Consider the following 57,240-nt stretch of genomic DNA (forward strand, 5'->3'; position numbering starts at 1 on the left):
ACCGATTTCAAACTGCGTGGTTACCGATTCAATACCGGGGATTTGTACAATTTTTTCAATAACATTGTTTCGGTTTTCAAAAACATCTTTTCCGCTGTTCGGTTTAATCAAAATGTGACCGGAATACATATTAATTACCTGTTCGTTTGATCCCTTAATAACACCTTTAAAAAGCGAGGAAACAAAAACTAGGTTGATAAATGCAGCCGCCATTAAGAATATTATCAAAAAGAAAGTCCACTTACTGCCACGGGTAATCTGTCGGAATGCAAGGAAAAATGGAATTTTGAATTCATATTTCATAATAAAATCCCATCTCTTAATTCAATAATTCTGCTGGCATAACTTTTTTCGTCCTGTTCGTGGGAAATCATCACAATTGTATGACCTTCAGCGTGCAGTCTCTCAAAAATTTCCAGAATTCCTGCGGCTGCGACTGAATCCAGGTTGGCGGTCGGTTCATCAGCAAAAAGTATTTTTGGGTTGTTGATCAGAGCGCGGGCAATCGCTACCTTCTGCTGTTCTCCTCCGGACATTTGTTTCGGCTGGTGTTTGAGCCGGTTTTCCAAACCGACTTTTTTCAGTAAATCAATTGCTCTTGGTCTGCATATTTTTGTCGGTTCAGTCAGCATGGCTGGGAGCATTACGTTTTCAATGGCGTTTAATTCCGGTATTAATGCGTATTCCTGAAAAATATAGCCGATTTTATTGTGGCGGATTCCGCGTCGGTGCTTCTCATTCAGATGAGTTACTTCATCACCGTCCAGATATATTTCACCGCGGTTCGGCCAGTCCAAAAGTCCGATCTGGCGGAGTAGGGTGGATTTTCCTGATCCGTTTCTGCCGGTAATAATCAAAAATTCTCCTTCTTGAATATCTAAGGAGATTTTTCGGAGTGCCTTAACCTTGATTTCGCCAAGGTTATATGTTTTCTCAATATTTTTAATTGAGATGATTGCTTGCTGTTCCATAAACGTCTTGTATTTTGACTGGATTATAGCATAAATCCCCAAAATTGTTAATAAAACTTGCTATTTACGGCTTAAACAGTTAAACTTAACGCGCATTAATTATTACTAAAAATTCCATGAAAAATTTTAACAGAAACGGAAAATCATTTGACCGGAAAAACGGTCCCAGTTTTGACCGCAGAGAATCAATGAGCGGCGGATACAACAGAGGGGGTGATTCGGATCATCACGTAATGCATCAAGCGGTTTGCTCGGAATGCGGTCAGAGCTGCGAAGTACCGTTTAAACCGACCGGTAATAAGCCGGTTTACTGCAGTAACTGCTTTAAAGGCAAGGACAAATCAAGTTCTAGCCGATCTTTTGGCAGGGATTTTGGCAAACCGAATTTTTATGAAAAGAAAATGTTTAAAGCCACCTGTTCCCAGTGCGGACAGAGTTGCGAAGTACCATTCAGACCTACAGGGGAGAAGCCGGTTCTATGTTCCAGCTGTTTTGGCAAAGATCCGAGAAGCACAGATCGAAAGCCAAGTGATGTGAATAGTGGAAAGTTCGATGGTCAGTTGAAGACTATTAACGAGAAGCTGGATAAAATATTAAGACAATTAGCACAAACTGAAACAAATGTTTCCCCAGTAAAAGAAAAAACTGTTATCAAACCAGAAGTGAAGAAGAAGGAAACAGCAAAAGCTGCGGTAAAAAAGAAGGTGGTTAAGACGGTTAAAGTAAAGCCAAAAGCAAAGAAGAAAAAATAAGCACACAACTATTTTTGGCTTGTATATTTAGAATATATTTGTTATTGTGATAATACCTTGAGTGCTGGGGAGTGAAAAAGCAAAAAGTCCTTCCAAGGAAGGTGCTTTGGAACTATGAACTAGCATTAATTATAACCGGTCAACAGCCGGTTTTTTGTGAATTAATTTGGTTATGTCATAATTACTATATGGATATTCAGACAAAATTGTTTATTCTGTTCGGAGTAGTTGTTACTCTGTTTTTAATTATTGATCTCGGTTTTTTTAACCGGAAAAGCCATAAAATTGAATTCAGACCGGCATTATATCAGTCAATATTCTGGATAGTGATTTCTGTGCTCTTTGGTCTGCTGATATATATTTACATGGACAGGGAATTGGCAGCTCAGTTTATGAGTGCCTATGTAACGGAAAAAATGTTGTCTGTCGACAATCTGTTTGTGATTATGCTTATCTTCAGCTATTTTAAGCTAGAGGAAAAATATCATCACAGAGTGCTGTTCTGGGGTATTATGGGGGCAATTGTATTCAGAGGAGTATTTATCGGTGTTGGTGCATATATTATTCATCAATTTCACTGGGTACTTTATGTTTTTGGTGCAGTACTGCTTTATACTGGAATTAAGCTTTTACGTGATAAAAAAGAAGAGCATATTCATTTTAATGATAATAAGATTATCAAGCTCGCGCGTAAATATTTACCATTCACGGTAAATCATCATAATGGCAAATTCTTCACCCGAGAGCACGGTAAGTTTATGTTTACTTCACTATTTATGATCATGATATTGATTGAAGCGACAGATATTCTTTTTGCTGTAGATTCTATTCCAGCAGTTTTCGCAATATCTCAAAATTTCTTTATCGTTTTCACCTCAAACATCTTTGCAATCCTGGGGTTAAGGGCACTGTTTTTCCTGATTGAAAGTGTTCTGCATCGATTTCATCATTTACAAAAAGGACTAGCATTTATCCTTCTGTTTATTGGAATAAAAATGCTTTCTGGAATTCTTGGCGTTCACATATCATCCTTAGTTTCATTTGGCATAATTATGTTTGCGCTTTTCTCATCAATTATTTTATCAATTCTGTTTCCGAAGAAAATATAAGTCAGTGAATGACGGCATATTTTATATTACATAAGTTACTTTTATTTTGCGATAAAAAGCGAAATCCATTGGGAAAGTGACGAAGTAAACATTTCCGGTTTTTCGATTAGCAGTTTTTTCAGCTCGGATTGCTTGAACCATCTTACTTCAGCTACTTCCTCTGTTTGTAGCATGAATTCCTCAGCATTCTTGTTAATTGCCAAAGTAAACCATTGGATAAAAAAGTTGCTAGAATTCCGGACTCTTGTTTTTTCATATGACATGAACTTCAAACCAAAGATGCCAATTTCCTCCTTAGCTTCTTTTATTATGTTTTGTTCGTAGGTTTCTCCTGTTTCAACAGTCCCTGCGACAGCCGCGCTCCACTTCCCCGGATTAATACTTTTAGTTAACGCTCTTTTAGCTAATAATACATTGCCCTTTGAGTTAGTGATCCACAGTCCGGTCGCACGAAAAATATCACTTTTATTAATCTGATCTCTGTATTTAAATCCGATTTCCTCGTCATTTTCGTTTACAACAGTGATTTTTTGTTTGGAATGTGATTGATAATTACCATTAATCATGATTTCAAACTTCCTAAGATCTCCCAGTAGTTTATCTGGATTCTGATACAAAATTGTCTGCATGCCGAAGTGCTCTGCCGCTTCAACTACAACCGGTAGATCATCAATATATAAAACTTCTTTTGGCAGTACCTTTAATTTCTTTAAAGCATCGTCAAATAATTTCGTATCCGGTTTTTTTGATCCAAGTTGGTAGGTCAATGTAATGGAATCAAAAATATTCATATCAATTATAGGTTTAAACCCATATTCAAAATCCCACTCGCTGGTGCTGGATAAGAGTCCCAGCTTGTAATTTGGTTTTAGCTGATGAATCAGCTCGATTGTCTCCGGGATGGGAGTGAAGATTTTGGTATAGGCTTCTCTAAACTGTTTCGGAGTTATTATTAAATCACATAATTCTATAACTTGATTGTAAAATTCATCGGAATTAATTTTGCCCTGCTCGTAATAACTTGGTAGTTTTGATTTTTCATAAATTAATTTGCTCAACTCAAAAACAGATTTGCCGGTATGTTTGGCAATTTTATTCAAAAACAAGCCATTGTCAAAACTGGCTATGACATTCCCGAAATCAAATATGATTGCTTTAATCATTGTCTATATAAAATAAGTGAAATAACCCAGCTTTAGCCATTATATCGCATATTGATTAAAAAAAACATCAAGCGGAGGCCTGATGTGATGAACGTTATGAGCTATCATCCGGAAGGTCCGGACAGGGATATTGTGTACAGTCTCTGGCCGTACTCGACCGGTTGACCGGTTTCGGCATGAATCTGCCTGATTGTACCCTCAAATTGGGAAACGACCGGGTTTTTCAGCCCGTGTATTTCAATATAACCCACGGTTTCGCCCTGCGAAACAAAACTGCCCTCGATGAGTGGCGGATTTTCCTCCAGATCGGCCGCGGCCAAAAACCATCCCACAGACGGCGATTCGATAGTACACAGCTGTTCCTGGACCGCCAACTTTTCCGCAGTCTGCGGCTGGCTGGCGGAACTGTCCGAAGGTGACATTCGAACACGGATCTTGGAAAATCCCCTCATGTTCCTTACTTCCAGCTCGGCAATAGTTGGATGCTCTTGGAGCAGGCTGACTATTTGCCGGACTTTTTTCAAGTCCATATCTGCTCCTTTCTGGTGTTGAGCCGGTGGCAATGATCAAACGGGCTTTTTAGGCCATATAGAGTTTAGGCGTAAATTTTGGACATGTCAATAAAGTGTATTGATTGTAAAATAAAAGAAGTTATTCTATTTGTCAGTATAAAAAAGATGCGCCGATGCCTCATGGGCGATTAGGGAATCAATAAGCTCGCCGGCTTGTGATAAATAATTCAGGAAGAATGCGCGGTACTCAAAGAATCCCGGGTTTTCCCACGAGGTTTTATGTGTTGTTATAATCCATATTCTCTCATTATTTTCTGATAATTGTTCCAGTTCTTTTAAATATTGTTCCCGATTTCTTCCCGCAAAGTTTGAAACATAGTAGTTTGATTCGGGGATTTGCATCCTGAGCTGGTAATATTCATATAGGGAAGCAACATCAAAAGGAATATAAATAATGTCATCTTGTTTTCTATTATTTTCAACATATTCAAATACAACATCAATTTCACATTTCTCTACTGGGAAAATTGCGGAAGATATACCATAAACAGATTGAGATAGGAGTATGATTAGAAGTGTAAAAATTACTATTGATTTTCTAATATGTGATTTGCTATAGATTGAAGCAAGGCCTTTTATTACCCCCAGAATTATTAATGGCAGTAAAAATAGAACAAGTCTTCCATAAATCGGATAGTAATGAAGAATTGATGCGATAGTCAAAAATACGACAGGTGAAACTAATATATAAAAACTGAATTTGGATTGTTTGAAGAGTTTAATTAACCCAAAAATAAAAATGATGCCTATTGGAATAGAAAGAAGATTATACATACCTGGATAATCAAATATTCTGATAAAAGTTACTTCCCATTGTCCCAGTCCTTCCATACTGAAAGGAGAACTCAGAAATCCGTCGTGCCAAAAAAATGATAGGTAGCTGCTTGAAATAAAATACTTAAGAAAAGAAAAATAGTAGAGAATAATATTTATTATCCATAAAATTATGGACAGAGACACGGCTTTTAGCTGCCCCCATTGCTTATTCACTATGTAATATATAAAAAAGCTTGTTCCGGTTCCGGCCAAAAAAAATGATGCCGGAAATGAAAAATAAATTAAAAATGACCCGAGTATTCCAAATAATATTCCATATCTGATTGTGTATCTTCTATTTTTCATAAACAGTGCGGTGTTTAGTATGAGTATCACAATCAGTACGTCAACAATGTATGGTTTGATTTCAGTTGAAAAATCAATAAGTGGAAATGATACAGAAAAAATAAAAACTGACAAAGGTAAAAATAATTTGGAAATTATTTGTTTTGCTAATTTGTAAAACGCTATAATAGAAAGAATCCCGCAGATGAGCGGAAAAAGCCTAAAAGCATATTCACTTATGCCAAAAAAGGTAATAAATATTTTTTCAATCCATAGAAAACCGAGCGGGGCCACTTGAAGATAATCCAGCGAGTGTGCAATCCTGTCCAGAGGCAAATTAATGATGCTAATAGCAATTGATGCTTCATCTGTCCACAACGAGTTATTCTGGATAAATCTTAGGATTCTAAGCAGAGCACCAAAGAAAATAATGACCCAAACACACGTCTGTGAAAAATAGAATAATTGTATACTTTTAAATGTCTTCCTAAAAACACTCATCTTTTTAGGCTAAATTTATACTGAAAACTATGATAGAATTGTATCATGCTAAATGCAAAACAGATAATCTTGGAGGGAAATTCACTTGGTTTTGATTTACTTGGTGTAATGCCAGTGCAACCCAGTAAATATAAACATCAACTTGACCAGTGGCTGAGAAACGGAATGGCGGGAGAGATGGAATGGATTCGCCGAGGTCAGGAAAAGCGTGATAATCCGAAAAGAGTATTCCCAGAGGCAAAAACCGTGATCATGGTCGGCATGAATTATTTTAATCAAGATATATCAGCAGATTTACTTAATGATCCATCCAGAGGAATTATTGCGCGGTATGCCTGGTTTGATGATTATCATGAAATCGTAAAACTTCGTCTGGAAAAACTTGTCGGATCGATTTCAGTAATATTAAAAAAGAATATCAACGCCAAGGTTTATGTAGACACGGGTCCTTTCCTGGAGCGGGAATACGCTAGCCGGTCCGGACTGGGTTTCATCGGTAATAATACCAGTCTGATAAATTACCGGATGGGTTCATATCTTTTTCTCGGTGAGATTTTGATCGATGCGGAATTAGAAAGCTTTCTAATGAAGCGGATCGGATCCTGCGGAACATGCCAGCGCTGCCGAAATAGCTGCCCAACCGACGCGCTGGTGCAGAACCGGGTTTTGGACGCCAGACGATGTATATCGTATTTGACCATAGAGCTGAAAGGCAGTATTCCAGAGGAAATGCGCCCGTTAATGAAAAACAGAATCTACGGATGCGATATTTGCCAGGAAGTGTGTCCTTGGAACAGCAAATCGAAGGAGGCATCAATAAATGAATTCAAAGCTAAAAATGATTTGATTGCCCCTAAACTGAATGATCTTGCCAAAATGTCGCAGACTGAATTTAACTCTCGCTTCAAAAACAGTCCGATTAAAAGAACAAAATACAGGGGATTTATGAGAAACGTGGCGGTGGCTCTGGGAAACTGGGGGAGCAAGGAAGCACTGTGTGCTATAGAGCTATTAATTAAAAATGAAGATGAACTGGTGCGAACCCACGCAATTTGGGCAAAAAAGCAAATACTGCTATAATGCCTGACAAATGAGCAACGAATTCTCCGAACTTAAAAATGGGCTTGAATATCGGCAGAAAGATATTACATTTTCCACGGGTCGAAACAGTAAGAGCCGTTATACTATGTTGCGCGAAGGGAATCCCAGAAAAGTACTGATTCACGGAATCCCTTTTTTGATTACGATTAATCAGAATGATAAATTGGAGGTACTGTCCGGCCGGTCTATCCTAATCGAGGACGGCGTGATAGTTAAAATACTAAAAGCAACCGAACTTTCCTTTGTTGATCTGACCGAGATAGATCTGATCTATGACGCGGAACAGGGCGGAGGAATCGTAGTTACACCGGGGTTGGTCAACGCGCACGCGCACCCGCCCATGTATCTGCTCCGGTCCACGCTCACATTTTCCGAGGCGAATTTAGAAAAAACCCTGCGTGGCATGGCAAGACTAGAAGGGAAGATGAATGAAGATGATTTTTTCCTGGGAGCAGTGGGGGATTTTACCGAACAGCAGAAATTTGGAATTTCCACGACACTGAGTCACTACGGTGTTTTTAATCCGATTGATGACGCGGCAAAACTGACCGGTCAGGTAGTAATCAACGCGATCAGCGCGGTAAGTAATTCACACCCGGAAAATACGCCGGCGATGGTTGAAAAATATTTGAAAAATAAAGCAAAGTATCATACAGAACCGGCTATTGCGATTCATGAGCCGTCCAAAGCTTCCGAAGCAATTTTCAAAAAAGTGAGGATTCTGCAGAAGAAATATAACGCTCTTTTTACTATCCATGTTGCGGAAACTAAAGAGTCGCTGGAGAAATCGGTAAAGAAGTTTGGTGAGCATCCGGTAAAAACACTGGACCGGTTTGGCCTCTTGAATCCACGGACAATGATGTCGCACGTTGTGCACGTCGGCCGGGAGGAAGTAGCATTGATTTTAAAGAGAAAGGCGGGAGTGGTTCATTTGCCGACGTCTAATCTATTGCACCGAAGTGGGCAGTTTGATTATCCGCTGTTTCATAAACTGAAAGCAACCGGACAGATCGCGCTTGGTACGGACAGTGTTGTCAGTAAAAATAGACTGGATCTACTTACGGAAGCTCTGCAAACAAAAACCATGCATCAAAACAGGAAGATTGTTCCGTACAGTGATTTATTCAATATGATAACTGCACAGGGTGCCAGGTTACTCGGTCTCAAAAAGGTAGGAAAATTATTGCCCGGATACAGGGCGGATATTGCATTTTGGAAACTGCAGGACCGCGGGTTTTTGCCGTACAATTCCAAGGATCCTAAAACCCTGGTCAGTAATATGATTACATATGGCGGAAGAAATATCAGGGACCTGATGATCAACGGAAGTTTTGTGATTTCCAACCGCAAGCATAATTTTATCAACGAAACTAACCTGTTGATGCAACTTCAGCTGGCGCATATGCAGTTGAGGAAAAAAATATAGCAGACTAAAAAGACGGGGATTGATCACCCGTCTTTTTGAATAATTATTTTTCCAAATGATAATTCGGCGGCTGTTTGGTTATTGTAACATCATGCGGATGACTTTCTCGTAGTCCCGCCGGGCTGATCTTGATAAACCTCGCTTTTTTATGCAGTTCCGGAATGGTTTTTGCGCCAATATAACCCATGCCGGATTTAATTCCGCCAACCAGCTGGTAAATATGTCGTGATACCAGACCTTTATAGATCACTCTGGCTGAAACTCCCTCCGGAACCAGTTTTTCGCTGTCTTTTTGCGATCCCTGTCCGTAACGGTCTTTTGATCCGTGTATCATTGCTTCTTTAGATCCCATTCCGCGGTAGGATTTGTACATTTTACCCCCTTCATATTCGATCTCTCCCGGCGTTTCTTCACAACCGGCAAACATACTTCCGATCATGACTGAATCTGCCTTAGCGCCGAGTGCCTTAACAATATCGCCGGAATACCGGATTCCTCCGTCGGCAATGATCGGAATATTGGATTTCCCTCTGCCCTTTACCGCCGCCATAATTGCACTGATTTGGGGTACGCCAATTCCGGCGACAACCCTGGTGGTGCAAATTGATCCGGGTCCGACACCGACTTTGACGGCATCCGCGCCGGCGCGGATCAGATCTCTGGTGCCTTCCTCTGTGGCGACATTGCCGGCAATAATATCCACATTGGAAAATAGCCTGTTCTTTTTTAAAGCTTTAACTGTATCGAGTACACCTTTCGTATGGCCGTGGGCAGTGTCCACTACTAAAACGTCCGCGCCGGCGGCAACCAGATACTTGGCGCGCTCCAGCGCTTCTAAACCAACGGAAATCGCCGCACCAACGCGCAGTTGTTTCTTATCGTCTTTACACGCATTGGGATGCTGTTCGTTTTTTTCCAGATCCTTTCTGGTCACCATACTCATCAGTTTTCCCTGCTTATTAACTATAGGCAATGCGGTAAGTCTTTTTTCACGTATAATTTTGTTGGCCTGTTGCAGAGTCATGCCGTGTTTACCCACCACAATTTCATTAATCCGCTTCATTTTGAATTTAATCGGTAATTTCAAATCATCCGGCACGAAGTAGTCCTGTTCTGTAATCATTCCGACGAGCTTGTTGTTTCTGTCGACAATCGGGATTTTCTTGTATCCTTTTTTGTCGCGGATTTCCGCCGCATCTTCAATCGGATCTTCCGGTTGTAGGGTAACGGGATTTTCAATAAATCCGTTCTCAAACCTTTTTACAAAACTGACTTCCTGTGCCTGCTGGTCTGCCGGCATATTTTTGTGAATGATTCCTATTCCGCCGTGCAGTGCGAGAGCGATCGCCAGGCGATGCTCAGTCACTGTATCCATCGGTGAGGAGATCAGCGGAATATTCAGGCTGATTCTTCTGGTCAACCGCGTTTTCAAATCTGTATCATTCGGAAGAATCGCTGATTTTTGGGGCACTAGCAATACATCGTCATAGGTTAAAGTCTCTTCAAACTGAGTGAACATAATGATTAGGGTTAAGGGGTAAGGTTTTAGGGTAAATGTTAAAATGTTGTTTTAATTGTAAGGATATTTTACAATAAAGACAAGTATGAAACAAAAACAGATTGCAATATTAGATTTTGGTTCCCAATACACCCACTTAATTGCGCGGAGAATTCGCCAGCTGGGTGTTTTAGCTAATATCTATCCGCCGGAAACACCACTTATCAGACTGGAATCGTCCTGGGGAATCATCCTTTCGGGAGGACCAAACAGCGTTTATAATGATAAAATAAAATTTGACCGTAAAATTCTGAAAAGCGGTCTGCCGATTTTGGGCGTCTGTTACGGCCATCAGCTGATCAGCCATCTGCTGGGCGGAAAAGTTGTTAGGGGTGATGTTAGAGAATACGGTGTGGCAGAGTTAAAAGTCGAGTCATTCAATGGCATCTTTAAAAAATTCAGGCAAAAAAGCCAAGTCTGGATGAGCCATGGCGATCTGGTTACAAAGGTTCCAAAAGGATTCATAATTCTTGCCGGGACCCAACATTGCCCGGTTGCCGCGATGGGGAATACTGCAGAAAAAATTTACGGGGTTCAGTTTCACCCCGAAGTTTCGCATACGGAAAACGGACTGGATTTGATCAGAAATTTCGTTTTCAGCATCTGCGGCGCAAAAAAGGAATGGGATATCAGTCAGTATTTAGGGACAATTGAAGACGAGATAATAAAAAAAGTCGGTGAAAGAAAAGTTTTTTTACTGGTTTCTGGCGGTGTGGATTCGGCAGTATGTTTTGCATTGCTTAACCGCGTGCTGGGAAAGGAAAAGGTGTTCGGGTTGCATATTGATCTGGGTTTTATGAGGAAGAATGAATCAAGTGAAATTCAAAGTACTTTAGATAAGCTTGGATTCTCCAATTTGGCAATAATGAATGCGTCTGCAATGTTTCTTAGAAGATTACGTGGAGTAATTGATCCGGAAAAAAAGCGGAAAATTATCGGTCGGGCTTATCTGGATGCGCAGAGAATTGCAATGAAAAGGTTTAAGCTTAATCCGAAAGATTGGATACTAGCACAAGGGACCATTTATCCTGACACCATAGAATCGGGCGGTACAAAACATGCGGACAAAATAAAAACGCATCATAACCGCGTAAAAGAAGTTTTGGAAATGATAAAAAAAGGATTGGTCATTGAACCTTTGAAGGACCTTTATAAAGATGAAGTCCGGTTATTAGGGAAAAAAATTGGACTGCCCGATGAAATAATTAACCGGCACCCGTTTCCCGGGCCTGGATTGGCTATCCGAATGATTTGTTCCGATGGGAGGCAATACGGAGACAATCTAAAAAAGCAGAACAAAGATCTGGATGAATTAATCACGCAGTTTAATTTTGATAACAAAACGGATATTACCGGATACGTTATGCCGGTCCGAAGTGTTGGTGTTCAGGGGGATGGGCGTACCTATGCTCATCCGGCGGTTTTTTCCGGCGATATAAGCATTAAGCAAATGCAGATTTTAGGACCGCTGGTTGCAAATCAGATCCCAAGTGTGAATCGTGCCTGTCTGATACTTTTCAGCAGAAAAAATGCGGTAGGCATTGGTAAGAATAAAAAACTCCTGCTCAATAAAAAAAATATCAAACTTCTGCAGGAAGCGGACAATATTGTGCAGTCTGAAATAAAAAAATTCGGTTTGGATAAAAAGATTTGGCAGTTTCCGGTTGTTCTTGTGCCGTATTCGCTCTCGGGCGGCTATACAATAATCCTACGGCCGGTGCAGTCCGAAGAGGCAATGACGGTAAAATTTTTTCCTCTGCCCGAAAATTTTGTAAAACAGATTGTTGCAAAGCTACAAAGCATAAAAATGATTGATCTAATTTTGTATGATTTCACTAACAAGCCGCCGGGCACGATTGAATGGGAATGATATAAATGGTATACTGTCCTTATGAACAGTGCGGTCCAAAAAACGGTAACAAAAATAGCATCTTTAGAAATACAGGGTGCGACACAGATAACCAGAGTAATTTTGGATGCTTTGCAGTCCGAAAGCAATCAGTTGCTGAAAAAAACTAAGACTCAATTTCTCTCTGAGATAAGAAAAAGCGGCAAAGCGCTGGCAGAAGCAAGACCAACCGAACCGCTATCACGTAATTCAGTCCAATTCGTATTACACTATTTAGAGAACAATAAAGACGGTTTGTCTGTCCCTGAACTGGTGAAACTACTAAAAAAAGCCTGCCATCTCTTTTTAGTTCTTCTGAAATATCATGATCAGAAAATTGCTGAGGCTGGTGCAAGACTGATTAAGCCGAATATGAAAGTGTTTACGCACTGTCATTCCTCGACTGTGGAACATATTATTGCGGAGGCCAGCAAGCACTCTAAGATGCCGCGCGTTTTTTGCACGGAAACACGTCCGCTGTTTCAGGGCAGAACAACAGCTAAAAATCTTTTGAAACAAAAAATTGATGTTACAATGGTGGCTGATTCCGCAGCCGCGTTTCTGATCAGTAGAACTAGTGGTCGTGAAGTGATGGTGGACATTGCTTTTCTGGGTGCTGACTCTGTTACATCCGGCGGTTCGGTAATCAATAAAGTTGGCAGCTTTGGTATCGCACTGGTTGCTAATCATGAAAAAATCCCGGTTTATGTTGCTGCGTCTCTTTTAAAAACCGATCCGGAAACATTTATCAGTAAATATATCGGTATTGAACTGCGCGACCGAAAAGAAATATGGCCGAATGGTCCCAAGGGATTGAAGATAATCAATTTTGCTTTTGATCGTATCCCGTTCAAATTTATCAAGGGGATAATTTGTGAATTTGGCGTAATTAAGCCGCGCGATGTCGCGTATCTGGTGCAAAAACATTACCCATGGATTTTTAAAAACTTTTAAAATGAATAAATTTTATAAAAAATTTGTTGATCAAGATTATAAACCAAAAAAAACGGAATTAGTCGCTTCTTTTTATATGGATACAAATATTGATTTTTCAGATGCGGCAGGAGGAGTAGCGGCAGAATCTTCTATCGGAACCTGGACTGATCTTGCCACATTATCCAAAGCAACATTTACAAAGCTTGGTGCTAAAGCATTTGATATTGATAAAAAAGCGCACACCTTCAAAGTCGCTTATCCAATTGCCTTGTTTGAAAAGGGAAGCATCCCGCAATTTTTATCCGGTGTTGCCGGAAATGTTTTTAGCATGAAGATAATAAAAAATCTGCGCCTCTCAGATGTTGATTTTCCGGAAAGTTATGTAAATAGTTTCCAGGGGCCACGCTTCGGTATTAAGGGTATTAGACGCATAACGGGAATTTATGACAGACCAATTCTAGGGTCGATTTTAAAGCCGAAGTTGGGTCTATCAGCACTGCAGCACGCCACTCTTTCTTATCAAGTATTCATCGGTGGAATTGATTTGGTAAAAGATGATGAAAATCTGACCGACCTTTCCTTCAGCCGTTTTGACCAGCGGGTGCGTCTAACATTAAAAATGAGGGATAAAGCAGAAAAGGAAACAGGCAGTAAGAAGCTTTGTGTTTTTAATATAACGGCACAGCCGGACGAAATGATCAGGAGAGCACAACTGGTTAAAAGTTTGGGTGGTGAAGTAGTGATGATAGATATGGTATCTGTCGGCCTCGACAATGTGCAAATGTTGCGCAAACGGGATCTGGGATTAATAATCCATGGCCATCGCGCGGGACACTCAATGTTTACAAAAAACAGTAAGCACGGAATGAGTATGCTGGTGTTATCAAAACTGGCGCGTCTTGCCGGAATCGACCAATTGCATACCGGCACGGTAGTCGGAAAAATGGAAGGCGGTAAGGATAATGTGGTGGAAATCGATGATTTTCTGCGCAGTAAATGGTTCGCAATCAAGACAGTATTCCCAATCGCATCGGGCGGTCTGTATCCTAATCTGATACCGTCGTTATACAAAATATTCGGCAAGGATGTAATTATGAACTTTGGCGGTGGAATTCATGGACACCCCGACGGAACATTCGCTGGTGCAAAAGCTGTAAAGCAGGCTTTGGACGCAACAATTAACGGGGTGTCACTTGAAGAATATGCAAAGGATAACATCGAATTAGCTGTCGCGATTAGGTATTGGAAATAAGTAATTCGTAAATGGTAATTGGTAATCACGAACTGCAAATTACTAAATTACCAATTACAAATAAAAATAAATCATGGCATTCTATTTGAGGGCAAAAAAGATTGATATTGAAACCGGCGAAATGCCGAAGGTTCTTTTGAATGAAAAGGAGGCATTGAATTTTGGTATTCGTGCGGGGGATAGCATCGGTTTATCTTGGCATAATCGCAAAAGAATATTCGCAACTGTGAATTTAGCAGAAAAGGAGATTAAACCAGGAGAGATAGGGCTGTTTGAGGAAATCTGGGTTAAGTACCCGATGAAGAAAGATGAAATTATTGAAGTTGCAATAGTGGAACGCCCGGAATCAGTAAAAGCTATAAATAAAAAATTAAAAGGCGGTGTATTAAACTATGAAGAAATCCATTCAATAATCGCCGATATTGTAAGCAGAAGACTTGGTCCTGTTGAGACTTCATATTTTGTCGCATCAGGTTTTTCACAACCGTATACATCTCAAGAATTGTACTCTTTGACGAAGTCAATCGCTGAAACGGGGGAACAGCTGAGTTTCCCTAAAAACAAAATTGTAGTGGACAAACATTCCGTCGGTGGTTTGGCCGGAAACAGAACAACAATGATCGTAGTACCGATTGTTGCTGCATTCGGTTTGTATATTCCCAAAACATCTTCACGTGCGATAACTTCTCCATCAGGAACAGCAGATACAATGGAGGTATTAGCACCGGTCAGTTTCACCATGGCAAGGATCAAGCAGATGGTAATGAAAAATAAAGTATGTATGATCTGGGGTGGCGGACTGAATATTGCTCCGGCAGATGATTTAATAATCAAGGTTACAAAACCGTTATCCTTAGAACCATTTGATAAAATGGTTGTCAGTATTTTAGCAAAAAAAGTTGCAATGGGAATTAAATATCTGATAATTGATATGCCGGTCGGTATTACATCGAAAATTCCGGATATGAAAACCGCAAATGATATTGAAAAGAAGTTCATATATCTGGGCAAGCGTTTCGGAATTAAAGTTCATGTGGAAAAAATATTTGCCAATGAACCGGTAGGTAGAGGGGTCGGACCAGCATTAGAATCACGCGATGTCCTGCGTGTATTGCAACAAAAAAGCAACAGGCCAAAAGATTTACAGGATAAGGCACTGATTTTGGCTGGAAAACTTCTGGAAATATCCGGTCAGGTGGCGCGCGGTAAGGGAAAGTCAGTTGCAGAAGAAATTCTAGTTTCCGGTAAGGCATGGAAAAAAATGCAGGTTGTAATCAAGGAGCAAGGGGGTGATTCAACAATTGATTCAGACGCTGTGGTTTTGGGTGGTGAATATTACCGGGTACTTTCGACAAAGATTGGAAAGATAACTGCAGTTGATAATAAAGCCATAGACGAGATCGCCAGAACTTTAGGAGCTCCAGCAGAGAAGCTAGCCGGTATTTATTTACATAAAAGGGTTGGACAGGAAGTTAAGAAAGGCAGTAAACTATTCACTTTTTATGCAAACCGCAGGGAAAGAATTGAACTCGCAAAAAAAGCTATTGAAAAGATCAATATATTTACAATTTCTTAGTAATTCCACTCATTCTGTATTAACCGCTAATTTCAGCGGTTTTATGTTAACATTGACATGAATGAATGTTTGTGATAGTATCAAACGTTGTTTAAATTAGTAATAATATAGATATGAATAAAAAAATAATATTTTTGATAGTATTGATATTTGGTGCTTTCATACCGATATCAGTAAAAGCTGCTAGTGTAACAAATAACGTAGATGACTTCATTGGAACATTAGCAGAACCAAGGACAATTCAATATAATCGTGCGCCATATTTTGATGGTGACCGATTGTTTAATGGTACAACCTTTCAAAATATTCTTCAGGGAGTAACTGATTTTGACAGCACAAATAGCATTACCGCAAAGGATGGCGTTGTCATTAGTGCGCTTGCCTATGATTTAGGATATCCAAAACCTGCGGGATACGGGGATAATCTATTGGCGGTAGACGCGAATGGTATTGTTGTGAGTGATCATGGTCCATTTTCACCCCAACTGACACTTGGGTTTGTTACAAAAAATGCACAACGGACCAGTTATGTGTTTTCACAAACAAAGAAAATTGGCATCCAGGTGACAAACGAATATTCCATAACTGCTTTTGTATATAATAGTGCAGGTGAAAAGATTGAAACAGTACAATTGGCAGGAAGCACGTTTTATGGTATTACACTTCAGAATAATGCAAATTTTATTGTGTTACAGTTTGCAATACCTCAGGGTGCTGGAATAACCGGCTTAGTATTTGAACATAAGGGAATGGAGATTCCGGAGTTTGTACCATTGCCGGTAGTTAGTACTCTACCTGATTCAGATGTTGTAGGACCAAGTGATAAAACCGGAATAATTGTTGCCAGTAACCAATGGGAAGCGCCGTATGTTAGAGTATTCAGCAATCAAGGTGAGTTCATACGAGAATTCCTGGTTTACGAAAAAGAATATTTAGGTGGAATTAATCTGTCGATTGGAGATATTACTCTTGATGGTAAGGCTGATATTGTCGTCAGTCCAGTGCTGGGAAGAATGCCGGAGGTAAAAATATACAGTGTAGAAGGAAATTTAATAAATTCATTTCTAGCATATGATGAAAGTTTCGGCGGTGGAATCAATATTGCAATTGGTGATGTTGACGGAAATGGAATCAAGGAAATAATCACCGGAGCGGGAGTGGGCGGACATCTGGTAAAAGTTTTTACTTATCGTGATGGACAATATCAGTTAATGAAGGAGTTTTCCGCATACAATTATAATTATCTTTTAGGCGTAAAAGTAGCAGCCGGAGATTTGGACGGAGATGGTAAATCGGAAATAATTACTGGAACCGAATCAGGCGGTGGTCCTCACGTTCGGGTTTTTGACGGCAACGGCAATCTTAAATTTTCACCGGGGTTCTTTGCTTACCGTGAGGATTTAAGGCATGGAATTAAGGTTGCATGTGGTGATTTAGACGGCGACGGTAGGGATGAGATTATTACCGGAACAAATATACGAATGGGGCCGCATGTTAGAGTTTTCGATCCCTTCGGAAATATCAAATTTACGCCGGGATTCTTCGCCTATGATAATGCTTTTAGAGGCGGAGTAAATGTGGCTGTTGCTGATTTAAACCAGGATGGGCGTGACGAAATCATAACAGGTGCTGGCCCGGGTGGCGGTCCACATATCCGAATATTTAACAGATATGGCGATACAATTGTGAGCTCCGGGTTCTTTGCTTATCCCATGTCATACAGAAGTGGTGTTCAAGTAGGCGGGGGAATAATAGAATAAACCATATAAAAAACTGTTTCGAATAGCGGAACGGTTTTTTATATTAAACACATTGACCCGCAATATAAACGGAACTACAATACACATATCAGTAATTTTTAGATGAATGAATATTTTTTTGCGTGAAACAAAACATTATAAGATGCTGCCTGAGAAGTCTCGGATTTTGATATTTTCCTTTGCTTTGCGCAGTATCGCGCATCCGCTTTTGACTATTTTTATCAATTCATTTATCTGGCGCAGCACCGCATCGCTTCCCAGTGTCGTTATATATAATCTCGGTTTTTTCATTTTTCTCCCACTTGGTTTTTATGTCAACGGGTTGTTATTAAAGCGGATTAAAATAACAAAGTTGTATTTTACCGGTTTAGTGGTGACTTCGATCGCGATTGCTGCGACGATTTTGTTTTCAGGCAGTACTGTCTGGCATTTTTTATTTTACGGTGGGATCTATGGTTTCGGTGCCGGAATCTACTGGGCAAACCGTAATTTTCTTACATTTCAGGAAATTGAATCCAGCCATCGCAATTACTTTTACAGCATTGCATCCATTCTGAATTCCCTTATTTCTTTGCTGGTTACTTTTTTGGTTGGTTGGCTGATCGTGCTGGGGGAGAATAGCGGGCTGTATACCCCAACAATTGCCTACTGGGTGCTTTCCGTGCTGGCCGTAGTAGTCATGACATATTCCGGAGTAATAATTTTGAAAACAGATTATGTTACACCTAAAATAAATACCATAGCCAAATTCCGGATTTCCACAAAATGGAATATGGTACGGCTGATCAGCTTTAGTATGGGAGTTTTGGAAGGAGTAGGGTTCTTCCTTCCGACGCTACTTATTTTATTTTATCTGGGTGACGAGGGAGTATTAGGAACGATCAGTACAATTGTCACATTAATAATTGCCACTGCGACATATCTGTACGGTCGGCTTTCTAAAAGTCATCATCGCAAACCGGTATTTTTTGTATCGCTTTCCCTGAATATATTATTTTCAATATTTTTATTGCTATTAGATCACCCATTCAATATTTATGTTTATGTATTATTTGCCGGCATTGCCTCCATCTTTCAGTGGCTGACAATCGAGCCGATTCTTCTGGACGTTATGGATGACGAGACCAACGAGGAGATGGATAACCAGTACATGTTTGTTTTTGACAAGGAGTTGTTTCTGAATATTGGCAGGTTTTTCAGTGTTTCTGTTTTGTTATTGATAATAAAATTTACATCACAAAAGACAGGGTTAATGGTTTCGCCGCTCATATTGGGCGTAAGTCAGTTAATACTAATGTCATATATCCTGCGGAAAAGTAAATTTTAGATTTAAATATTTAAGAGAAAATTAAAACAGTATTAATCGATACTGTTTTTGATTATGCTTAAAGTTTTCCCTGCTTAACCAGATCAGCGGATGACGGACCTGTTTGAATTTTGTAATGTGTTTTAGATTGATCCGCAAAATAATCTCTTATCCGTTCTACTTGTTTAGGGGAAGTGTTTTTCGGAAATTGTTCCAATCCAAAGTATTTAATTTCATCTGCTTCATCAGTCAGTGTAATTTCACCACAAGTTATTTCACAGGTAAAAGAAAATACAATTTCATTTTTATCCGGTTTGCTGTATACACCTGAAAGATGAATTATTCTGGTATCGAGACCTGTCTCTTCCTTAATCTCGCGAATTACAGCGTCCCAGGGAGATTCATTTGCTTCCACTTTGCCTCCAGGCAGATTCCACAAATCCAAATCCCGGCGGTGACTGAGTAAAACTCGTTCCTTTTCATCCATGATTATTCCGAATGTTCCGATGGTGAACATATTAAATAAATTTTCGACAGTTTTTCGCTCCGCAGTTGCATTCAAAATGCATCAGCATCTTTGATTTGGAATAATCTGACGTTATTTCTTCACCTTCTTTAATATCTCTGACCGCAATATCGCAATCCTCTCCGGTTTCTGTGTTCGGATCGCAGGAGTGATTAACGTATCTTTCCGGTTCCTGCTGATGCAGATATTTGCCTCCCGCATAGTTGGCGATGTAATGCCTTTCAGAGGCAGGCAGTTTTTTAACTTCTTCCATGCTAAGAATGCTGTTCACTTGCCAGGGGAGCACTACCTCGCCTTTTTTAAAGTCTTTCGTCGCAAAAACACCCTTATTGTTGATGCTGGACCCTTTAACTATTACGTTATCTGTCATAAATGTTTTTATTTAAAATTAGGGTTGCGATTGAAGAAATCGGTTAATGCGCCTTCTTTGTTATCTAAATCTATTTCTTTAAGTTCGTCAAGCGAAACCCATTTGTATTGTGATGCCTCTCTTTGGTCCAGTGTGGGTTCCATATCAGTGTGCACATGAAAATACATGATTAGTCGGGAAGTTTCCAGTTTATCATCTACCTTGAACTGCTGGTCCTGACCGAAACCGATGAACTCGGGGTTGGAAAAGGTAATACCGGTTTCTTCCTGCATTTCCCGTATTAAAGTGTCTTCCAATTTTTCCCCGTGCTCCGCTCTGCCACCTGGCACCCGCCACACTTTGAATTTATGGTCCATAACGATCAGAAACCTTTTATTTTTTTCAATAAACGCGGAACAAATTACTTGGTGCCCTTTAATTTGTGCTTTGGTCATATATTTTTCAAATAATTTATATTTTCATTCTCATTTTACCTCAAATTAGCATAAATAATCAATGCACATGCCTATGGTGAATATCCGGAGAATGTTCGTGGGCATGTTCGGTGTTCTCGTGTTTATGTAAGTGTGTATGTTCAGTACTTTCTAAATTGTTTTCTTCATGTTCGTGATGCAAATCATTGTGCCGGTGTTTGTGCTCATGGATTAATCCCGTGTGCCGATGGGTATGTTTGTGTTTCTCGTTAAACAATATGTAAACTCCCGTTACCATGAATGGTAAAGAAATATAAAACATAATATTTCCGAATTCTCTGAATATTATCAGTGATAAAATTGTCCCCAAAAACGGCGCCAGACCGAAAAATGCACTGGTCCTGGCTGAACCGAGACTCCTTAGGGCAATTACAAATAAGTATAGACTGAATCCATAGGATAGAAAACCAACAATCAATCCGTAAACAATTTTATTTATATCGGGATAATTATAACCGAGGACGGTTGATAGCAGAACTAAAAATGTTCCTGATACGAGACCTTTGATAATTACAATAACCAAAGGGTCTTTGGCAGATATATTTCTGGTAAAATTATTATCGACTCCCCATAAAATACAGGCCAGTAAAATTCCCAGTGCCCCGATAGATAAACCCCATCCACCCGTCAGGTTGAACGTTAATATGATACTTGCTACTGTAAGTAAGATGACAGCCAGCCATACTTTTTTACCAATTTGTTCCTTAAAGTATAACAAGGCAATTATGGTGGTTGAAACAGCTTCAAAATTCAGCATTAGCGTAGCTGTTGAAGCTTGGGTTGTTTTAAGACCGGTCATCATTAGAACTGGAGCCAATATCCCACCAAAAATAATTGCACCAACGAGCCATTTTATATCCCGTCTATTTATTTTTGCTTCCTGTTTATCATTAATGGATTTGAATAATAAAATTTGAAACAATTTTACAAATAACAAGCCTAGGCCACTTCCTAAATATAAAAATCCGGCCAGTTGGATGGGTTCAAAATCAGCCAGCAGTAATTTAGAAATAGGTGCACTTGCCCCGAATAATAGGGCAGCCAATAATGCTAGAGTTTTTGGATTATGTTTCATTAGTATTAATTTTTCGAATACTATCAAATATCGAAAATGAGTTGACGCTTATTTCCTGAACATTTCCTTAATATAATTGACTTCATCGGTTAAAAGTTTCTTGCTTTTAATTTTCATATCTTCCTCAATCACAATCGGTACATTCAGTTTGAATATGGGTTTAATGGAAAACATAAAATTGTCAGTTACAATTCTCATGGAATGATAACCGCTTTTTCGGTAAGTTCCGCTCAAATGAATTTGTGTGATTCTTTTGTCGAATGTTTTTACCAATTTTTCTGTTTCGTATTTAGACCAAAGATATGCATGACTGACATCTAGACAAAGTCCGATTTTTGGGTATTTCTTTAAAGTTTTATTTAATTTTGAGATTGTGAATTTACTTTTAGGGGTAAGATTTTCTGTGGAGACTTTAAAATTAAAACGATTCAAAATTTTTGAATTAGGTAAGTCTAAGGGATGAATAATAACATTTTTTGCATTGAATTTTTTGTACAATGTTTCAATGACCTGCAACTGCCTAATTATTTCCAATTTACCGTCTGCTTTTCGAACCAGCTTAAAGGGGGCATGAATGGTCACGTATTTAAGACTCTTTAGCCATTTTTCATTGGCTTTGGATATTTTAAACGCATATAACTGTTCCTTGGTTTTAAAGGTTAGTTCAAAGCCGTCCAACTTAAGACTTTTTGCATAGGGGATTAATTTATCAAAATCCTGCGTTTTATCCCACCGCCAAATATTCCCTGATGCAAAGGTGATTATTCTGGGCATGATTATATAGTATTAGGTTTTATAATTTCTTATTCGCCAGCTGTCCGCAGGCAGCATTAATATCCTGTCCGAAACTGTAGCGCTGAGTAACGGTGACGCCCGCTCTCTCCAAAACCTCTTTGAATTCCGCTATGGTTCGTGGATCAGAAGGTTTAAAAACATCCGTCGGATTGTAGGCAATCAGGTTGACCATGTATAAAGGTTTGTTCATTAACTCCGCCAGTTGTTCCGCCAGCTCCACTGAATCGTTTGCATTTTTGATCATCAGATATTCAAACATAACACGCCGTCCTGTTTTGGCGATATAATTATCCACGGCTTCAAACAGTTTATTCAGTGGGGTATGATTGCTGACTGGCATCAGTTGGTCGCGCAGTTTCTGGTTGGGTGCATGCAGAGAGATAGCGAGATTGATTTGCAGATCCAGATCCGCCAGCTTATTGATGCCGTAAATTACCCCACAGGTTGAAACGGAAATACGTCGCGCGCCGATACCCAAGTCTTTATTCAGATAATTTATTGCCGAAAGCACATTGTCATAATTCAGAAACGGCTCTCCCATACCCATGAAAACAATATTGGAAACGCGCTCGTCTTTATCCTTCAACAATCTGGAAAAAAATAGTACCTGGTCCAGAATTTCACCGGCAGTCAGATTTCTTTCGAGGCCAAGTTTGCCGGTGGCGCAGAAAGCACAGCCCATCGGACAGCCCACTTGCGTTGAAACGCAGACGGTGTGACGACCGTCTTTGTGAATCAGTAAAACGGTTTCAATCTGCAGTCCGTCTTCAAGTGTGATAAGAGCCTTAGTTGTTTTACTGTCTTTGGACGCAAATATTTCGCCATTTATTTCGAGCGGGCATTCCGCTCTCAATCTTTTCCTGGTTTCTTTCGGTATATTGGTGGCTTCATCCCAATCTGCGATTAACAGTCTGAAAACAGCGTCCTTAACCTGTGTGAGACGGTATTTCGGCTGATCTTCCATAATTGTATATAGCTTTTCCAGATTCATGATTCTTTTGCCCGATTTTACTTAGATTAATGATATTACACCCCTCTAGCATAACACACAAATACGCAGCTTGAAATCGGCGGACTTTCGTTTTATGCCGGAATTGCTATACTTATCCTATGTCAGATTTCCTGGAAAAATACAGTAAGGATATCCGCGTTCGGGTGAAAAAGACTTGGCTATTTTTAGGTAAGCGGGAATTTTCGGAACAAAAGAAAGTTTCTGACATTATGGATTATTATCTGCCGAGATACCAGAAGTGCGGAATTATTACCAATGCGTTTGAAGAAGCACAAAAAGACGAGGAATATCTGCCGGTCAGGCTGAAAGATGTCTACGCGCTGGCGCAGACCAAGGTCAATGAGGATCATTTCAAAAGTTTTTATGATTATGATGACGTACCGGCAGGGGATATACTGATATTCTATTACCCTCAGAAGGAAATATATTTGGTGGTAGATGGAGTGCACCGGCTGGGTAACCGCGCGATCAACCAGGATCTGGATGAGGAAATTACCTGCCATTATTTACAGTCAAAATATTTACCACGTGCGTCTATTGATATCAAAATGATTTTGGAGAGAAGTTAGTATGAAAAAAGAAATCCGGATAAAAAACAGAAAAGGAAAAACGATATACGCGGTAATGGAATGGAAGGGAAAAAATCCAGGTCCGCTGGTTGTTTTGTGCCACGGGCTTTTCGGGTTTGTTGAGAAACCGGTCATGAGAGGAACTGCCGGAGAATTGGTTATGGCAGGCTATACAGTTGTTCGCTTTAATGCTACAAACGGTGCCAGTGAAAGCAGAAACAGTTTTATTGATTTTACGGTGGGCGGATATATCCAAGATACAAAACAAATCATTTCACATGTATTAAGGATACTGGGTAAAAAGGAGTATTCAATAATCGGATTTTCTATCGGGGCGATGCCGGCGTATATCATAGCTTCAAGCGATAAGAGAATGAAGTGTATGGTACTGCAAGGACCGACCTATGATTTAAAATATGAACAGGAAAGAGAAAAGATGTTTTCAATACTGAAAAGGCGTGGATGGGTAAATATGTATAGTTATGGTCTGAAAAAAAATATTAAAGTTGGGATCCTGCTTTATCACGAGGGGATAAGGTATAAGGTAGATCAATACCTTAAAAAAGTAATTTGTCCTACATTGGTTATTTATGGTAGTAATGAATATTCAGGCACGCAAAAAAAGTTCATTGAACTCTATAGACAGCTAAGGTGTAAGAAGAAGCGAATTATTCTGCCAAATATGCCGCATACACTTATTTCAAAGAAACATATAAACTTATTTGCAAGAGAAACAATTAAATGGCTCGATAAAAATATTTAACACTTTAGTACAATTCCTATTTATGCATATGAAGTATTCAGATTGGATTTTGACTATTAGCCGGAACATGTCGTTTTTTCAGGCCTGTCTTGATATTTCCGGGCATTATAAATATTCTAAATACTACAATTTAATAAGTGTTAAACATGCCGGATTGACACATGACGGATTTCAAACATATTTATTTACTAATAAGGATAGCTTGGCTGAGTATTTGAAATATTTGGAAGACTATCTATTAGCGCCTGGTAATTTACAAATTCTGGAAAAACAATATGCGAAATATGGGCGCAAATTGTTACTGGCAAGTAACCAATTGGAAAGGCATTATACTTTAAAAAATTATAAAGAATACATTCTGGCACAAAATATATCATGTGCTGGTCTTTTTTTGACTGCAGCTATCGGTCGTCACATGTTATCAGTCTTAGAAATTGAACTGAAGAAATATTATGACAATCTATCTAACGCAGAAATGGATATTCTAATGTCCGATTTGACTTATCCTACCAAGCATAGTCCATTGGCTAAAACTCAAATAGAACTTTTACAAATTGGAGCTTTGCTGCAAAGCAAGAAACTTTCAGTCAAAGATTTGCCTAGTGACAAAATAGCGGCTAGTAAGTTTGGAAAATACGTAGAAGAATATGCATATGTTCCGGTTAATTTTAATGAAAATCCTTGGACTGCTTCTGAAATAAAAAAACAGTTAAGTGAATTGATGAAGGGCAATTGTACCAGGGAAATTAAAAAATTGACTGATATCAATAAGCAGAAAATCAAAAGAAGTAAAATAAAATTAGCCCGGATCAAAAATAGTAAAATAAAGAGATTAGTGAAAATTTTGCAGTCAGGCACTTATCTCAATGAATATAGGAAATTCGTTTTCTGTCGGGCGAGTGTTGCCTATCGCCCGTTATTTCAAGCTATTGCTGATAAATACCAACTGTCCGGCTGGCGAGAGTGTTGGAAATTATCCCCACGCGAAATAGAAAGACTCTATTTCAGAAATGATAAAAAAGTATTGCAGATATTGAAAAATCGCCAATGGGGTGGAGTAGTGCCTGCTGACAACAAAGACGCATATGCTATTCTTGGGCCGTCGGATCTAAAAACAATGTTAACCCAAACCGTTAGGGCAAAGGATAAAATAAATTACGGGAAGGGAAAAGAATTGTCAGGTGTGATAGCCAATAAAGGCAAAGTAAGGGCGGTAGTTAGAATTATATTGTCCAGTAGAGATTTTCATAAGTTTAAAAATCATGATGTTATTGTTACAAGTATGACTTCCGTTGATTTTGTTCCATTAATGTATAGAGCTAGCGCTTTTGTAACCAATGAAGGAGGAATTACTTCACATGCGGCAGTAGTTTCACGGGAAATGAACAAACCCTGTATTATTGGAACCAAGATTGCCACTAAATTTTTTAAAGATGGCGATATGGTAGAAGTTGACGCAAACAATGGTATAATAAAAAAATTGTGATTATAATTATTTTTGGCGAGAACGTTTTTGATAATAAAACTATTGTAGAGGAAATTAGCTTAGTGCTAATTTAGAGTCAATTGAATAGTTATTTGTAATTAAGCATCTATTACTAGAAAGTAGGATAATGAACGATATCACAGTACAAAATAAATCATTTTATCAAAAAGTAGTATTTGGAATGAATAAAATATTTGTGAATGATTATGCAACACTAGTCTTTCGGATATTATTGGGCGCTGTGTTTATCATGTCAGCTATGTCAAAAATTCCGGCACCTGATGAATTCATGGCAACTGTCCGTCAGTACAATGTGCTGCCCGATCCGCTGGAAACCTGGTATGGTTATGCTCTGCCGTGGGTGGAGCTGGTAATCGGCGCAATGTTAGCAATCGGTCTGCTCACCAGGTTCAGTATAACGATTGTAAATCTGATGCTACTTAGCTTTATGATCGCAATTCTGGCTACTCTTTACCGTGGCGGTGCAATTGCCTGCGGTTGTTTTGATTCTGAAAGTGCGCTGGACTGGGGTACGTATGTCAGAGATTTACTGTTTATAATTATTGCAGGATTAGTCACTGTGAGCCATAAAAACAAATTCAGTTTGGATAGTTGGATATTTAAAAATAAATAATAGTGGAGAAATAATAAAGGAAGAAAGGCCAAACAATGATCGAAAAAAGAATAGAATTTAAAAATAGTAAAGGAAAGAGGCTAGTTGGCGTACTCCATGTTCCTGATGCAAAGAGAAAACATCCGGCAGTTATTATTTGCCATGGTTTCAAACGTACCAAGGATCAGATAATTCCGCTTGTCCTATCCCGTAATCTGAGTGTGGAAGGTTTTGTGGTACTGCGGTTTGATTTTTCCAACTGGGGAGAAAGCGAAGGAGTCTATTCAAAAATGAAATTTACACAACAGATTGAGGATGTTGATTCAGCAATAAAATATCTTGCCAAACAGAGATTTGTTGATAATAAAAGAATTGGACTGGCCGGATTAAGTTTGGGCGGGGGAGTGGCGCTAGTTTCTGCAGCAAATAATCCTAATAAGGTTAAAACGGTAGTTGCTTTTGCCCCATCGTTGGATTTTTTTAATATAATTAGAAAAAGTTTCAATAAAAAAGGGCAATTAGAGGGATGGAAAAGAAAAGGATATAGTTATATGTATGATCAGGGACGAGATACCTATTGGAAATTTGATTATTCATTTTATAAAGATGCGCAAGCTGTAGTCAAGCCGTTTGATTATTATGACAAAATACAATGTCCGGTCTTCATAATACAGGGCGATAAAGACAGCGCCGTTTCTTTGGCAGATAATCGTAAATTTTATCACAAATTAAGAGCAATTAAAAAATTATTTATTGTTCCGGATGGTGACCATCAATTCCGAAAAATCAAATCACTAAACAGCTCAATTGTCGCAGCCACAAAGTGGTTTAAAAAATATCTATAGAAAACTGAAGCAAGCTTAATATATATTGCGATAAATATTCAGTTTGGATATTTACGTATGAGTAAAGAAATAAATATTGCGCAGTAAAATGAAAATAGTCTATTCACCAAAATGTTTGGAATACATTGACTTAGCCTCTCCGGAAACACCGGGGAGAATTAGCTATTGTGTTGAATTACTGAAAAAAAGTGGTTATCAATTCATTGAGCCGGATTTGGCTCAAGAGGAGGATATTAAATTAGTGCATTCACAAGATTTGATTGAAAAAGTAAAAAATGAAATCAAAATAGATACAAATGATACGGATGTAAAAAATATTTATACATACTCCATGCTTGCTGCCGGCGGAGCAATTAAAGCTTGTGAAATACCCCTTCAAACTGGCGAGACGGCACTTTCCTTAATGCGACCTCCCGGACATCATGCGGGAAAGGATTTTAACGGTGGATTTTGCTATTTTAACAATATAGCAATTGCGGTGGCTAAAAATTTGAAAAATATGAAAAAAGTTGCAATTCTTGATATTGATTGCCATCACGGGAACGGAACCGAAGACATATTTTTTAGAAATACAAAAGTTATATATGTTTCGCTTCACCAAGCGCATTTGTATACGGACACCGGATTGTCATCGAAATTCAACTGCTATAATTATCCGATGGAACCAAAAACGTCGGAAGAAGTCTATTTGCAAAATTTGGATATTGCAATAAGAAATATTTATGATTTCACTCCGGAACTTCTGGCGGTTTCGCTTGGATTTGATACTTATAAAAATGATCCTCTCGGAGAAATTAAATTGGAGATTGAATCATACAAAAAAATCGGGCAGAAAATAAAGGCGCTTAAGCTGACGACATTTATTGTCCTGGAGGGTGGCTATAATACAGCTGATATGCCGATGTGCTTACAAAGCTTCTTAGAAGGAATGGAATAAATAAAAAGGAATTTAATATATCTGATTTCTATGCTTTTTTGATTTGACTTGTAACGTCTGGAGTGATAAGTTAAAAAACCGTTTTCAAAACGGTTGTTTGCGGTGAAACCTCACACTTTGCCACGAAAGGGGCGGAAATGCGAGCAAATCAGCGCGCTCTGATCAGCGTGTCCGACAAGCGCGGGATCGTCGAATTTGCAGAGACGCTGGTCGAATACGGCTGGGAGATCGTTTCTTCCGGCGGAACTTCCAGACACCTGGCTGAAGCCGGGATTCCCGTGAGGACGGTTGAAGAGGTCACCGGCTTCCCGGAAATTCTGGACGGCCGGGTCAAGACCCTGCATCCGGCGATTCTCGGCGGAATCCTGGCGGACCAGACCAACGAAGCTCACATGCAGGAGCTGTTCGAACACAGCATCTACCCGTTCGACATGGTCGTCGTGAACCTCTATCCGTTCGAGGAGACGGTAGCGGACGCGGCCGTTCCTTTCCAGGATGCGATCGAGCAGATCGACATCGGCGGAGTGGCTCTGATCCGTGCGGCCGCGAAGAACCATCAGCATGTTCTGGTTGTCACTTCGCCGGAACAGTACGGTATGGTGATTCAGCGTCTTCCGCAGGATGTCGGTTTCGATTGGACGGATCGGCTGGTACTGGCATATGAGGCGTTTCTTCATACCGCGTGGTATGACGCCACGATCTCGGACTGGCTGGCCTCGGATATCGATTTCACCGGCTTCCCGGACCGGATGGTTCAGCGTCTGCGGAAGAAGCACGATCTGCGCTACGGCGAGAACCCGCACCAGTCGGGAGCGTTCTACGAACTGCCCGGCATGCAGTGCTACACTGCGGCGAATGCCGGACAGGTCTGGGGTAAACCACTTTCGGCCACCACGGTTCTGGACATCAACGCCGGCATCGAGACGGTCCGTGAGTTGTCCCCGGAATTCGCGACGGCGATCATCAAGCACGGTACTCCTTGCGGAGTTGGCGTTGACGAAGACAGTCCGCTGCGGGCTTTCCAGAACGCACTCGCATGCGATCCGGAATCCGCGTTCGGCGGTGTTGTGGTGATCAACGCCACGGTGACAGAGGAACTCGCCAATGCGATCTGCATGCAGAAGGTGGACGCGATCGTCGCACTTGGCTTCTCGCTGGGTGCGCTCGAACACATCACCAGGAAACGTGCCAAGGCACAGACCCCGCTGTTCGTGCTGGGGGAATCACTTCCATACAGTACGGCTCCGGGTACGCTGAACTTCAAGCCGGTGACCGGTGGTATGGTTGTCCAGACGATGGACACCGAGCCGTTCGACTGGAAGTCGTTCCGGTGCGTCACCAAGCTTGACATCAAGGATTACTACTGGCCGGACATCAGGTTCGGGTGCAAGGTGACGAAGCACGTCAAGTCCAATTCCGTGATCGTGGTTTGGAAAGGGCGCACGATCGGTATCGGCAATGGACAGACCAGCCGAATCAAGTCGACCCGGCTCGCGCTGGAACAGGCCATGCATAACATGGAAGAGCAGAACATGGATCTGCACCACGCGGTGCTGATCTCGGACAGTTTCTTCCCGTTCGACGACTGCGTGCGCCTTGCGGGCGAGTTCGGCATCAGGACGATTGTACAGCAGGGCGGATCGATGCGTGACCAGGATTCAATCAAGGCTGCAGACGAACTGGGCATCGCGATGCTGTTCACCGACCGCAGGATGTTCTGGCACTAGAGGGCGGTTCGCTCATTTTTCACGGACCCTGTCTTAACTGCGGAAGTTTTGACAGGTTTTTTTATCCCGTTAGAAGCAGGATACCTCGCACCTCGTTGCGGGGATGGATGGACATAAGGTATAGAGAATACGGGTTTTAATACCTAAAGTGAGCTTCTAACGGGATTTATTCCGTAAAATGCGATATAATATGGGTAATGAAGGAATAAAATATGAACGAAAAAAATGAATTGATGATTGTCGTTGATAATAGTAATAATGCTATTGGGAAAGCGACAATGGAGGAAATTAGGAAAAAGGGGCTTAATCACCGTTCAGTACACATTTTCATTTTCAATAAAGATAATGAACTCCTAATCTGTAAACGCCCTCATTTTAAAAAAGCATACCCAAACATGTATACATCTTCTGCTGGAGGAAAAGTTAACTTTGGCGAGACATTTGAAGAATCCGCAAATCGAGAATTAAAAGAGGAATTAGGCATAGTAACTGAACTGTCAAAAGTTGGGTCTTACGTTATAGAAAATGAGCTGAAAAATAATAAAGTATTTCATGAACTATTTTATGGTATGTCAGAAGGACCGTTCAATCTTGATCCAAATGAGATTGTACAATGTGAATTTGTTAAATTAGATGAGATTAGTAAAAGAATAAAAAAGGATAATAATAATTTTGTAAGACCATTTATTGATGCTTTTAAACTGTATTTAAAAATAAATGATACAAAGAAAAGTTGATCTGCAGGTGCATTCTACCTACTCTGACGGGTCATTAACCCCCTTAGAGCTTTTTCGTATGGCGAAAAAAACAGGTGTGGAAATACTGGTAGTATGTGATCATGATGCGGCTGAAGGGATGACTGATGTAAAAAAAGCTGCAAAAAAATACGGATTTCCATTTATTTCCGGAATCGAAGTAACAGTAACTTTCAAAGGGGAAGAATTGCATTTATTAGGCTATGGATTTGATCATCAGCACATTGCGATAAAGAAAGCGGGGCAGTTTTATGTAAAAAGCAGAATAGTTCGCATTAAAAAGATGATTTCAAATCTTAATAGGCTTGGTTATATAGTCAGTTATAGCAAGGTTAGCAGAAGAGCAGAAAAAATTATAGGACGTCCGCACCTTGCTGACCAGGTAATATTTGATAAAAGAAATAATAAACAACTGATAAAAGATTTCGGGTTTGTCCCTGACCGCTCTCAATTCATTGCAAAATATTTGATCAAAGGAGCTAGTGCGTACGCGGAAAAGAAAAATCTTACCGCAAAGGATGCTATCAATCTGATACACGACGCGGGCGGCTATGTATTTATATCCCATCCGCTGGGTAGAAGGTATTCGCCTGACCTGTCACTGTGGCCGGTAAAAGGTTCATGGAAAAGTAATCTGATGGAATTGAAGAAGCTTGGTCTGGACGGCATTGAAGCTTATGCCTCCGATCATTATGTTGAAGATATAAATAATCTGTTAAAATTTGCGAAGCGGAATAATCTGGAAGTGTCCGGTGGTAGTGATTTTCACAACAGTAACATTCCCGGATTGCCTCTGGGTCATATCTCAAAAACCCGTGCCGTGCCGTATTCCGCAGGTGAAAAAATTTTGAAATTAGTTGCAAAATAAGCTATAATTATATAGGTTAATTATTAATATTATTACTATGGATGAAGTAAAAAAACCGCTGAAGGAACAGGAAAAAATGTTTAATAAGCAGGAAGATGATCCGGAGCGGATGCTCCCGTCCGGGCATATGTCTCTCATGATGAAATTTCTGTTTCTGGTTGTACTAAATGTGGTAGTATTTGGCTCGATATATTTGATTGTGAAGTTCTTCTTTGCTCAGAGCAGTGACGTAGCAATCATGTTTTCTGAAATCTTTACGATTGTAACATTAATAGGCAGTGTGCTATTCATCATGATAAAAAGAAAATAACTATATGCCAAAATCTGTTATCAAACTTCATAAAATTGATAAATCATACCAGTTAGGCAAGAAAAGATTCCTTCCTGTGATTAAACGTGTTTCACTCGAGATTAATAAAGGAGATTTTATCGCATTTATGGGTCCGTCGGGATCTGGTAAGTCAACGCTGATGAATATAATAGGATTATTGGACTGGCCGACTGACGGAATCTATGAACTGGACGGACAGAATATACTAGAAATTGCCAAACGTGAATTTCCAAAAATACGGGGAAAAAAAATTGGATTTATATTTCAAAGTTATAACCTGCTTCCCAGATATTCGGTATATAAAAATGTCGAACTGCCGCTGATTTATGCCAAAGAGCCGAGGGCTAAAAGAAAGCAAAAAGTCCTGGATGCGATAAAATCAGTAGGGATTACGGAGCGGATGCATCACAAGCCGAATGAACTTTCCGGCGGAGAAGCTCAAAGGGCGGCGATTGCCCGGGCACTGGTTAATCAACCGGAAATTATATTGGCCGACGAGCCGACCGGCAATTTAGATACTAAAACAGGGAAAGAAATTATGGAGTTGCTAAAAGCTGCCAATCAGAAAGGCACAACTTTATTGATCGTAACGCATGATCCGGAAATAGCTAAATGGGCAAATAAAACTATCAGAATAGTTGACGGAGAATTGGAAGGAGAAAAGGTATGAATATATTTGAAAGCATCCGATTTGCATTTTCATCGATCTGGGCGAATCGCCTAAGGTCAGTTTTGACAATGCTTGGCATAATAATTGGCGTATTTTCAGTTATCACTTTGGTGAGTATTGGAGATGGCGTAAAACAGGAATTTACCGGTGCGATTGATTCCTTCGGCGGAAATCTGGCGGCTGTAATTGCAGGTGATATCACAAACGAAGAGATGAACCCCACTTCATTTATGAGCATGTCGTCACTGACAATGGGCGATGTGGAAGCGATCAGCGGTGTTGAAAATGTAAATGCAGTCGCTCCACTCATGATAGTTCCGGGATCGGTTACTCCACCGGCGGGTAATCCCTATCTGCCGATGGTTTTAGCCACAAACGATCGGATGGACGAGGTTGTTGATATTAAAACAATTGAAGGCAGAAATATTTCCGCGGAAGATATAGCAGAAAAGGCGAAAGTAATACTGGTGGGTCGCGATGCGGCAAAGAGTGATTTTAATGGGTCTGCTGTCGGACAGAAAGTGAAAGTGTTGGAAGAAGAATTTGAAGTAATAGGGGTGGTAGAAACAGATATGGAATTTCTGAGCGGTGGCGGTGAAGAAAGTAATATGATGACCAGTCAGCTGCCGAATCTGCATAAAGCATATACTATACCGATTACCACAGCGGAAAATACCATGGATGCTTTGAATATATTCCGAATTATGATTGATTTCAAATCGACCGACGCAGTGATCCCCGGTGTTGATAAAATTGATGCATTAATGCTGGAAAGGCATAAGGGAATTAAGGATTTTACAGTAATGACAACAGATGACATGCTAGAATTATTTGATGAATTCTTTGGAATTTTGACAAACGCGATTGCCGGAATAGCAGCAATATCTTTAATTGTGGGAGGAATCGGAATTATGAATATCATGCTTGTCTCTGTAACAGAAAGAACCAGGGAAATCGGAATCAGGAAAGCACTGGGTGCTTCGGGATCAAATATTCTGTTCCAGTTTTTAGTTGAATCAAGCGTATTAAGCCTGGTCGGTGGTTTTATCGGGGTTGGACTGGCATTTCTGGTTACGCAGTTTATTACGCAGTATTATGGGATTCCGGCATTGATAACTATAAATTCACTCGGGCTGGCATTTGGTGTTTCGGTGATTGTCGGAATAGTATTTGGAATAATGCCGGCATCAAAGGCCGCTAGAAAAAATCCAATAGAAGCATTGCGCTATGAATAAAAAAACTGAGAAGAAAACCGCGAAAAAACTTCCAAAAAAAATTACCCGCCAGGACGCGGAAAATGCTCTAATGGAAGTGATCGATCCTGAATTAGGCATTAATATTGTTGATCTCGGACTGGTTTATAAACTTGTTATCCGAGACAATTCAATCACTCTGAAAATGACATTAACATTTCCGGGCTGTCCGCTGGCCGGGCCGATTACCAGGCAGGCACAGGATGTGCTGGAAAAAATACCAAACGTAAAAACTGTTAAAGTGTTTCTGGTTTGGGATCCGCCCTGGACACCGGATATGGTAAAAGAAAGCGCTAAAGATGAATTAGGACTATCGTAATGAATAATAAAAAAATAACCGTAATAGTAGCAATTCTGTTTGGAATAATATTATTGTGGGTATGGCTTGCTCAAAATAATTATTTTATGGATGAAAATGACAAAAGCAGTACTGCGGGTCAGGAGATTAATCTGGAGGACGAGCCGAAAGTTCGTTTAATATTTCCGGGAAACCAGGCAATACTGAATCCCGGGCCGCTGGTCGCGCAATATTCATTATCCGGGGAAACAAGTAATGTACAAAGAGTTGATTTTGAATTAATAAAAAATGGCGAAACAGTTATCAAAGTTTCAGGTTCATTCAGTCCAGTGAGTAATTCGGGGAGTCAAATGATCAGGACGGTAGAGGAGGGAGAATACACGTTGAAAGCAATGCTTGTTAATCAGACTGGAGAGTATTTTGAATCATCCGAATCAGCTTATATATCATTTTTTAAAGTTCAAAAATCGTATTTTGAAGAATAATTATTTTTCTAATTATCAATGGCGGAATATTTAGCATTTCTTATGTGGTTTGTAATGTTGATAGTATTCAGTTTTGTGCTGGATTATTTGTGGAGCAGAATATTTCCAAAACACGGATACCGTTGGTTTATCACATTAGGAATAGTCATTCATGAGCTGAGCCATGCTGTAGCATGTGTTTTAGTTGGAGCTAAAATCATGAAGATCAGCTTTTTTGCCCCGAGTGGCGGAGAGGTGGAACATGGTCCTCCGAGAATCCCGATCATTGGAAAACCTATAATCGGCCTTGCTCCGTTAATCGGATGTTCATTATCACTATGGGGTCTTTTTGTGTTATTCGGTTATCATAATTCACTGCCGGTAATTGATTTTTCAGCGGAATTTCTGCAAAATGTAAATACTCTTTTTCAGAGCGCATTAGAATTTTTTAAACAGTACAGCAATAACTGGATGTTTTGGTTATTTTTGTACCTTGCAACAGGTATTTCAGCGTCTATAGCGCCAAGCACTGTTGATATAAGAAACGCCATATGGGGAATTCTATTTCTAACCATTTTAGGTGGTGCTATGATGTATTATGGAATTGGGAATGAATTAATTGAAAAATTGATTAACAAATATCTCGGGCGCGTGGTATCATTAGGAGCGCTGATGGAATTTTTTGCCCTAATTGTGACCTTGCCGATATATTTTATAAAAAGCACGCTGATGAAGCGGCCAATATAATAGTATGAAAAAAATTATACTTGCCTCTACATCACCAAGAAGAACTGAACTGCTGAAAAATATAGGTTTGAAATTTTCAGTTGAAGACAGCAAATACCAGGAGGACATGGGGAAAAAAATATCACCGGTCCGTCTGGCCAAGTTTTTGGCTTTGAGCAAAGCACAGGCCGTGGCAAAAAGGCACGCAAAGGGGATTGTCATCGGTGCGGATACCTTTGTAGTGCTAGGCGGACAGTTACTGGGCAAGCCGAAGAATAAAGCTGATGCCCGAAAAATGCTGAAAAAGATCAGTGGAAAAGATGTTTTGGTGATAACCGGTTTTGCGATTATTGACGCGGGAACGGGAAAGAAACATTCCGGTCACAGTACCGCAAAGGTTTCTATTAAGAATCTGACGTCCGGTGAGATAGAATGGTACATCAGGACCGGAGAACCACTGGATAAAGCGGGCGCTTTCGCTGTTCAGGAATACGGTGCAGTACTGATCCGGAAGCTGTCTGGTGATTATTTCAGCGTTGTCGGGTTACCAATTTACATGGTTGCAGAAGCACTAAAAAAATTTGGAATTACAGTAATGAAATAAAATGCTAATCAATACTATTATATTAATCGCGCTTCTACTGATTGCTGGTTTTTTTTCCGCAGCTGAAAGCGCATTGCTTTCCATAACCGATGTGAAAGTACGAACGTTCCTCAAACAGAAAAAAAGGGGAGCGGGTACACTGCAAAAGTTAAAAAGAAATCCACGCAGAATGATTATTGTGATACTGGTCGGTAACAACGTAGCGAATATTTCTGCGGCATCGCTCATGTCAATAATCGTTAATGATAGTTTCGGTTCGGCAGCGCTTGGTTATGCTACCGGAATACTGACTCTACTGGTATTGATCTTCGGAGAGATTACCCCAAAAACATTTGCTAACCGGTTTTCTGGTACAATTTCACTGTGGATTTCGCGTCCAATATATTTGTTCGGCATAGTAATATTTCCTGTTACCTGGCTATTGGAATGGATAACCAGCGCAATGCACAAATTAGTAAAGGTGCAGGATCATGAATCGATAACAGAAACAGAAATAAAAGAAATGATCCAGTTCGGTGTGGAAAAAAATGTAATCGAACCGCATGAGCAGTACATCATGAACCGCGCTCTGAAATTCAGTGATATATCGGTGAAAGAAATTATGGTGCCTTTTAAAAATATTTTTTCTCTACCTGGCGAGAAAAACGTTGCTGAAGCGATGAATAAAATAATTCTGAGTGGATATTCACGCGTCCCGATCTATGAGAGAGATCCCAAAAATATCGTTAGTGTGGCGCTGGCAAAAGACATTGCACGTCAGTTAGTGAAAAAAAATGATTCAATTCAGATAAATCAGATCGCCAAAAAGCCGATTATTGTTGATGAGGATTTTAAGATAAAATATTTGTTCAAAATATTTCAAAGAACTCATGTCCACATTGCTGTGATTGTTGATAAACAACAGAGGACTGTTGGTATAGCCACTTTAGAGGACTTGTTGGAAGAACTGGTGGGGGAAATAGAGGACGAAAGTGACAAAATAGAAAGCGGACAGATTGCTTGATATTTATTGCTCAATCAGTTAAAGTAACGGACTGATCTGTTTTTGGTCAGTTTGCTCATAAAATTAGGTCGAAGTTAGTAACCAAAGTCTCAATTCCGGGAGGTTTCCGCATGAGAACCCTTTTGTGTTTGTGTGCCATCATTCTGATGGTGCTGCCTGGTCTTTCGGCAACAGCTGCCGAGCTCCAGTACAAGGCCGTTGCCGGACTCGATGCAAGCCCCCGGCAAGTGGGCGGTGAACAGGTTGGAGACATCACGGCGTTCGGCTTGAAGCTGTTCGCCACGGATCCGCGCACGCACAGCATGCTTTTTGGCTTCCAGTACAAGGAATACGACAACAACGTGCCGGAGAGCGCGGGACTCGCTCTGACCAAGCATGAATTTGCCGCAGGAGTAAGCCTGCAGTTCAGCCGGCCTCTTTCGCTGAAGGTGGCCTACACGCAGGCTGAATACATGAACGACGATCCCTATTCCGCGTTCGGACTGTACCCCTGCTACCGTGGCGGTGATCGGGGACTGGATGCCGGTCTGGAGCGTGATCTGGCCGGGACCACATTCACGTTCCTGCAGGCGAAACTGAACCGAGGACACGGTACGTGGTACGGCAACGGGTCGTACGAGCGGTTTCTGACGACTGGTCACGGTTCTTCTGCTGAAGCGGAGAGCTTCGAGCGAATCGGCGGAGGGTATCTGTATTCGGTGCCGGACACGCGCTTCCGTCTTTTGGCCGGCGCCAACTACAATTTCACTGAGGCGAAACCCACCTGGATTTTTGGCGCTTCACACCACACAAACTCCGGATCGTCCGGCGTGAATCCGGCCCTTTCGGTATTCTACCGTCTGAAGCCGAATTCGCGGTATGCGCTGGGGATTCTGGCACTTTGGGCGGATTTCGGTCAGCATGCAACGCTTGGGATTCACGAGGCCGCGTTGCGTGGCGGTTTGAAACGGACGCAGATCATCGCCGGACGGAACATGGGGGATCCGGGAATCGGATCGGCATACGACGCCAGTGATTTCGGTCTGATCACTTTCGCCGCATCACTGATGTCAGTGGACGCCGGGGATGCGACTTTGATCGAGAACGATCTGACCGGTTACGCGACCTATCCTGGTTCAATTCTGGGAGTCGCACGGCCGTACATCGGTGCTACGTGGGTCGAGTCGTCTGACCTGATCTATGACCCCTCTCTGCACAGTCTCACCGATCCCGAGCAGTCCAGGACGGAGTTCAAGCTGGGAGCGAAGATTCCGGTCGGCACGGTTAACCCTGATGACCGGAATTATGAGACTGGCTACCTGCGGGTTGAGCTGGTCGTAAACAACATCGGCGGTGGAAGCATCAAATTCCAGCACTGGTTCTAGCACATCGTGCCCATAGGGGTACACGCGCTGTTTTGAGAGGGGAATACAGCGCTTTTTTTATTCTTGTATATTACGATTGATGAAAATATTTATATATTGAAGTTATTTTAATAAACCAAAAAGCAGAAGCAACCAGTTCATGGTGCTAAGTTCATACTTAGTTGTAATGGAGTTAAGAATCTAGGGAAATAGTATCCTAGATCCTATATTAATAGCCTGACTGTAGTTCTCTGAGTATTCCTAAAATTTCATCAGATGTTAGCGACTCCTGCTTACCCCCTGGGAATTGTATTAAATATTCGTCGTCTCCCGCTTCGTCGTGGCTATTGTCTAAGAAAGCTCCATTTTCAATCGCGAAGGGTATAATTTCTTCTGGTGATTCAAATCTTGCACCATCGTTAATTACGATACAATTATCGTAGTTTGCATCGTCTGCAGGAACAACTTTAAATTTTTTTGATGCTAAATCTGGATTTTGGTCTTGATCCATTTTGAAATCGCCTATCATAGTTTTATTGTTAATAATTTAAGACTAATGCTAGCTTATACTATTTATCATGAAAAGTAAAATTAATCCCGGCTTATTTGATCCACGATACGCAAAATATGGGGACTGTCTTTATTTAAACCACTTCTTTGCACTTGGTCTGCGATGAGGGCAACCGGGCCAACAGCAGGGTCTGCGTTTTCCTTCAAGTAGTTCAGCTGACAAGCGTTCCAGATGTTCTTTTCTTGTCTCGGGTTTCTTTACAATTGTAACCCAGCAAATCCACTCATTGCGGGCAAGGGGAGTAAGATTGTCCCATACTGCCAGTAAATCAGAATTGGCTTTTAAAACTTCATTTAGATCCTTTGGGACTTTATGAAGTGGGCCCGATTCTTTCTGCTTTTCAATCATAGTATTTTGTAAATATTATTAAGCTAAACGTAATATCTGAACACAGGATATATTATAATTATATCCTCTTACAGATAAAAGGCAAAAATTGATAAATAAAACTTAGTAAATTATTATATTTTAGCCAAATCTCCGTTCAATGTAATCGGTTGCATAGCCAGAATTTCATCAGAGTAAAACATGTCAGGAATATTGTTCAACATGAAAATTGTTTTGTTTAAACAATGCGCAAACCCCATCTCCAGAAAAGCGTTTCCGCCGATATAATTGTGAATACCATTTTTATCAACATTAACAATCAGCACTGCGTCAGCTTTTTTTATCTCTTCAAAATAATCACGTATCAGATCTTGTTCAATCTTATCTTTGATTGATTCATAGGAAGTGTCCACACCTAATCCCATTTCAGCATACTCTTTTGTATGCTTTGGCAATATTACTTCATGATTATGCTTAAGCAATTCCTTCTCTATATCTAACATTTGAACAGCGGATGACATGCTCCCGCATATTACGATTTTCATATTTTTGGTAAATATGAAAGTATTTTTTTTGTACATTCATCAATATTTTTAGTAACATCAATTTCTGTGCCATAAGTAAATTCAGTAGATTTTTTATGGACAACAGTGGCAGCATCTTTTCCATGAGCCTTATCCCTTTTCGCATCTCTCTCTATACAAAGCTCAACGGGGGCTTTTAGGGTAAATACATAATGGGGAAAATCAATCTTTTTTATTAAATCATCAATTTGAGATTTCCAATAAAAATTACCATCAAAAATAATTGATTTACCGGATTTTAAAATTTTAATCGCTTCGGGGATTATTATATTATTTGCTTTTTTAAAACTTTCTTGTGAGACATAACCATCTTCTTCACTTAAGGTAAAATGACCCTCATCTAAAATTCTATCAATAGCAAAATATTTAGCATCAATTATTTTTGTTAATTTTTCAGAAATTGTGGATTTACCACAACCTAGTGGACCTCTAATTATAATATAATAGTTCATATGAAGGATAAAAAATTATTTCTTTTTGCCTCATATCCGGTGCTCGGCGATGTATTTTTCAAAAATACTTGTTTATTCAAAAATTATTCCAGATAAATATCTTTCTATCAAAATTTTGTCTGCCGGGAATAGATTAAGTTTTAAAGCATCCTTTGGTGTATACCATTGCCAATCCAATCGTCCCTCGTTCTCGAGATCGGAAAAGTTACCATCTACATAATCTGCCTTCATTCCAATAGTAACATAACTTTTTTCTTTATCGGTTCTATAAAAATCATATACCGAAATAAGTTGAATATTTTCTATTTTAATACCACTTTCCTCTTTAACCTCACGAGCAGCACATTCTTTTAGCGTTTCGCCTGATTCCCAATGTCCACCTGGAACACCAAAGACAGCTTCTCCCTTACGAGTATCTTTGCCAATGGCAATTTTCCCCTCTTTTGCTACAACCGTAGCCACTCCAATAGATGGAGGATTGGATTCATTATTTTGAGACATAAGTTTATTTTTAATATATATTTTGAAAATATTTCGCCTAACAGACAAGCGTATGCGACGTTATGAGCGAGCTTTGCGGTAAAATATTTGCGGAGCAAACCACCATAGTGTGCGTAGCAGTTTGATCGTAGGGCTGCAAGCCCGAACTCATTCTAGTGTCAAGCAGGGATTTTAAGCCGATTCATGCCTGTTTTTGAATATAAAAGGAACCCGGCTCCCTTTCTGGAGTCAATCTAGGGCATTTATCCTTTAATAATTTATATTTTTTATGATGTAAAAAGTTTAATGCCCCAATAATTCTCCATTTACTATTAGATGTTAGAAATGCTTCCAGCAAGTATTGTTCATTCCAGAACCTCACTTTTCCAATTACCCAATCTTCCGGATAGTCTTTAGGCGAAAAGATATCATGAATATGGACAATCACCCCGTTATTTAAAGTAGGTAATAATTCAAGATACTCGTACAATACGTCTCCTTGAGGACGTATCATGTGTGATGAGTCAATGAAAAGAATATCATTAGTATCTAATTTTTTAAATACTTCCTTGTTGACTTCTTCAACTTTCTTACGAATAACATCAACATTCAGTTCCTCAAGCCAAGGCATTTCGTATGGTTCAATACAAATATGTTCGCATTTATAATTTTCATCTTCAATTATATTTTTTTTAATAGCCAATTGAGCAATCTTTGTTGAACTGCCACTACCAATTTCAACAATTGTCTTGGGTTTTTTAAGTCTAACAATATTATACCAGTATTCGGCATCACCTGATTCAAATGAATCATTATTAAAGTTAAATGACAGATCATCTATATAATCACTTGGGATATTATCAAATTCATCATTGTAATGAAACTTCTCTAAAAGAGAAATTTGTTCTGTAATATTCCAATCAATTCCTGGCAATTCTCGATTTTCTGATAAGGGTTTGCGTAGGCATTTTTTATCAAATAGTGGCTCATAATAATGATTGCAAATCGGCATTACTCCAACTTTCAATAAAGCTTTTTTGGATATTTTCAGATGTTCTAAGCCGATGCGACGAACAGCACGTAAAATAACCGCTGAAATAAATACAAATGGAAATAATAATACATCAATTAATGGTGAATGTCCTATGCCTTTTACAATAGATCTAAAATTCAGTTTCATAATAAATATTAATCCTTTTTTTCTAATATAATTCTTGAGATTTCTGCGGCTATAAATTTCATTTCTTGCCTTGCTTTTTTTACTTCTTCCATTGTTGAAGGGGAGGAATTTTTAGTTGGATGGGCACTGATTTGATTAGTTTTTTCAACGCCAGTAAACATTCTTTTGTAAAAAGATAATCCAGCAAAATCCGTAGATCCATAAATAATTTTTTTGTTTTTCAGAGTTTCTAAATTTCCGAGATCTTGTGGATCATCTACGGATAATGATGCAATGTCAAAATCTACATCCTGCTTTTCAAGTATTCTAGCTAAAGATCCTATACTGTATCCGGTTTGTATGTGTTCTGTTACCAGTAAAGCTTTATCGATGGATAATTTTTTTTCAGCAATAAATTGTTGGATAGCTTCATTGATTTGAGCATTATGATGTTGTCCTCCTGCTATAAAGAATGTTTGTACAGGTTCTTCTTCTAATTCAGCTTTTTTTCTGTTAATTACTTCTCTTAAAAATAAGGATATAATCCTACCGCTAGCGTCATCACTAATTATAGTATCATAATTTGTTATCCTATCTTCCAACTCAATGACTAAGCGGGCAAGAGACATAATCACTTCTATCGCTTTTTTTTGCCCCCAGTATTCTAATAAAAATGGAATATTTTTTAGTACATAATCCGCGTCAATACAGTCCATTATTCTTTTTTCCGCAATTTCATCCACTTGTCTGGTTATCAGTATGTCTTCAGGGGGGTTTTCAGATTCGACGGCAGTTTGTTCGGTAGGTTTTTTATCAGAGCTTTCTCTTGTTGGTGATTCAAAAAAAGTTTTCATACTTTTTATAATTTATTACTATTCAATATAATTGGCCTGCAAATGAGAAGTTGACCGTGAGTAATTGTGATAAAATTATAACATCACAGGCACAAGAAGACAATTTGCGAAAACCAGCTCTTTTAAGCTGGCTTTCTTGCGTACGCTCGCCTATACTTGCAGTCTATGGCGAGACGCACGCCGTTGGTTATTTAATAAAACTTAATATTTGTGACAGGTCATCAATAACGATGTCTGCACTGGATAAGTCATTACTAATTCTCGATTTGAAACCAATTGTTGTAATACCTAGCTTTTGTGCGACGGGAAAAATAGTAGACATATCATCGATATAAACAATATTTTTTGGTTCAATATTAAGGAAACTAAGCGCTTTTTTCAGGCCCTCTGGGTGTGGTTTTGGATGTTCAACGTCCTGACCACTAATTATAAAAGAAAAATATTCTTGGAGATTAAATTTGTTTAAGCCAGAATTTATTCCATATTTATCTACACTGCTTAAAATTCCCATTTTAATTCCTTTTTGAGAAAGTGCCACTAGAACGTCGTTTGCATTTTTGGTGAGTTTCACAAAATCAGCGTACTTAGGATAGAAAGTTTTCATCATTGGCAATACCTTTTCTATATCTTTTTTTGATACTCCGTTGTCAAAAAAGAACTTATGCCAGTCTTGTTTTATTTCTTGAAACCAAGTAGAGGGGCCAACTGTTTTTCCGCTAAGTGCTTTAACGATGTCACAATTTGCTCGAGCAACGGCATCTAAATCATCAATAATTACTCCATTCCAATCAAAGATAATAGCCTTTATTGTTTTATTCATAAATCATATATTCTATAATAAGCCCATAGAATTTCGCACAATAGGTAGTATATGCGAAGATGCCTTTGTGGTGACTATGATACAATTTTAACATCACGGGCATAAGAAGACAATTTACAGAAAACCAGCTCTTTTAAGCTGGCTTTCTTGCATACGCGATGATAGAGTATATTCATTTTTATTACATCTTTATCATTAGAGTCAGTAACTCTATAACTGAGTAAGAAAAAATTTTAGATTCCCAATGTTAGCTTACTCGGGTAATCCGGCTCGTTCCCTTATAGCATTAACTTTTTCCTCGACTGTGGTGAAAAGATTCTCTATGGCTTCTATTTTTTCTAAATATGTTTTTCCACTATAAATTATTATTTCATCAAATCCAGGGTCCCTCTTCATTATTTCTTCAAATGCTTTAATATTATCTTCTTGACCACCTTTTTCTTTTAATGCAGCTATATATTTATTTATTTTTCTAAAAAGTATCTCTGATCGTCTGTCAACAAATTTATCAGATAATTTTGATATTACTGCTTCATTTTCAAACATACCCCTTTTTTGTGTTTCTTTCTCATACGCTTCAAACCTACTATTAAAACTATTATTACAAGCATATAGTAGTTTCAATTTTTCTGCTTCACTAATACTTTCATCGCTTGTAATTTCGTCTATATCAGAAATTAAGTATTCTAGAATAGCGTCAAGGCGACGTTCATCATGTGGGTGTTCAGCAACTTCATTGTACCTTTCATTTCCACTCTTTTGATTTAATACACGTTTGTTTGCCGATGCAATTATTTCTTCTCGTACTTCAGCGTATGATTCTGTACTATTGTCTATTGTTGGCATCTCATCAGCTGGAGGTATTTGCTCATCGGTTTCGTCTACTATTGGGGATGGGGATCCAAATTCGTTCATATTTTATAATTATTCAATTATATCTATATTATAAATAAATAATGTAATTTTGCAAATAGCAGCCATTAGCATAGCTGAATGGCCGGTTTTCATGTATTATTAAATGTAGATAAGCATTAACTAAATACATATGAAAATACTTATAAGGTGGCTATTAGCAACAGTTGCTATTATGATCGCGGCATATTTATTGCCGGGTGTGGAAGTGGACGGCTTTTTTTCCGCATTAATCGGAGCGTTGGTATTGGGTTTGATTAATGCATTTATTAAACCGATATTGGTGATTTTTACCCTCCCGATCAATATTCTGACCCTTGGTCTGTTTACCCTGGTGATCAACGCGCTATTGGTCATGCTCATGGCGATGATCGTCTCGGGATTCTCCGTGGCAAGTTTTTGGTGGGCATTGCTATTTGGTGTGGTGCTGGCAACTGTGAACTGGTTTCTTTCGCAATTGTCCAAATAGAAAGCTGTAGTATGAATTAGCCAGAAATTTCTTTACTATTTTAGAATGTTTCGGCAATTTATTTCAAATCAAACATAATTTTATATAATTTACAATTAATAAATAAACTTATGGAATCACCAAAAATTGGCATGGATGATCCAAAACCAAAACCCGAGCAAGTAAAAAAGGAATTTCAATTTGGTCTATTAGTGAGTCCAAAACAACTTTGGAATGTTCTTTATGAGAGAGATATTAATGCCCCTTGGACGGTTGCTAAGCAACAAATCCTAAATAATATAACTAAATTTCTTCAGGATAGAGGCAGACATGTAGATGGAGTAGAGATGGAAAGAATAGATAAAATTTTAGAAGGTGCCGATGAGGAATTTAAAAATCCAGCTGGAAATACGGAAAAATATCCCAGCGGAACACTCGCTTGGGGTATGGACAAACTCCAACAAGCTATAGCGGAAGAATTAAATAGAAGAGAATAAATTGCAAAAACTGTAAGAGGAAATTTTTTGTTTACATAACTTAATAGTACATAAGCGGTTCTGCTTATTACACTTTGTCACATTACTCATATTTGCCGAGTTGTAGCCATCGGTATATCACGTAACATGTAGTAGTTGCTTATGCGCAAACGTTAAACAAGTAAATAAAAAAAGCGCTGATTGAATATCAACGCGCGCTTTAGTCTTCCCCGGATTCTCTCCAACTCTTTGTGCAGTTCTGGCAGCGGTATTCTACCTGTGTTTTTCCGAAGGAGAATATTCCGGAGAATGATGAGAAGGTGCGTTGACGAGTGGGAAAGACCAGGTAGTGGCGTGTCTTACAGACGGGACAGCAACGTTTCCCTTCTTCATCGCGAGGGATGAGATGATCTTCTAAAGGTGCAAGGTATATGACCGCCGCGATGGTCAGAAACAGGGGGTGGATGAAAAGTCCGAAAAGAAGCATTATACAGAAAAGAACACGCTGGTTGCCTGACATTTTCACCTCCTCCATGAATTAATAAGTCAGCCTACAGGACAGTTAACAATGCTAATCTATTTGCGTTTTGCTGTCAATATTTGTAAATAAAAAATGGGCGAGTTTTGTGGACTCGCCCGGTGTGCATCTCAACGATGATCTTCTTCTCTACGCCTTCGCGTAGGCTGCGACAATTTCGGATGACAGGGCATCCGGTCCGATCCGCTGAATCAGCGCGGCAGCCTGCTTTCTGGTCGGCTTCGCCGTGCCGGTTCGTGGGTCGAGCTTCGGAATGCTCAGGAGGTTGACGGGGGGCGAGTAGCCTCCCGCCATGGCATCAGTCACATCCTGATCGAAGCAGCGCTGCAGGTAGCTGTGCAGGGGTCCTGCGGGGGTCATGGGGTTGTTGGAGTTCATGCAGCTCCCGCAGACGCACAACAGGACGGTGCGCGCGCATCCGACGGGGGATTCCTTGTCCTTGGGGGACACTGACTGGACTACGAGCACGTGGCTCGAAGACCATTGGGTTTTGTCGCACATGCGAGATCCTCTCATCATTAGAGTCGTGGGCATTGACTGCTCTGACGGAGAAGATCGCATGTCAACCGAACCCGCGATGTGCATGACACCACGAGTACATAGTGGGTACCTCCCTGTAGGATCGGGGTTGTGGGGTGGCCAACAGATACGGACAGAGTGTCCGCACTACAAAATGGTAGAAGAAAGTGGGGTAGGAGGACACGCATTTAGCAAATCCCAGAGGGCAACATCTGCCCACGGGCGAGCGAACTCGCCAGTCAATGTTACCCAATGGGTAGCATTTCTGCCTGCTTTTTGGTGTTGCGGTCCTCCCACCCACATCGTTGTTTCAAAGGTCAATATACAAAGAAAGTAATACAAATATGCCCTATTGTCAAGACTAGTGTAATATTGTACAAAGCTGCCAGCTTGACAAATTAATAAAACTGATATAACATTAAAACAGTTGAGCAAATGATAAAACGTAATATGCTGACACAGAAACAGGTATTAAAAAATAAAAACTGGTTACTTAAAAACGGTAAACATATAAAAATCCAAAGTGATCTTTGTAATGTTTTATCTGATCCGACCAGGATAAAAATATTGCTGTTATTAAAACATTACAAAGAGATTTGCGTTTCAGATATCGCATCCATTTTGGATGTAAGTGTCAGTGCGGTATCACATCAGCTGAGTATGATGGAACGCTCCAATATTGTGACTAAATACAAAATGGGTAAACATGTCTGCTACTTGCTTGAAATTAATGATAAAAAGATGGTTGGAATGCTGGATAATCATTTAGATAAACATATTCACTAATTATGCCTGTATAATATGCAGGTAAATATGAAAGGAACATACAAATGACATCAGGTCCTGATTGCGGTTGCTAACCGATTTAATAAAACTCCTGCCATGAAAATGGAAGGAGTTTTACTTAATATTAAATATAAGATATATGAGTAAAAAAATGGGAATAATACTAACTGTACTGATAATCATTTTGTTTGGCGGTTGGTATGTCTGGAATGCAGGATCGGATAGTTCTGACGGTAACGCAAACACCAACAGTATAGTTTTAGTAAATCAAAATGCCGGAATTAATAAATCCGCAACATCTGATGATAACACAAATGTAGCAGCAGAGGTTTTGCCGGAGACGAAAAATAGTCCTGGAAAATACATAGATTATTCTGACTCCGCATTCTCGAAAGAAGTGGGAAAAAAGAGGGTTATATTTTTTCATGCCACTTGGTGTCCGACCTGCAAGATTGCAAATCAGGTATTTATCGACAAGGCAAATGAAATACCAGAGGGTGTTGTAATTTTCAAAACTGACTATGATTCAGAAAAAGAATTAAAAAGTAAATACGGGATAACTTATCAGCATACTTTTGTTTTAGTGGATGAAGAAGGAAACGAAATTAAAAAGTGGAATGGCGGTGATATTGACCAATTAGTTAACAATATATAATAATGTTCCTACTTATTTTATTTGCGTTTATTGGCGGTGTTGTAACAATTCTTTCCCCGTGCATTCTGCCTGTTCTGCCTATTATACTGTCCGGGTCAGTTGGGGGAGGTAAGCGCAAACCATTGGGCATTGTATTCGGATTTGTTCTGAGTTTTACTTTCTTTACACTATTCTTAACGTCAATTGTTAATATTTTAGGTGTCCCCGCAGATTCGCTAAGAAATTTATCAGTAATTATAATACTGATTTTTGGAATTTTCCTGTTTGTACCTAGATTTCAGATTTTATTAGAAAAATTGTTTTCGAAACTTGCCAGCAAAGCGCCAAGACAGGGAAACTCAACCGGTTTTTCCGGCGGAATACTAATCGGATTAAGCCTGGGACTTATCTGGACTCCTTGCGTTGGACCAATTTTAGCGTCAGTTATTTCCCTTGCTCTTACCGGAACAGTAACGGGTTCGGCTTTGCTTATCACGCTGGCATATTCACTCGGTACTGCTATACCGATGCTGATAGTAATGCAGGGCGGCAGGAAAATTTTACTGAAAGTGCCGGGACTTATGAAAAATACAGTTAAAATACAGAAGGTGTTTGGTTTAATAATGGTATTGACTGCTTTCGGAATATTTTTTAATATTGACCGTTCTTTTCAAACATATATTTTAAATGTATTCCCGAATTATGGCAGCGGATTAACGGCAATTGAAGACAATAATGCGGTAAAACAGCAACTGGATAAAATTAGAAATGGCACAATCAATGAGGAAGACATGGGAAAGACATTAGATCAAATTACAAATCTGGCACCGGAACTGATCCCTGGAGGAGAATGGATAAATTCTGACCCACTGACACTAAAGGAGCTAAGGGGAAAGGTTGTATTATTAGATATTTGGACATACTCTTGCATTAATTGTATTCGTACGCTGCCCTATATCCAGGCCTGGCACGAAAAGTACCGAGATCAGGGCTTGGTGATAATCGGTGTTCATACGCCGGAATTTGAGTTTGAAAAGATTGCGGATAACGTACGAAAAGCGACAGTTGATTTCGGTTTGACTTACCCAATCATGCAGGACAATAACTATGCCACATGGCGGGCGTATAAAAATAACTACTGGCCACGTAAATTCCTGGTGGATCATACGGGAAAAATTATTTATGATCACATTGGAGAAGGTGATTATGCTCAAACGGAAATGGAAATTATCAAAGCCCTAGAAAATATGAATGAATCTAACGGGGATTCATCAGAGATTAGCAATGATTTGGTAAATGCAGTAAAAACGGATACTAATTATTTACAACAAAGAAGCCCAGAGACATATTTTGGTTCAGCCAGAAATAGTAATTTAGCAAATGGTACTCCCTCCAAAAGCGGTGTGCAAAATTTTATTGTTCCCAATACTATAAAATCCAATAAATTGTATCTGGAAGGTGAATGGGATATCACGGCGGAATATGCGCAAAATATTAATCCTGGTGACAAAATTGTGTTTGAATATCAGGGGAAGGACGTTTATTTAGTTGCGAGCGCAGAAGATTCAGTACAATTATCAATACTTCGGGACGGTCAAAAGGCGGGTGAGGATGGCGGTGCGGATTTATCATCTGAAAGCACTATGAATATTACGGATGAACGGTTATATAGAATTATCGAGGCCAGCGATTATGGTACGCATACATTAGAAATAATTATCAATCAGCCCGGCTTGCGGGCATTTGCATTTACGTTTGGCTAGCTGCGAATAAAAGTAGGAAACAGATCATTAAGGAGAATATATTCAATTTTAAAATTTATAAAATACTGAAATAGTATCTGTAGTTATGTAAATACAAAATCAGAATTGAACAGCTGGCTGGATCCTAAACAATATATTTAAAAATTAGCTTTAAATAATATGTCAGAGAATACTTTGAATATACCGATCATTCTTGGTACGACTAGGGAAGGCCGTGAAAGTGAGAAAGTTGCGAAATATATTGAGAAAAAGGTAAAAGAAAAAACGGAAATTGTTACTAAATTAATTGATGTAAGGAAACTGGATTTCTCCGGCACAGAAGGACGTGACTTAGGTGATAAGAATATTGAGTTTAAAGAATCAATTACTAATGCTGATGGTTTGATTATAGTTACACCCGAGTATAATCACAGTTTCCCGGGTAGTTTAAAAATGGCATTGGATATGTTTTTGCCTGAATATAAACATAAAGCGGTCGGGTTATGCGGTGTTTCCGACGGCGGGTTTGGTGGCGCAAGAGCAATTGAAGGTCTGGTGTCTGTTATGAAAACACTCCGATTATCTATGATTAAACCTGATTTGAATTTCTCATTGGTTGATCAACTATTCGACAAAAATGGTAACGTTTTAGATAACTCATACGATAAAAGAATAGAGAGCTTTTTGGAGGAACTAATTTGGATGACAAAAACCCTTAAATGGGGAAGAAATAGTATTATAAATTAATATTAGGAGGAAATATGCCAAATAGGGAATATTTCTTTGCCGGTGACAAAGCACCGGAGACTGGCGAATATCTTTGTATGCCATGCGCGTATAAATCTAAAATAAAAAAAGGAGAAAAATTCCCAGAATGCGTTTCGTGCCTGGTTCCTCAGAAAAAAATAGATATTGAGGAAGTCGCTGATGATGCGTTTTGGGAAAAGGTGAGTTAATTATTAATATAAGAAATATGAAAAAGGGGATCTTTATCGCTGTTATATTATTAATCATTATAATTGCCGGTGTGTTAGCATTGACTAGGGGCAGCGAGAATAAAACGGCAAATCAAAATACTAATTCATTTGTTAATTCTGCCAATACAAATACGCGATTGAATGCCAATACAGATTCTCAATCCGAGGACGCAGTCAGAATATTTAATATCACCGGCGAAAGTTATGCTTTTTCTGTGAAAGAAATTAGAGTGAAAAAAGGTGATCTAGTTAGAATTAATTTTTCCAGCAACGGTGGAATGCATGATTGGAATATTGACGAGTTTAATGCGTCAACAATATTGGTTGATGATGGAGATTCAGATTTTGTGGAATTTACAGCAAGTAAAACGGGAACATTTGAATATTACTGCAGTGTTGAAAACCACCGAAGTATGGGTATGGTAGGCAAACTGATCGTAGAATAAGACACACCGGTAATTACTTTTATAGAGCTGTTTTGTTTGCTAGTCTACCTTTTTGCTGATTTAGTCAGTTTTCTGATATTGACGGCCAGTTCTTCTGATAGTGCGTCATTTTTCATGCGCCATTGCCAATTTTTCTTTCTGGTTGATGGTTTATTCATGCGCGCTTCAGAACCTAAATTCAGGGCATCCTGAATCGGGAAGATAAACCAGCACGCTTTCGAGCGCAGGCCCAATTCAATCAGCCTCCACGCGAAATGTTTTTTATCTGTTTTAGTGTATTTTAGAGCAAATCTTTTCTGCTGTGTTTTGCCGGATTTTGTTATCCAACCGTAAGTTGTATCGTTATCATGCGTGCCGGTATATGCCACGCAGTCAGTTGTAAAATTAGTAGGTAAATGAAAATTATTCCGTTTTCCACTGAAACCGAACTGCATTACTCTCATGCCGGGAAATTTCAGATCTTTCTTAAGCATCACAACGTCACGGGTGATATATCCCAAATCTTCTGCGATGATTGAGAGATTTTTAAATTTTGTCTTTACCTGTTTGAAAATATTTTTTCCTGGAACTATTACCCATTTTCCTTTTTTCGATGTTCGGGATTTCGGGTCAACATGCCATACAGCAGCGTACCCTCGGAAATGATCCAGTCTGACATCATCATAAAACTGAGCGGCCATCTCAATTCTGCGTACAAACCACTGGAAATTATTTTTTTTCATTTTTTCCCAGTCGTATTGAGGGTCACCCCACAGCTGTCCGCGCTTGCTGAAATAATCCGGTGGTACGCCTGATTTAGCAAGTGGCTGGTTATTTTCATCCAGCAGAAAAAGATCTCTACTGACCCAGACGTTAACACTGTCGTGAATTACAAAAAACGGAATATCGCCGAAAATCCTAACACGTTTTTTATTCGCATATTTTTTTACTTTGGCGTATTGTGAAAAAAAGATCCACTGTCCATATTGATATACTCTGATTTGCCGGTGGAGTTTTTTTTGCCAGAATTCAATCGCATGCTTGTTTCTTTTGGCAATATCCTCAGGCCAATTGAACCAGCGTGCGCCTTTGAAATGATCCTTCAGCGACATAAACAATCCAAAATCATTAAGCCATTTCGAATGGTGCTGGATGAATTTTTCCAGGCTGTCTTTTTGCTCGATCGACGCGTGTCTACGGAAATATTCATATGATGTTTCAATCAGCCTTCTTTTTTCCTGAAAAACTTTTGAATACTTCACTGGGCCAACGCGTTTTTCTTTTGGGAGAGAATTTTTATGCAATAATCCTTCATTAACTAATTCGTCCGGGCTGATTAAAAGCCAGTTACCAGCAAAAGCTGATGGTGAGGCGTATGGTGATCCTATGGAGTCGGGGATTGTCAACGGAAGAATTTGCCAAATACTCTGGCCGGACATGCTTAAAAAATCAATAAATCGGAATGCTTCTTTTCCCAAATCACCGATTCCGTACGGACTGGGTAGTGATGTGATATGCAATAATATTCCGGATTGTCTTTTCATAATACCAATCATACCATTTTATCCGGTGATATAATAGTTGCGATATTATCAGTTTAATATTCAATAGGTAATTTCAAACAGTAAAAAAATGGCTAAAATTAGCCAATAAAAAATCATAAAAAAAATTATTATTGACATAAAAATAATTTTAGCTGATGAAAATAGTTATAAACAAAGGGGAATCTATGCAAATATTGCAAATTGGTATATACTACGCATGTAATCATTAACATGTGAATAACTAATTAAGTAAAGGAATGAGAACATTATGGCATCAATGACCAAGTCTCAATTCATCGGAGCACTGGTTGAAAAAACCGGACTCCAAAAAAAAGAGGTTGTTTCGTTCATGGATAACCTGAACGAGCTGGTTTACAAGGAATGTAAATCAAACGGCGAAATCACTCTCCCGGGTTTGGGAAAGATGATCAAGAAACATCGTGAAGCACGCATGGGCCGAAACCCAGCCACAGGCGAATCGATTCAGATCAAAGCCAAAACTGTGCTGAAATTCAGAGTCGCCAAAGCAGCTAAAGACGCAATTCTCTAGTAAAATAGAAATTGAAAAGGAGGAAGAAGGACCCCGATCCGCTTTGCGCGGTGGGGTCTTTTTTATAGATATGATTCTTTATTATATGGTTTAAATAAGGTATAATTGCTGTAATGCAATGAAAAGCGAATCAAAAAAATGGCTAGGAAAAAAAGTGCAGGTAATAATTGACCGTCCGATCGGATCAATCCATCCTGATTTTCCGGAAACCAAGTACAAAGTGAATTACGGATATATTCCCGGAACTTTAGCTGGAGACGGAGATCCGATTGATGCCTATGTACTGGGAGTCAGTAATCCAATCAATGAATACGATGGTGTGGTCATTGCGTTTGTGGAAAGGGATGATGATAATGAATTTAAATTAGTAGTTGCCCAAGGTAAATACACTATCAATGAAATTAGTAACCTGATTGATTTTCAGGAGAAATATTTTAAATCAAAAATCATAATCTAATATGCCGGAACTTCCCGAAGTACAAACTATTGTTTCTGACTTAAATGTAAAATTGAAAGGACATTCCGTTCAAAAGATTTGGACTGATTGGCCAAAAAGTTTTCATCCATCCGTCTTAAGAGTTAGAAAAGGTATCGTTGGCAGGAAAGTAAACGGTGTCCGCAGACGGGCAAAAAATATTCTGATTGATTTTCAAGGCGACCAGACACTGCTGATTCATCTGAAAATGACCGGTCATTTGCTGTATCGTGATCATGATTGGAAGAACAAGGAAAGAAAAGACAGCCCGTTTTATGATTCATTCAATCAGTTTATACGCACCTGCTTTTATCTGGATAAAAATAAAGAGCTGGCCTTTTCGGATGTGCGCAGGTTCGGGGAGATTAAACTGTTTAAAACAAGTGAAGAAAATGATATTCCCCGTTTGAAAAAACTTGGTCCGGAACCGCTGAGCCGTGAATTCAAATTTGCGTTGTTTAAAACAAGACTGAAAAATAAAAAAGGATTTATTAAATCAGTTTTACTGGATCAGAATACAATATCAGGAATAGGGAACATATATGCCGATGAGATTTTGTGGGAAGCGAAGATTAATCCTAAGCAGAAAACGGACAGTTTGAATACCAAGCAAAGTATAGCAATCCACAAGGCTATTGTTAAAATACTGAAAAAAGCGGTAAAGTATCGTGGTACATCTATTTCGGATTACCGCGATGCCCTCGGCAGAAAAGGTAATTATCAAAATGTGAGAAAAGTATATAAACGAGATGGATTAAATTGCTATCGTTGCAAAACAAAACTGTCCAGGACCAAAGTGAATAACCGCGGAACAACGTATTGTTCCAAATGCCAAAAATTATATGTTCAATAAACTATCTGATTACCGTAAATATCGAATACTGGAAATTATACCCGGTGCGCTGACTTGGACGACTTTTATCACTGCAATTTCCCTGTCGTTTTTTCAGCCGATCTGGGTCATATATTTTGTAATTGTATTTGATTTGTTATGGCTCATGCGCATACTGTATCTGCAACTGTACATGATTATCTCATATCGCCGTTTTAAGAAAGCGATCAAAGTAAATTGGCTGGAGGAATGCAAAAAAAATCCCAGGTGGAATGATATGTATCATTTCATTATGTTACCGACATACAAAGAACCGATTGAAGTTATCCGGTCGACTTTCCAAAGTCTGGTAAACTCTAACTATCCGAAAGACAAATTTATCGTTACATTTGCAATTGAAGAACGTGATAAAGAGAGAGCAAGGGGAATTGCGGAAATTATGCAAAGAGAATTCGGCGATATGTTTCATAAATTACTGGTGGTTGAACACCCGGCTGGAATTCCAGGAGAAATGCCCGGCAAGGGTTCGAATATCGCCTGGGCGGGAAGAAAAACAAAAGAGTATATTGATAGTCAGAGTATCCCGTATGAAAACGTTATTGTGTCATCATTTGATGTGGATACATGTGTACACAGTGAATATTTTTCCTATTTGACGAACATGTATCTCAATCATCCGAATCCGACTAAAACCAGTTTCCAGCCAGTACCGTTGTTTAACAATAATATCTGGGATTCGCCGGCTCTGATGCGAGTAGTGGCGAACGGTACGACATTCTGGCTGATGACCGAACAGCTGCGACCGGAAAGATTATTTACATTTTCATCGCACAGCATGAGCTTCCGCGCATTAGTAGACATTGATTTTTGGCAAAATGACATTGTGACGGAAGATTCCAGAATATTTTTGCAGTGCTTTTTGGAATACGACGGTGACTATACTGTAACCCCGATGTATATACCGGTTTCCATGGATACGGTTATGGGGAGTACACTTTGGCAGAGTCTGAAAAATCAATACAAACAGCAAAGGCGCTGGGCATACGGCATAGAGCATTTTCCATACATGCTTTGGTTTTTTAAGAAGAATAAAAAAATTAAATGGCATCAAAAATTCCACTATGTGTGGAATATGGCGGAAGGCCACTATTCATGGGCAACCGCGCCTATTCTGATATTTATTTTAGGCAGATTACCAATAGCGGTGGCGCACTATCAGGAATCTTCTTCAATAGCTGCTCAAACAGTGCCGTACGTTCTGGAATGGCTGATGACGGCTGCGTTGATCGGTCTGATTTTAATGGCAATATTCAGTACTACACTGCTTCCAAAAAGACCGGAGCAAAAGCACAGGATTAAATTTGTTGAAATGCTTTTGCAGTGGGTGTTATTTCCAATCACTATGATTGTATTCGGATCTATTCCGGCAATCGATGCTCAGACCAGGCTGATGCTGGGTAAATACATGGGTTTTAATGTGACGGAAAAAATTAGAAAATAGGGTGTTTAAAAAGGGTATAGGGATTAGGGGAAAGGTGGAGAAAATACGGAGTATAAATGGTAAATACGAATTGCCAGCTTTCATTCAAGCTGAGCATTTTTAAAATCTGGATTACCGTTGATAAACTCATTGGCGGTTTGCAACCTTTTTCCTTCTAGCTGGAGTTTTAAAATTTTCAAATTGCCTTTGCCTGAACCGATTAATATTGAATTATCAGTATAGGATATTTTGCCCGGATCAAGCTGAATTTTTGCATCTGAAATATCCGCAGAATGTATTTTCAATGTTTTTCTGTCATGCTTGCAAAAAGAACCCGGCCACGGATAATACGCTCTGATCTGTCTAGCTATCTGCTGCGCATCTTTAGTCCAGTCTATTCTGCCGTCTTCTTTTTTTATGATTGCTGTTTTTGTAGCAATTGAGTCGTCTTGTGGTATGGGCTTTAACTTTTCGTTCAAATAATCAATCAGTGAATCTTTCAGTATATCCGCTCCGAGCAGAGCCAATTTATCATGCAGTGATTCAAAATTATCTTCATTACTGATCGGAATTATTTTTTGTTTGATAATTGCACCCGTATCCAGACCGGCATCAATCTTCATTAGAGTAACTCCCGTTTCTGTTTCACCATTTAAAATTGCCGCTTGAATCGGTGAAGCTCCTCGGAATTTCGGCAAAAGCGATCCATGAATATTTAGCCATCCATGCTTAGGCATATCTAGGACTTTTTCCGGTATGATTTTTCCGTAAGCCACAACTATTGCAACGTCAAGTTCAAGATCAGAAAGGCACTGATCGAACTTTGTTGATTTAATTCGTTCCGGCTGACAGACCGGCAGATTATATTTTTCTGACAGTTTTTTAACCGGCGGGGCAGTCAACTCCTGTTTTCGACCGACCGGCTTGTCCGGTTGAGTAACAGCGGTAACCATATCTATCTCCGGCATGGAAAGCAGTGCCTGCAGTGCGGGTACGGCAAAATCCGGAGTACCAAAAAAAGCAACTCGGAATTTATGGTTATTAGTATTTTGGTTCTTATCAGTCATGATTCAAAGTATGGTATACTACTGCTACAGTATGACCCAAGTTCAGATAATATTCAAGAATAATCATTAATAAAACTAGAATCGAGAACAACGGATATGGTCAAAAATGC

The 57,240-nt window shown here is 39.4% G+C and carries 65 protein-coding genes (2 of these 65 running past the window's edge); 41 read left to right on the forward strand and 24 right to left on the reverse strand.

Annotation, left to right across the window (positions count from 1 at the left end; translation table 11 throughout):
- Both WCW66_00600 and WCW66_00605 read right to left on the reverse strand, forming a co-directional pair.
- Positions 1–303, reverse strand: the 5' portion of a protein-coding gene (locus WCW66_00600) for an ABC transporter permease (protein ID MFA6391236.1). 897 nt of this gene lie to the left of the window's left edge; only the first 303 of its 1,200 coding nucleotides appear in the window; it begins with the start codon at positions 301–303; its stop codon lies beyond the left edge, outside the window.
- Positions 300–971 carry an ABC transporter ATP-binding protein gene (locus WCW66_00605; protein ID MFA6391237.1) on the reverse strand — a complete coding sequence of 224 codons (672 nt, stop codon included), beginning with the start codon at positions 969–971 and terminating at the stop codon, positions 300–302. Before WCW66_00605 ends, WCW66_00600 begins: the two co-directional genes overlap by 4 nt.
- A gap of 116 nt (positions 972–1,087) precedes the next feature.
- Between WCW66_00605 and WCW66_00610 the strand changes: the two genes are divergently transcribed.
- Together WCW66_00610 and WCW66_00615 are read left to right on the forward strand one after the other, a co-directional pair.
- Entirely contained in the window at positions 1,088–1,723 is a 636-nt protein-coding gene (locus WCW66_00610) for a CxxC-x17-CxxC domain-containing protein (protein MFA6391238.1), read from the forward strand.
- A gap of 188 nt (positions 1,724–1,911) precedes the next feature.
- The gene (locus WCW66_00615; protein ID MFA6391239.1) at positions 1,912–2,832 is read left to right on the forward strand and encodes a TerC/Alx family metal homeostasis membrane protein; all 921 of its coding nucleotides are present in this window, start codon (positions 1,912–1,914) and stop codon (positions 2,830–2,832) included.
- A 41-nt stretch (positions 2,833–2,873) separates the two neighbouring features.
- Here WCW66_00615 and WCW66_00620 read toward each other — a convergent pair whose 3' ends face one another.
- The 3 genes from WCW66_00620 to WCW66_00630 all read right to left on the reverse strand — a co-directional run bounded on the left by WCW66_00620 (position 2,874) and on the right by WCW66_00630 (position 6,046).
- Positions 2,874–3,995: an HAD-IA family hydrolase gene (locus tag WCW66_00620; GenBank protein ID MFA6391240.1), complete on the reverse strand. Its 1,122-nt coding sequence runs from the start codon at positions 3,993–3,995 to the stop codon at positions 2,874–2,876.
- Positions 3,996–4,099: 104 nt separating this feature from the next.
- A complete protein-coding gene (locus WCW66_00625; GenBank protein MFA6391241.1) occupies positions 4,100–4,525 on the reverse strand; it encodes a biotin/lipoyl-containing protein in 426 nt (141 codons plus the stop codon).
- 126 nt (positions 4,526–4,651) lie between these two features.
- Positions 4,652–6,046 carry a glycosyltransferase family 39 protein gene (locus tag WCW66_00630; GenBank protein MFA6391242.1) on the reverse strand — a complete coding sequence of 465 codons (1,395 nt, stop codon included), beginning with the start codon at positions 6,044–6,046 and terminating at the stop codon, positions 4,652–4,654.
- A 168-nt stretch (positions 6,047–6,214) separates the two neighbouring features.
- Between WCW66_00630 and queG the strand changes: the two genes are divergently transcribed.
- Both queG and WCW66_00640 read left to right on the forward strand, forming a co-directional pair.
- Positions 6,215–7,249 carry a tRNA epoxyqueuosine(34) reductase QueG gene (queG, locus tag WCW66_00635; GenBank protein MFA6391243.1) on the forward strand — a complete coding sequence of 345 codons (1,035 nt, stop codon included), beginning with the start codon at positions 6,215–6,217 and terminating at the stop codon, positions 7,247–7,249.
- 10 nt (positions 7,250–7,259) lie between these two features.
- A complete protein-coding gene (locus WCW66_00640) occupies positions 7,260–8,696 on the forward strand; it encodes an amidohydrolase family protein (protein ID MFA6391244.1) in 1,437 nt (478 codons plus the stop codon).
- Positions 8,697–8,739: 43 nt separating this feature from the next.
- Here WCW66_00640 and guaB read toward each other — a convergent pair whose 3' ends face one another.
- Entirely contained in the window at positions 8,740–10,215 is a 1,476-nt protein-coding gene (gene guaB / locus WCW66_00645; protein ID MFA6391245.1) for an IMP dehydrogenase, read from the reverse strand.
- An 85-nt stretch (positions 10,216–10,300) separates the two neighbouring features.
- Here guaB and guaA point away from each other — a divergent pair, with 85 nt between their 5' ends.
- The 6 genes from guaA to WCW66_00675 all read left to right on the forward strand — a co-directional run bounded on the left by guaA (position 10,301) and on the right by WCW66_00675 (position 18,993).
- Positions 10,301–12,124 carry a glutamine-hydrolyzing GMP synthase gene (gene guaA, locus WCW66_00650; protein MFA6391246.1) on the forward strand — a complete coding sequence of 608 codons (1,824 nt, stop codon included), beginning with the start codon at positions 10,301–10,303 and terminating at the stop codon, positions 12,122–12,124.
- A gap of 21 nt (positions 12,125–12,145) precedes the next feature.
- A complete protein-coding gene (locus tag WCW66_00655) occupies positions 12,146–13,096 on the forward strand; it encodes a translation initiation factor eIF-2B (GenBank protein ID MFA6391247.1) in 951 nt (316 codons plus the stop codon).
- A gap of 1 nt (position 13,097) precedes the next feature.
- Complete coding sequence (rbcL, locus tag WCW66_00660; GenBank protein MFA6391248.1) at positions 13,098–14,330, forward strand: type III ribulose-bisphosphate carboxylase; 1,233 nt, start codon at positions 13,098–13,100, stop codon at positions 14,328–14,330.
- 73 nt (positions 14,331–14,403) lie between these two features.
- The gene (locus WCW66_00665; protein MFA6391249.1) at positions 14,404–15,906 is read left to right on the forward strand and encodes a thymidine phosphorylase; all 1,503 of its coding nucleotides are present in this window, start codon (positions 14,404–14,406) and stop codon (positions 15,904–15,906) included.
- A 113-nt stretch (positions 15,907–16,019) separates the two neighbouring features.
- Complete coding sequence (locus tag WCW66_00670; GenBank protein ID MFA6391250.1) at positions 16,020–17,666, forward strand: FG-GAP-like repeat-containing protein; 1,647 nt, start codon at positions 16,020–16,022, stop codon at positions 17,664–17,666.
- 142 nt (positions 17,667–17,808) lie between these two features.
- On the forward strand, positions 17,809–18,993 hold the full coding sequence (locus tag WCW66_00675) for an MFS transporter (protein ID MFA6391251.1): 1,185 nt from the start codon (positions 17,809–17,811) through the stop codon (positions 18,991–18,993).
- Positions 18,994–19,051: 58 nt separating this feature from the next.
- Here the strand turns inward: WCW66_00675 and WCW66_00680 are convergent, their stop codons facing one another.
- The 6 genes from WCW66_00680 to rlmN are packed head-to-tail and all read right to left on the reverse strand — an operon-like array spanning position 19,052 to position 23,202.
- Positions 19,052–19,489: an NUDIX hydrolase gene (locus WCW66_00680; protein ID MFA6391252.1), complete on the reverse strand. Its 438-nt coding sequence runs from the start codon at positions 19,487–19,489 to the stop codon at positions 19,052–19,054.
- Between the two features lies 1 nt (position 19,490).
- Positions 19,491–19,868 (reverse strand): SET domain-containing protein-lysine N-methyltransferase, encoded by a 378-nt coding sequence (locus WCW66_00685; protein MFA6391253.1) that lies wholly within the window; start codon positions 19,866–19,868, stop codon positions 19,491–19,493.
- 8 nt (positions 19,869–19,876) lie between these two features.
- Entirely contained in the window at positions 19,877–20,302 is a 426-nt protein-coding gene (locus WCW66_00690; protein ID MFA6391254.1) for an NUDIX hydrolase, read from the reverse strand.
- A gap of 58 nt (positions 20,303–20,360) precedes the next feature.
- Positions 20,361–21,416: an EamA family transporter gene (locus WCW66_00695; GenBank protein ID MFA6391255.1), complete on the reverse strand. Its 1,056-nt coding sequence runs from the start codon at positions 21,414–21,416 to the stop codon at positions 20,361–20,363.
- 48 nt (positions 21,417–21,464) lie between these two features.
- On the reverse strand, positions 21,465–22,190 hold the full coding sequence (locus WCW66_00700; GenBank protein ID MFA6391256.1) for a hypothetical protein: 726 nt from the start codon (positions 22,188–22,190) through the stop codon (positions 21,465–21,467).
- Between the two features lie 19 nt (positions 22,191–22,209).
- On the reverse strand, positions 22,210–23,202 hold the full coding sequence (gene rlmN / locus WCW66_00705; GenBank protein MFA6391257.1) for a 23S rRNA (adenine(2503)-C(2))-methyltransferase RlmN: 993 nt from the start codon (positions 23,200–23,202) through the stop codon (positions 22,210–22,212).
- Between the two features lie 119 nt (positions 23,203–23,321).
- Between rlmN and WCW66_00710 the strand changes: the two genes are divergently transcribed.
- From WCW66_00710 to WCW66_00795, 18 genes are all read left to right on the forward strand, one after another.
- Positions 23,322–23,792 (forward strand): hypothetical protein, encoded by a 471-nt coding sequence (locus WCW66_00710; GenBank protein ID MFA6391258.1) that lies wholly within the window; start codon positions 23,322–23,324, stop codon positions 23,790–23,792.
- 1 nt (position 23,793) lies between these two features.
- On the forward strand, positions 23,794–24,555 hold the full coding sequence (locus tag WCW66_00715; GenBank protein ID MFA6391259.1) for an alpha/beta fold hydrolase: 762 nt from the start codon (positions 23,794–23,796) through the stop codon (positions 24,553–24,555).
- A gap of 28 nt (positions 24,556–24,583) precedes the next feature.
- The gene (locus WCW66_00720; protein MFA6391260.1) at positions 24,584–26,041 is read left to right on the forward strand and encodes a PEP-utilizing enzyme; all 1,458 of its coding nucleotides are present in this window, start codon (positions 24,584–24,586) and stop codon (positions 26,039–26,041) included.
- A gap of 127 nt (positions 26,042–26,168) precedes the next feature.
- Entirely contained in the window at positions 26,169–26,675 is a 507-nt protein-coding gene (locus tag WCW66_00725) for a MauE/DoxX family redox-associated membrane protein (GenBank protein ID MFA6391261.1), read from the forward strand.
- Positions 26,676–26,710: 35 nt separating this feature from the next.
- Entirely contained in the window at positions 26,711–27,499 is a 789-nt protein-coding gene (locus WCW66_00730) for an alpha/beta fold hydrolase (GenBank protein ID MFA6391262.1), read from the forward strand.
- Between the two features lie 88 nt (positions 27,500–27,587).
- The gene (locus tag WCW66_00735) at positions 27,588–28,436 is read left to right on the forward strand and encodes a histone deacetylase (protein MFA6391263.1); all 849 of its coding nucleotides are present in this window, start codon (positions 27,588–27,590) and stop codon (positions 28,434–28,436) included.
- A gap of 137 nt (positions 28,437–28,573) precedes the next feature.
- The gene (gene purH, locus WCW66_00740) at positions 28,574–30,163 is read left to right on the forward strand and encodes a bifunctional phosphoribosylaminoimidazolecarboxamide formyltransferase/IMP cyclohydrolase (GenBank protein ID MFA6391264.1); all 1,590 of its coding nucleotides are present in this window, start codon (positions 28,574–28,576) and stop codon (positions 30,161–30,163) included.
- Positions 30,164–30,375: 212 nt separating this feature from the next.
- Positions 30,376–30,900 (forward strand): NUDIX domain-containing protein, encoded by a 525-nt coding sequence (locus WCW66_00745; protein MFA6391265.1) that lies wholly within the window; start codon positions 30,376–30,378, stop codon positions 30,898–30,900.
- Positions 30,881–31,786, forward strand: a complete 906-nt coding sequence (locus tag WCW66_00750) for a PHP domain-containing protein (protein MFA6391266.1) — start codon at positions 30,881–30,883, stop codon at positions 31,784–31,786. The genes WCW66_00745 and WCW66_00750 overlap by 20 nt, the downstream gene beginning before the upstream one ends.
- Before the next feature lie 37 nt (positions 31,787–31,823).
- Positions 31,824–32,096, forward strand: a complete 273-nt coding sequence (locus tag WCW66_00755; protein ID MFA6391267.1) for a hypothetical protein — start codon at positions 31,824–31,826, stop codon at positions 32,094–32,096.
- 4 nt (positions 32,097–32,100) lie between these two features.
- Positions 32,101–32,787: an ABC transporter ATP-binding protein gene (locus WCW66_00760; protein ID MFA6391268.1), complete on the forward strand. Its 687-nt coding sequence runs from the start codon at positions 32,101–32,103 to the stop codon at positions 32,785–32,787.
- Positions 32,784–34,022, forward strand: coding sequence for an ABC transporter permease (locus WCW66_00765; GenBank protein ID MFA6391269.1), 1,239 nt, complete (start codon positions 32,784–32,786; stop codon positions 34,020–34,022). The genes WCW66_00760 and WCW66_00765 overlap by 4 nt, the downstream gene beginning before the upstream one ends.
- A complete protein-coding gene (locus WCW66_00770; protein MFA6391270.1) occupies positions 34,015–34,359 on the forward strand; it encodes a metal-sulfur cluster assembly factor in 345 nt (114 codons plus the stop codon). Before WCW66_00765 ends, WCW66_00770 begins: the two co-directional genes overlap by 8 nt.
- Positions 34,359–34,823, forward strand: a complete 465-nt coding sequence (locus tag WCW66_00775; GenBank protein MFA6391271.1) for a hypothetical protein — start codon at positions 34,359–34,361, stop codon at positions 34,821–34,823. The genes WCW66_00770 and WCW66_00775 overlap by 1 nt, the downstream gene beginning before the upstream one ends.
- A gap of 42 nt (positions 34,824–34,865) precedes the next feature.
- Complete coding sequence (locus tag WCW66_00780) at positions 34,866–35,549, forward strand: hypothetical protein (protein MFA6391272.1); 684 nt, start codon at positions 34,866–34,868, stop codon at positions 35,547–35,549.
- 4 nt (positions 35,550–35,553) lie between these two features.
- Positions 35,554–36,132, forward strand: coding sequence for a nucleoside triphosphate pyrophosphatase (locus WCW66_00785; protein ID MFA6391273.1), 579 nt, complete (start codon positions 35,554–35,556; stop codon positions 36,130–36,132).
- A gap of 1 nt (position 36,133) precedes the next feature.
- Positions 36,134–37,135 carry a hemolysin family protein gene (locus WCW66_00790; protein ID MFA6391274.1) on the forward strand — a complete coding sequence of 334 codons (1,002 nt, stop codon included), beginning with the start codon at positions 36,134–36,136 and terminating at the stop codon, positions 37,133–37,135.
- A 110-nt stretch (positions 37,136–37,245) separates the two neighbouring features.
- Positions 37,246–38,499 (forward strand): hypothetical protein, encoded by a 1,254-nt coding sequence (locus WCW66_00795; GenBank protein MFA6391275.1) that lies wholly within the window; start codon positions 37,246–37,248, stop codon positions 38,497–38,499.
- A gap of 208 nt (positions 38,500–38,707) precedes the next feature.
- Here the strand turns inward: WCW66_00795 and WCW66_00800 are convergent, their stop codons facing one another.
- The 9 genes from WCW66_00800 to WCW66_00840 form a co-directional block, all read right to left on the reverse strand.
- Positions 38,708–39,007, reverse strand: coding sequence for a hypothetical protein (locus WCW66_00800; protein MFA6391276.1), 300 nt, complete (start codon positions 39,005–39,007; stop codon positions 38,708–38,710).
- A gap of 111 nt (positions 39,008–39,118) precedes the next feature.
- The gene (locus tag WCW66_00805) at positions 39,119–39,397 is read right to left on the reverse strand and encodes a YdeI/OmpD-associated family protein (protein ID MFA6391277.1); all 279 of its coding nucleotides are present in this window, start codon (positions 39,395–39,397) and stop codon (positions 39,119–39,121) included.
- 113 nt (positions 39,398–39,510) lie between these two features.
- Positions 39,511–39,921: a hypothetical protein gene (locus WCW66_00810; GenBank protein ID MFA6391278.1), complete on the reverse strand. Its 411-nt coding sequence runs from the start codon at positions 39,919–39,921 to the stop codon at positions 39,511–39,513.
- Positions 39,918–40,412 carry an AAA family ATPase gene (locus WCW66_00815; protein MFA6391279.1) on the reverse strand — a complete coding sequence of 165 codons (495 nt, stop codon included), beginning with the start codon at positions 40,410–40,412 and terminating at the stop codon, positions 39,918–39,920. Before WCW66_00815 ends, WCW66_00810 begins: the two co-directional genes overlap by 4 nt.
- Positions 40,413–40,484: 72 nt before the next feature.
- Entirely contained in the window at positions 40,485–40,913 is a 429-nt protein-coding gene (locus WCW66_00820) for an NUDIX domain-containing protein (GenBank protein ID MFA6391280.1), read from the reverse strand.
- Between the two features lie 181 nt (positions 40,914–41,094).
- A complete protein-coding gene (locus tag WCW66_00825) occupies positions 41,095–42,072 on the reverse strand; it encodes a class I SAM-dependent methyltransferase (protein MFA6391281.1) in 978 nt (325 codons plus the stop codon).
- Positions 42,073–42,080: 8 nt separating this feature from the next.
- Complete coding sequence (locus tag WCW66_00830) at positions 42,081–42,905, reverse strand: hypothetical protein (protein MFA6391282.1); 825 nt, start codon at positions 42,903–42,905, stop codon at positions 42,081–42,083.
- 187 nt (positions 42,906–43,092) lie between these two features.
- Positions 43,093–43,725 (reverse strand): HAD-IA family hydrolase, encoded by a 633-nt coding sequence (locus WCW66_00835; protein MFA6391283.1) that lies wholly within the window; start codon positions 43,723–43,725, stop codon positions 43,093–43,095.
- Between the two features lie 252 nt (positions 43,726–43,977).
- The gene (locus tag WCW66_00840; protein ID MFA6391284.1) at positions 43,978–44,640 is read right to left on the reverse strand and encodes a hypothetical protein; all 663 of its coding nucleotides are present in this window, start codon (positions 44,638–44,640) and stop codon (positions 43,978–43,980) included.
- Positions 44,641–44,770: 130 nt separating this feature from the next.
- On the opposite strand from WCW66_00840, the gene WCW66_00845 reads away from it, so the two are divergent.
- Positions 44,771–45,106 carry a phage holin family protein gene (locus WCW66_00845; protein MFA6391285.1) on the forward strand — a complete coding sequence of 112 codons (336 nt, stop codon included), beginning with the start codon at positions 44,771–44,773 and terminating at the stop codon, positions 45,104–45,106.
- A 110-nt stretch (positions 45,107–45,216) separates the two neighbouring features.
- Positions 45,217–45,582, forward strand: coding sequence for a hypothetical protein (locus WCW66_00850; GenBank protein ID MFA6391286.1), 366 nt, complete (start codon positions 45,217–45,219; stop codon positions 45,580–45,582).
- Between the two features lie 646 nt (positions 45,583–46,228).
- Here WCW66_00850 and WCW66_00855 read toward each other — a convergent pair.
- Positions 46,229–46,477 (reverse strand): hypothetical protein, encoded by a 249-nt coding sequence (locus WCW66_00855; protein ID MFA6391287.1) that lies wholly within the window; start codon positions 46,475–46,477, stop codon positions 46,229–46,231.
- 576 nt (positions 46,478–47,053) lie between these two features.
- Here WCW66_00855 and WCW66_00860 point away from each other — a divergent pair.
- The 6 genes from WCW66_00860 to WCW66_00885 all read left to right on the forward strand — a co-directional run bounded on the left by WCW66_00860 (position 47,054) and on the right by WCW66_00885 (position 51,203).
- Positions 47,054–47,404 carry a metalloregulator ArsR/SmtB family transcription factor gene (locus tag WCW66_00860; protein ID MFA6391288.1) on the forward strand — a complete coding sequence of 117 codons (351 nt, stop codon included), beginning with the start codon at positions 47,054–47,056 and terminating at the stop codon, positions 47,402–47,404.
- 139 nt (positions 47,405–47,543) lie between these two features.
- On the forward strand, positions 47,544–48,059 hold the full coding sequence (locus tag WCW66_00865) for a thioredoxin family protein (GenBank protein ID MFA6391289.1): 516 nt from the start codon (positions 47,544–47,546) through the stop codon (positions 48,057–48,059).
- 2 nt (positions 48,060–48,061) lie between these two features.
- A complete protein-coding gene (locus tag WCW66_00870; GenBank protein MFA6391290.1) occupies positions 48,062–49,801 on the forward strand; it encodes a cytochrome c biogenesis protein DipZ in 1,740 nt (579 codons plus the stop codon).
- Between the two features lie 159 nt (positions 49,802–49,960).
- Positions 49,961–50,527, forward strand: a complete 567-nt coding sequence (locus tag WCW66_00875) for an NADPH-dependent FMN reductase (protein ID MFA6391291.1) — start codon at positions 49,961–49,963, stop codon at positions 50,525–50,527.
- A gap of 14 nt (positions 50,528–50,541) precedes the next feature.
- Complete coding sequence (locus WCW66_00880) at positions 50,542–50,736, forward strand: hypothetical protein (GenBank protein MFA6391292.1); 195 nt, start codon at positions 50,542–50,544, stop codon at positions 50,734–50,736.
- A gap of 17 nt (positions 50,737–50,753) precedes the next feature.
- A complete protein-coding gene (locus tag WCW66_00885) occupies positions 50,754–51,203 on the forward strand; it encodes a plastocyanin/azurin family copper-binding protein (protein MFA6391293.1) in 450 nt (149 codons plus the stop codon).
- 44 nt (positions 51,204–51,247) lie between these two features.
- On the opposite strand, the gene malQ is transcribed toward WCW66_00885, so the two are convergent.
- Positions 51,248–52,726, reverse strand: a complete 1,479-nt coding sequence (gene malQ, locus WCW66_00890; protein ID MFA6391294.1) for a 4-alpha-glucanotransferase — start codon at positions 52,724–52,726, stop codon at positions 51,248–51,250.
- 268 nt (positions 52,727–52,994) lie between these two features.
- Between malQ and WCW66_00895 the strand changes: the two genes are divergently transcribed.
- The 4 genes from WCW66_00895 (at position 52,995) to WCW66_00910 (ending at position 56,084) form a co-directional block, all read left to right on the forward strand.
- Positions 52,995–53,276: an HU family DNA-binding protein gene (locus WCW66_00895; protein MFA6391295.1), complete on the forward strand. Its 282-nt coding sequence runs from the start codon at positions 52,995–52,997 to the stop codon at positions 53,274–53,276.
- Between the two features lie 118 nt (positions 53,277–53,394).
- On the forward strand, positions 53,395–53,733 hold the full coding sequence (locus WCW66_00900; protein ID MFA6391296.1) for an inorganic diphosphatase: 339 nt from the start codon (positions 53,395–53,397) through the stop codon (positions 53,731–53,733).
- 1 nt (position 53,734) lies between these two features.
- On the forward strand, positions 53,735–54,604 hold the full coding sequence (mutM, locus tag WCW66_00905) for a bifunctional DNA-formamidopyrimidine glycosylase/DNA-(apurinic or apyrimidinic site) lyase (GenBank protein ID MFA6391297.1): 870 nt from the start codon (positions 53,735–53,737) through the stop codon (positions 54,602–54,604).
- Positions 54,594–56,084, forward strand: coding sequence for a glycosyltransferase family 2 protein (locus WCW66_00910; GenBank protein ID MFA6391298.1), 1,491 nt, complete (start codon positions 54,594–54,596; stop codon positions 56,082–56,084). Before mutM ends, WCW66_00910 begins: the two co-directional genes overlap by 11 nt.
- 80 nt (positions 56,085–56,164) lie before the next feature.
- Here the strand turns inward: WCW66_00910 and fmt are convergent, their stop codons facing one another.
- Positions 56,165–57,130, reverse strand: coding sequence for a methionyl-tRNA formyltransferase (fmt, locus tag WCW66_00915; GenBank protein MFA6391299.1), 966 nt, complete (start codon positions 57,128–57,130; stop codon positions 56,165–56,167).
- Positions 57,131–57,226: 96 nt separating this feature from the next.
- On the opposite strand from fmt, the gene WCW66_00920 reads away from it, so the two are divergent.
- A protein-coding gene (locus WCW66_00920) for a hypothetical protein (protein MFA6391300.1) crosses the window boundary here: on the forward strand, positions 57,227–57,240 show its start. Its footprint extends 265 nt past the window's final position; the window shows 14 of its 279 coding nt (coding positions 1–14); it begins with the start codon at positions 57,227–57,229; its stop codon lies off the right edge, out of view.

The organism is Patescibacteria group bacterium, assembly GCA_041664365.1.
Classification (GTDB): Bacteria; Patescibacteriota; Patescibacteriia; order UM-FILTER-42-10; family UM-FILTER-42-10; genus JAHJEX01.

Bases quoted from the DNA above. Each gene is read 5' to 3' on its own strand.
- WCW66_00605 (MFA6391237.1), bottom strand. From the start codon at position 971: ATGGAACAGCAAGCAATCATCTCAATTAAAAATATTGAGAAAACATAT.
- WCW66_00610 (MFA6391238.1), top strand. From the start codon at position 1,088: ATGAAAAATTTTAACAGAAACGGAAAATCATTTGACCGGAAAAACGGT.
- WCW66_00615 (MFA6391239.1), top strand. From the start codon at position 1,912: ATGGATATTCAGACAAAATTGTTTATTCTGTTCGGAGTAGTTGTTACT.
- WCW66_00620 (MFA6391240.1), bottom strand. From the start codon at position 3,995: ATGATTAAAGCAATCATATTTGATTTCGGGAATGTCATAGCCAGTTTT.
- WCW66_00625 (MFA6391241.1), bottom strand. From the start codon at position 4,525: ATGGACTTGAAAAAAGTCCGGCAAATAGTCAGCCTGCTCCAAGAGCAT.
- queG (MFA6391243.1), top strand. From the start codon at position 6,215: ATGCTAAATGCAAAACAGATAATCTTGGAGGGAAATTCACTTGGTTTT.
- WCW66_00640 (MFA6391244.1), top strand. From the start codon at position 7,260: ATGAGCAACGAATTCTCCGAACTTAAAAATGGGCTTGAATATCGGCAG.
- guaB (MFA6391245.1), bottom strand. From the start codon at position 10,215: ATGTTCACTCAGTTTGAAGAGACTTTAACCTATGACGATGTATTGCTA.
- guaA (MFA6391246.1), top strand. From the start codon at position 10,301: ATGAAACAAAAACAGATTGCAATATTAGATTTTGGTTCCCAATACACC.
- WCW66_00655 (MFA6391247.1), top strand. From the start codon at position 12,146: ATGAACAGTGCGGTCCAAAAAACGGTAACAAAAATAGCATCTTTAGAA.
- rbcL (MFA6391248.1), top strand. From the start codon at position 13,098: ATGAATAAATTTTATAAAAAATTTGTTGATCAAGATTATAAACCAAAA.
- WCW66_00665 (MFA6391249.1), top strand. From the start codon at position 14,404: ATGGCATTCTATTTGAGGGCAAAAAAGATTGATATTGAAACCGGCGAA.
- WCW66_00670 (MFA6391250.1), top strand. From the start codon at position 16,020: ATGAATAAAAAAATAATATTTTTGATAGTATTGATATTTGGTGCTTTC.
- WCW66_00675 (MFA6391251.1), top strand. From the start codon at position 17,809: ATGCTGCCTGAGAAGTCTCGGATTTTGATATTTTCCTTTGCTTTGCGC.
- WCW66_00680 (MFA6391252.1), bottom strand. From the start codon at position 19,489: ATGTTCACCATCGGAACATTCGGAATAATCATGGATGAAAAGGAACGA.
- WCW66_00685 (MFA6391253.1), bottom strand. From the start codon at position 19,868: ATGACAGATAACGTAATAGTTAAAGGGTCCAGCATCAACAATAAGGGT.
- WCW66_00690 (MFA6391254.1), bottom strand. From the start codon at position 20,302: ATGACCAAAGCACAAATTAAAGGGCACCAAGTAATTTGTTCCGCGTTT.
- WCW66_00695 (MFA6391255.1), bottom strand. From the start codon at position 21,416: ATGAAACATAATCCAAAAACTCTAGCATTATTGGCTGCCCTATTATTC.
- WCW66_00700 (MFA6391256.1), bottom strand. From the start codon at position 22,190: ATGCCCAGAATAATCACCTTTGCATCAGGGAATATTTGGCGGTGGGAT.
- rlmN (MFA6391257.1), bottom strand. From the start codon at position 23,202: ATGAATCTGGAAAAGCTATATACAATTATGGAAGATCAGCCGAAATAC.
- WCW66_00710 (MFA6391258.1), top strand. From the start codon at position 23,322: ATGTCAGATTTCCTGGAAAAATACAGTAAGGATATCCGCGTTCGGGTG.
- WCW66_00715 (MFA6391259.1), top strand. From the start codon at position 23,794: ATGAAAAAAGAAATCCGGATAAAAAACAGAAAAGGAAAAACGATATAC.
- WCW66_00720 (MFA6391260.1), top strand. From the start codon at position 24,584: ATGAAGTATTCAGATTGGATTTTGACTATTAGCCGGAACATGTCGTTT.
- WCW66_00725 (MFA6391261.1), top strand. From the start codon at position 26,169: ATGAACGATATCACAGTACAAAATAAATCATTTTATCAAAAAGTAGTA.
- WCW66_00730 (MFA6391262.1), top strand. From the start codon at position 26,711: ATGATCGAAAAAAGAATAGAATTTAAAAATAGTAAAGGAAAGAGGCTA.
- WCW66_00735 (MFA6391263.1), top strand. From the start codon at position 27,588: ATGAAAATAGTCTATTCACCAAAATGTTTGGAATACATTGACTTAGCC.
- purH (MFA6391264.1), top strand. From the start codon at position 28,574: ATGCGAGCAAATCAGCGCGCTCTGATCAGCGTGTCCGACAAGCGCGGG.
- WCW66_00745 (MFA6391265.1), top strand. From the start codon at position 30,376: ATGAACGAAAAAAATGAATTGATGATTGTCGTTGATAATAGTAATAAT.
- WCW66_00750 (MFA6391266.1), top strand. From the start codon at position 30,881: ATGATACAAAGAAAAGTTGATCTGCAGGTGCATTCTACCTACTCTGAC.
- WCW66_00755 (MFA6391267.1), top strand. From the start codon at position 31,824: ATGGATGAAGTAAAAAAACCGCTGAAGGAACAGGAAAAAATGTTTAAT.
- WCW66_00760 (MFA6391268.1), top strand. From the start codon at position 32,101: ATGCCAAAATCTGTTATCAAACTTCATAAAATTGATAAATCATACCAG.
- WCW66_00765 (MFA6391269.1), top strand. From the start codon at position 32,784: ATGAATATATTTGAAAGCATCCGATTTGCATTTTCATCGATCTGGGCG.
- WCW66_00770 (MFA6391270.1), top strand. From the start codon at position 34,015: ATGAATAAAAAAACTGAGAAGAAAACCGCGAAAAAACTTCCAAAAAAA.
- WCW66_00775 (MFA6391271.1), top strand. From the start codon at position 34,359: ATGAATAATAAAAAAATAACCGTAATAGTAGCAATTCTGTTTGGAATA.
- WCW66_00780 (MFA6391272.1), top strand. From the start codon at position 34,866: ATGTGGTTTGTAATGTTGATAGTATTCAGTTTTGTGCTGGATTATTTG.
- WCW66_00785 (MFA6391273.1), top strand. From the start codon at position 35,554: ATGAAAAAAATTATACTTGCCTCTACATCACCAAGAAGAACTGAACTG.
- WCW66_00790 (MFA6391274.1), top strand. From the start codon at position 36,134: ATGCTAATCAATACTATTATATTAATCGCGCTTCTACTGATTGCTGGT.
- WCW66_00795 (MFA6391275.1), top strand. From the start codon at position 37,246: ATGAGAACCCTTTTGTGTTTGTGTGCCATCATTCTGATGGTGCTGCCT.
- WCW66_00800 (MFA6391276.1), bottom strand. From the start codon at position 39,007: ATGATAGGCGATTTCAAAATGGATCAAGACCAAAATCCAGATTTAGCA.
- WCW66_00805 (MFA6391277.1), bottom strand. From the start codon at position 39,397: ATGATTGAAAAGCAGAAAGAATCGGGCCCACTTCATAAAGTCCCAAAG.
- WCW66_00810 (MFA6391278.1), bottom strand. From the start codon at position 39,921: ATGAAAATCGTAATATGCGGGAGCATGTCATCCGCTGTTCAAATGTTA.
- WCW66_00815 (MFA6391279.1), bottom strand. From the start codon at position 40,412: ATGAACTATTATATTATAATTAGAGGTCCACTAGGTTGTGGTAAATCC.
- WCW66_00820 (MFA6391280.1), bottom strand. From the start codon at position 40,913: ATGTCTCAAAATAATGAATCCAATCCTCCATCTATTGGAGTGGCTACG.
- WCW66_00825 (MFA6391281.1), bottom strand. From the start codon at position 42,072: ATGAAACTGAATTTTAGATCTATTGTAAAAGGCATAGGACATTCACCA.
- WCW66_00830 (MFA6391282.1), bottom strand. From the start codon at position 42,905: ATGAAAACTTTTTTTGAATCACCAACAAGAGAAAGCTCTGATAAAAAA.
- WCW66_00835 (MFA6391283.1), bottom strand. From the start codon at position 43,725: ATGAATAAAACAATAAAGGCTATTATCTTTGATTGGAATGGAGTAATT.
- WCW66_00840 (MFA6391284.1), bottom strand. From the start codon at position 44,640: ATGAACGAATTTGGATCCCCATCCCCAATAGTAGACGAAACCGATGAG.
- WCW66_00845 (MFA6391285.1), top strand. From the start codon at position 44,771: ATGAAAATACTTATAAGGTGGCTATTAGCAACAGTTGCTATTATGATC.
- WCW66_00850 (MFA6391286.1), top strand. From the start codon at position 45,217: ATGGAATCACCAAAAATTGGCATGGATGATCCAAAACCAAAACCCGAG.
- WCW66_00855 (MFA6391287.1), bottom strand. From the start codon at position 46,477: ATGAACTCCAACAACCCCATGACCCCCGCAGGACCCCTGCACAGCTAC.
- WCW66_00860 (MFA6391288.1), top strand. From the start codon at position 47,054: ATGATAAAACGTAATATGCTGACACAGAAACAGGTATTAAAAAATAAA.
- WCW66_00865 (MFA6391289.1), top strand. From the start codon at position 47,544: ATGAGTAAAAAAATGGGAATAATACTAACTGTACTGATAATCATTTTG.
- WCW66_00870 (MFA6391290.1), top strand. From the start codon at position 48,062: ATGTTCCTACTTATTTTATTTGCGTTTATTGGCGGTGTTGTAACAATT.
- WCW66_00875 (MFA6391291.1), top strand. From the start codon at position 49,961: ATGTCAGAGAATACTTTGAATATACCGATCATTCTTGGTACGACTAGG.
- WCW66_00880 (MFA6391292.1), top strand. From the start codon at position 50,542: ATGCCAAATAGGGAATATTTCTTTGCCGGTGACAAAGCACCGGAGACT.
- WCW66_00885 (MFA6391293.1), top strand. From the start codon at position 50,754: ATGAAAAAGGGGATCTTTATCGCTGTTATATTATTAATCATTATAATT.
- malQ (MFA6391294.1), bottom strand. From the start codon at position 52,726: ATGAAAAGACAATCCGGAATATTATTGCATATCACATCACTACCCAGT.
- WCW66_00895 (MFA6391295.1), top strand. From the start codon at position 52,995: ATGGCATCAATGACCAAGTCTCAATTCATCGGAGCACTGGTTGAAAAA.
- WCW66_00900 (MFA6391296.1), top strand. From the start codon at position 53,395: ATGAAAAGCGAATCAAAAAAATGGCTAGGAAAAAAAGTGCAGGTAATA.
- mutM (MFA6391297.1), top strand. From the start codon at position 53,735: ATGCCGGAACTTCCCGAAGTACAAACTATTGTTTCTGACTTAAATGTA.
- WCW66_00910 (MFA6391298.1), top strand. From the start codon at position 54,594: ATGTTCAATAAACTATCTGATTACCGTAAATATCGAATACTGGAAATT.
- fmt (MFA6391299.1), bottom strand. From the start codon at position 57,130: ATGACTGATAAGAACCAAAATACTAATAACCATAAATTCCGAGTTGCT.